Genomic DNA, 55,723 nt, shown 5'->3' with positions numbered 1-55,723 from the left:
GCAGGCGTTCGAACATCTGTCAGTCCTTCCGTTTATGCGGCTCGCCCCGGACCACTTTCTGGGTCTCGGTGAGGATGCCGCGCAAAATGCTCATTTCCGAACGCTCGACCGCCACCCGCCCATACAGCCGGCGCAGGCGCGGCATCAGGTGCTTGGGCTTTTCGGGGTCGAGGAAGCCGATGCCCACCAGGGTTTTCTCCAGGTGGTCGTAGAACAGCTCCATTTCATCCATGGTCGCCAGCTCAGCGGCGTCAACCTTCTCGACTTTGCGCGGTGCCTCACCGGCAGCCAGCCAGGCCATGCGCACCTCGTAGGAGAGCACCTGCACGGCAGCCGCCAGGTTCAGCGAGCTGAAGTCGGGGTTGGAGGGAATGTGCACGTGGAAGTGACATCGCTGCAGTTCTTCGTTGGTCAGACCGGCGTGCTCGCGCCCGAACACCAGGGCGATTTCCTCGCCGCCATTGGCATGCTCCACCGCCTTGGCACCGCATTCACGCGGGCCGATCAACGGCCAGGGAATGCTGCGCTCGCGAGCGCTGGTGCCCATCACCAGGTTGCAACCGACCAGCGCCTGCTCGAGGCTGTCGACCACCTGGGCGTTATCCAGCACATCGTCGGCGCCCGAAGCACGGGCACTGGCATCCACGGCGGGGAATTCTTTCGGCTGCACCAGCACCAGACGCGACAAGCCCATGTTTTTCATGGCACGTGCAGCGCCGCCGATGTTGCCGGGGTGGCTGGTATTGACCAGAACAACACGAATATTTTGCAGCAAGGTGTTGTGCTCACAGATGCAGGAATCAGGGCCTTCGATCTTACAGAACCGACAGACGTAACGCCATGAAAGCAAATGTGACACTTCTGCCGCCAAAGTTTTCTGCTAGAATGATCGGCTTTCTTCTTTAACATCTCCAGGTGACCCGCCCATGCAGCCTATGCTGAATATCGCCCTGCGCGCCGCTCGCAGCGCCAGTGAACTGATTTTCCGCTCCATCGAACGCCTGGATAGCATCAAGGTCGATGAGAAAGAGGCCAAGGACTACGTTTCCGAAGTCGATCGCGCCGCCGAGCAGAGCATCGTCAACGCCCTGCGCAAGGCCTACCCGAACCACTCCATCCAGGGCGAAGAAACCGGCCTGCACGCGGGTAGCGGCGAAGAAGGCAAGGATTACCTGTGGATCATCGATCCGCTGGACGGCACCACCAACTTCCTTCGCGGCATCCCGCACTTCGCCGTCAGCATCGCCTGCAAATACCGCGGCCGCCTTGAGCACGCCGTGATCGTCGACCCGGTTCGCCAGGAAGAATTCACCGCCAGCCGTGGCCGTGGCGCCCAGCTCAATGGCCGCCGCCTGCGCGTCAGCTCGCGCACAAGCCTGGAAGGCGCCCTGCTGGGCACCGGCTTCCCGTTCCGTGATGGCCAGATGGCGGACATGGACAACTACCTGGGCATGTTCCGCGCCTTGACCGGCCAGACCGCCGGCATCCGCCGCGCCGGCTCCGCCAGCCTGGACCTGGCCTATGTGGCTGCCGGCCGCTTCGACGCCTTCTGGGAGTCGGGCCTGTCCGAATGGGACATGGCAGCGGGCGTACTGCTGATCCAGGAAGCCGGTGGCTTGGTGAGTGACTTCAACGGTGGCCACGACTTCCTCGACAAAGGCCACATCGTTGCAGGCAACATCAAGTGCTTCAAGGCAGTACTGACTGCCATCCAGCCCCACCTGCCAGAAAGCATGAAGCGCTAAGCGCAGATTGCGGCAAACAAAAAGCACCTCTCGAGGTGCTTTTTTGTGCCTGGTGGTTTTGCATTGCCCGTACGGCCTCTTCGCGGGTAAACCCGCTCCTACAGGGGCAATACGATCCATGTAGAAGCGGGTTTACCGCGGAGGCCGGTACAGACGATGCAGATTACTGACCAGCTTCGCTCAGGATCAACTTGCCATTCTTGTCCAGCGGAATGGTCGATCCCGGCTCGCGGTCCATCTTCACCTTGCCTACCTGATCACCGATGGAATAGGTCACGTTGTAGCCCACCACCTTCTCGCTGATGTCGTTGACCGTGTTGCAGCGGGTTTGCGTGGTTGTGTACGTATCACGCTCCTGCATGCCTTCCTGCACCTTGTTACCGGCATAACCACCACCGACCGCACCGGCCACCGTGGCAATCTTCTTACCGGTACCACCACCAATCTGGTTACCCAGCAAACCACCGGCCAGCGCACCCACGACGGTGCCAGCGATCTGATGCTGGTCCTTGACCGGCGCCTGGCGCGTAACGGCAACGTCCTTGCACACTTCGCGCGGGGTTTTCACCTGTTGCTTGATCGGCTGCACGTCGGTGACCTGGGCATACTCAGGCCCCTTGTTGACCAAGCTGTAGGTCGCGACAGCACCTCCGGCAGTCACACCGACAGCACCCAGTACCGCACCCACCAGCATTGATTTATTCACGTGGACCTCCTGATCGTACCAGCGGGTATAAACCCGCGCTTCTCCCAGCCTTGGAGCAAAAAAAAAGGCGCGAGTTCAATACTCGCGCCTTTTACACCGCCAGGCGGTGATGGACTAGCCCTTACGGACGATCATCCACACCCTCGGCCTTGGTCGGCGGGATCAGGTCTTCGCTATTCAGGTTCAGCCAGATCAGTACCACGTTGGCGATATAGATCGACGAATAAGTACCGGCCATGACACCAATGAACAGTGCCAGTGAGAAACCGAACAGGTTGTCACCCCCGAAGAACAGCAGCGCAGCAATGGCCAGCAAGGTCGAAACCGAAGTGGCGACGGTACGCAGCAGGGTCTGGGTGGTGGAAATGTTGATGTTCTCGATCAGCGAGGCCTTGCGCATGACACGGAAGTTCTCGCGTACCCGGTCGAACACAACAATGGTGTCGTTCAGCGAGTAACCGATGATCGCCAGGACCGCCGCCAGCACTGTCAGGTCGAAGGTGATCTGGAAGAACGACAGGATACCCAGCGTTACCACCACGTCGTGGATCAGCGAGATGATCGCGCCAACGGCGAACTTCCACTGGAAGCGGAAGGCCAGGTAGATGAGGATACCGCCCAGAGCCAGGAGCATGCCCATGCCGCCCTGGTCGCGCAGCTCTTCACCGACCTGCGGACCGACGAACTCGACACGCTTGACCGTGGCCGGGTTGTCGCCGCCTGCCTTCTGCAGCGCGGCAGCTACCTTGTTGCCCAACTGCGGGTCATCGCCCGGCATGCGCACCAGCAGGTCGGTAGTGGCGCCGAAGCTCTGCACCACCGCCTCGTCGAAGCCGGAGTTGACCAGCTCGGCACGCACCGCCTTGAGGTCGGCAGGACGCTCGTAGGTCAGCTCGATCAGCGTACCCCCGGTGAAGTCCAGCCCGAAGTTCAGGCCCTTTTGCCACCAGCTGAACAGCGCCAACACGGTGAGGAGCACGGTGACGGCGAACGCGACATTGCGCACGCCCATGAAATTGATGGTTTTCATCGCAGCTCCCTCAAACCCACAGCTTCTTGATGTCACGCCCGCCGCAGGTCAGGTTGACCAATGCACGGGTCACCATGACGGCGGTGAACATCGAGGTGAAAATCCCGAGGGACATGGTGACCGCAAAGCCTTTGACCGGGCCGGTACCCATGGCAAACAGGATGCCGCCGACCAACAGGGTGGTCAGGTTGGCGTCGACGATTGCCGAGTAGGCGCGATTGAAGCCTTCGTGGATAGCGCGCTGCACCGACATGCCAGCAGCGATCTCTTCGCGAATACGCGAGAAGATCAGCACGTTGGCGTCCACCGCCATACCCATGGTCAACACGATGCCGGCAATACCCGGCAGGGTCAGGGTCGCCCCCAGCAGCGACATCAACGCCAGCAGCAGCACCATGTTGCCCGCCAGGGCGATGGTGGCCAGCACGCCGAAGGCGCGGTAGATGGCAATGATGAACAGAGAGACAAACAACATGCCCCACAGCGAGGCGTCGATACCCTTGGTGATGTTGTCGGCACCCAGGCTTGGGCCAATGGTACGTTCTTCAGCGAAGTACATTGGCGCGGCCAGACCACCGGCACGCAGCAGCAGAGCCAGTTCCGACGACTCGCCCTGGCCGTTCAGGCCGGTGATGCGGAATTGGCTGCCCAGCGGCGACTGGATGGTCGCCAGGCTGATGATTTTCTTCTCTTCCACAAAACTTTGTACGGCAACGTCCTTCTCGACGCCACCGACAGTCTGCTTGACGTAACGGGTGACTGGCTTCTGCTCGATGAAGATCACCGCCATGCTACGGCCAACGTTGCTGCGCGTTGCGCGGCTCATCAGCTCGCCACCGTGACCATCCAGACGAATGTTCACCTGCGGGCTACCATGCTCGTCAAAACTGGCCTGGGCGTCGGTGACCTGGTCACCCGTGATGATCAGGCCACGCTCGACGGCAGCGGAGCGGCCGCCCTCACGGAACTCGAACACCTCGGTAGTGGCTTTGGATGCACCTGGTTCAGCACCGAAGCGGAACTCCAGGTTGGCCGTTTTACCGAGGATACGCTTGGCTTCGGCAGTGTCCTGCACGCCAGGCAGCTCGACCACGATACGGTTGGCGCCCTGGCGCTGTACCAGGGGCTCGGCCACACCCAGTTCGTTCACGCGGTTGCGCACGGTGGTGAGGTTCTGCTTGATCGAGTATTCGCGGATCTCGGCGACTTTCGCCTGAGTCAGCGCCAGACGCAGCACCGCAAGCTCGTTGCGCTCGGTGGTGGTCAGTTCGAAATCATTGAAATTCTTGCGGATCAGGGCACGTGCCTGTTCGCGGGTGGCATCGTCAGCGAAGCCCAGCATGATGCCGCCATCCTGCTGAGGCAGGCTGCGGTAGCGGACGCGCTCTTTGCGCAGCAAGGTCTTGACCTCGCCTTCGTAGACTTTCATGCGGGCAGCCATGGCCTTGTCCATGTCCACTTCCAGCAGGAAGTGCACACCACCAGACAGGTCCAGGCCCAGTTTCATCGGGCTTGCGCCCAGGTTGCGCAGCCATTGCGGGGTAGTCTGGGCCAGGTTCAGGGCCACGACGTAATCATCGCCCAGTGCCTTGCGCACGACATCCTTGGCTGGCAGTTGGTCTTCCTGATTGGTCAGGCGGATCAGCCCGCTGCCCTTTTCACCCAGGCTTGCGCCCTTGACGGCGATCTTGGCATCGACCAGCGCCTTGCTGACGCGATCGAGGTCGGCCTGATTCACCTGCAGCGCCGAGCTGGCACCGCTGATCTGTACCGCCGGGTCATCCGGGTAGAGGTTGGGAGCGGAATAAATGAAACCGACCACCAGTACCAGCACGATCAGTGCATATTTCCACAGAGGATATTTGTTCAGCATCACGCCGCCCGTTCAAGACGCGGGGCGCGTTGCGCGCCCCGACTGGAAAATAAAACCGGTAACTCAGATAGCCTTGAGCGTACCTTTTGGCAGGGTCGCAGCAATGGCACCCTTCTGGAACTTCAGCTCGACAGTGTCGGACACTTCCAGCACCACGAAGTCATCGGAAACCTTGACGATCTTGCCGGCGATGCCGCCGTTGGTGACAACTTCGTCACCTTTCTGCAAGTTGCTCAGCAGGTTCTTCTGCTCTTTTGCGCGCTTGGCCTGCGGGCGCCAGATCATCAGGTAGAAGATGACCAGGAAACCGACCAGGAAAATCCACTCGAAGCCGGTACCGGCTGGGCCAGCGGCAGGTGCTGCAGCGTCCGCGTATGCGGCGGGGATGAAGAAGCTCATTGGGCACTCCTAATGTTAATTTTCTAATAATGGATGCGGACAGTCAGTCCAAGGGCGGTACAGGAAGCCCGCGCTTGGCGTAGAAGGCGTCGACAAAGGCGGCCAATTTACCCTGTTGAATAGCCTCGCGTAAACCGGCCATCAAGCGCTGATAATGGCGCAAGTTGTGGATGGTATTCAGCATGCTGCTCAGCATTTCGCCGCATTTGTCCAGATGATGGAGATAGGCGCGCGAGAAGTTGGTGCAGGTATAGCAGTCACAGGTCGGATCCAGCGGGGATTCATCGTGACGATGGAACGCATTGCGGATCTTGATCACCCCTGTATCGACGAACAGATGACCGTTGCGCGCGTTACGCGTCGGCATCACGCAGTCGAACATGTCGACGCCGCGGCGCACACCCTCAACGAGATCTTCCGGTTTGCCTACCCCCATAAGGTAACGAGGTTTGTCAGCAGGCATCTGGCCCGGCAGGTAATCCAGCACCTTGATCATTTCGTGCTTGGGCTCGCCCACCGACAGACCGCCAATGGCCAGACCGTCGAAACCGATGTTTTCCAGGCCTTCCAGCGAGCGCATGCGCAGGTCCTGGTACATGCCGCCCTGGACAATGCCGAACAGCGCTGCGGTGTTGTCGGCATGGGCGTTCTTCGAGCGCTGGGCCCAGCGCAGCGACAGCTCCATGGAAGTGCGTGCCACATCGTGCTCGGCCGGGTACGGGGTGCACTCGTCGAAGATCATTACCACGTCGGAGCCCAGATCACGCTGAACCTGCATCGACTCTTCCGGGCCCATGAACACTTTGGAACCATCGACCGGCGAAGCGAAGGTCACGCCCTCTTCCTTGATCTTGCGCATGGCGCCCAGGCTGAATACCTGGAAACCACCGGAGTCGGTGAGGATCGGGCCTTTCCACTGCATGAAATCGTGCAGGCCGTTGTGCTTCTTGATCACCTCGGTGCCCGGACGCAGCCACAGGTGGAAGGTGTTGCCGAGGATCATCTCGGCGCCGATGGCCTCGATATCGCGTGGCAGCATGCCCTTGACCGTGCCATAGGTACCCACCGGCATGAATGCCGGGGTTTCCACGGTGCCACGTGGGAAGGTGATGCGACCCCGACGGGCCTTGCCGTCGGTGGCCAGCAGTTCGAAGGACATTCGACAGGTGCGACTCATGCTTGATCCTCGGGCCCGCGTGGCGCCGGATTGCGGGTGATGAACATGGCATCACCGTAACTGAAGAAGCGGTACCCGTGCTCGACCGCCGCTGCGTAGGCAGCCATGGTCTCGGGGTAGCCGGCGAAAGCCGAGACCAGCATCAGCAGCGTGGACTCCGGCAGATGGAAGTTGGTGACCAGGGCATCGACCACATGGAACGGCCGGCCCGGGTAGATGAAGATGTCGGTGTCGCCACTGAACGCCTTGAGCACGCCATCACGCGCGGCGCTTTCCAGCGAACGCACACTGGTGGTGCCAACCGCGATCACCCGACCACCACGGGCCCGGCAGGCCTCGATGGCATCGACCACATCCTGGCCCACTTCGAGCCATTCTTTATGCATGTGGTGGTCTTCGATCTTGTCGACCCGCACCGGCTGGAAGGTGCCGGCGCCCACATGCAGGGTGACGAAGGCGCGCTCGACGCCCTTGTCGGCGATCTTTTCCAGCAGCGCCTCGTCAAAGTGCAGGCCTGCGGTAGGCGCGGCAACCGCGCCAGCGCGCTGGGCGTACACGGTCTGGTAGCGCTCACGGTCGGCGCCCTCGTCCGGGCGGTCGATATAGGGCGGCAACGGCATATGGCCGACACGGTCAAGCAACGGCAGCACCTCTTCGGTGAAGCGAAGTTCGAAAAGCGTGTCATGGCGCGCGACCATTTCGGCCTCGCCACCGCCATCGATGAGGATGACCGCGCCTACCTTGGGCGCCTTGCTGGCGCGCACATGGGCCAGCACCCGGTGGCTGTCGAGCACGCGTTCGACCAGTACCTCCAGCTTGCCGCCGGAGGCTTTCTGGCCAAACAACCGCGCCGGGATCACCCGGGTGTTGTTGAACACCATCAGGTCGCCGGGGCGCAGATAGTCGAGCAAGTCGGGGAATTGCCGGTGCGCCAGCGCGCCGGTAGGCCCATCGAGCACCAGCAGACGGCTGCCATGGCGCTCGGCCAACGGGTGGCGGGCGATCAGGGAATCAGGGAGTTCGAAGGAAAAATCGGCGACGCGCATGATGATGTTCGGTTCGGCAGGGCCGGGAAGTTTAGCCCAATGTGTGAAAATTGACCATGAAAGCCGATTGACCGACCAGCGGCACCTCTTTATACTGCGCGCCACGCCCTGATGGCGGAATTGGTAGACGCGGCGGATTCAAAATCCGTTTTCGAAAGGAGTGGGAGTTCGAGTCTCCCTCGGGGCACCATCATATAGTTCCAAGCGGTCCCTACCAGACCCGGAACACCAGAGAAACCGGCCACTGAGCCGGTTTTTTTGTGCCTATCGTTCCCAGTGATTCCCTTGAAAGCCCCAAAGTATGTGAGTAGATTTGTGAGTAGGACGAGTTCGGTCCAGAATCCTACTCACACACCGACCGCAATCCAGCGCGGTTCGGCACTGCAAGGGAATAGCCGTGGCGCTCACAGATACCGCCATCCGCACCGCCAAACCCCGCGACAAACTCTATCGCCTCGCTGACGCCCTGGGCCTTTGTCTTGAGGTGACGACCGCTGGCGGGAAGCTCTGGCGCCTTCGCTACCGATTCGAGGGCAAGGCCAAGATGCTGGGCCTGGGCGCCTACCCCGCCGTCACACTTGCCCAGGCACGCGAGCGCCGGGATGCCGCGCGAAAGTTGCTGGCACAAGGTATTGACCCAAGCGCACATAAACAACAGGAAAAGGCCACTGCCGCCGCACAGGTGCTGACGCTCGAAGTGCTAGCGCGGGAATGGTACGACTACAACCAGCCACGATGGGCTCCCGCCACTGCATCGAAAGCGCTGCAGTATCTGGAGTCGGACATATTCCCGGTGATTGGCAAACGGCCAGCTTCCGAGGTGCAACGCCCTGAGCTGGTCGACCTGGTGCGCAAGATCGAGCGGCGCGAGGCATTCAACGTCGCCCGCAAGGTTCGCCAGTGGCTGAGCCAGATATTCCGTTTCGGCCTGGCCAAGGGCGTGGTACCCAGCAACCCCGCCACCGATCTGGACGTGGTAGCCGCGCACGCCCCGCGCACTCGCCACCATCCGCACGTATCAGAAGGCGAACTGCCAGATCTGTTGGAGAAACTGGACGCGGCCCAGTGTGATATCACCAGCAAGATCGCCATTCGCCTACTACTGCTAACAGCAGTGCGACCCGGTGAGCTGCGGCTGGCGCCCTGGGACGAGTTCGACCTGGAGTCAGCTACTTGGACGATCCCGGCAGCACGGATGAAGGCACGGCGCCCTCACATCGTCCCGCTCCCACGCCAAGCCGTGGTCCTGCTGCGCAGCCTGCATGAGCTGACCGGCACCTATTCCCTGGCCTTCCCAGGGCGCAATGACCGGTCCAGACCAATGAGCGAGAACACGGTGAACAAGGCGCTATCAACGATGGGCTACGAGGGGCGGCAAACTGGTCACGGATTCCGCCATCTATTGAGCACCAGCCTGAACACCCGAGGCTACAACCGGGACTGGATCGAGCGCCAACTGGCCCACGGCGATCAAGACTCGATCCGCGACACATATAACCATGCGCACTACCTAGAGCAGCGACGGGAAATGATGCAGAACTGGGCAGATGAGATTGATGCCCTCTGCGCGGGTGCAAATGTGGTTTCAATCAGGAGAGCGACATAATGGATGAGTGCAACACGCCTACAGAAAAGAGGGTCGGCCCCCAACTTGACCACGTGATTAATTGCCTTACACCCGCCCTAGAAGCGGGAAATACTCCTAATCTGCATGTTATCAAGGAGATATTTCTGGCATGTGGTTCGACTACTGGCGATGCTCCGGATGATTACGAACCAAACATAAATGAAGCTTTCTCAATATTGACTGCAATCTCCTCGGAAGACGCGGAAGTCGCCGAGGGAATTCGGGTCGCAATGATGTCCATTGGTACAGCTCTCCTTGGCTCACTTATAAATTATAGTTCACGCGCTGTTAATCGGGAGATAGCGTCACTCCGTGGACTTAATGCGCGTAATAAATCTCTTAGACAAGCAGCGAACAGGGCGCGTGAAGTTGCAGTAGCGAAATGGACGGAGGATCGCGCCCAGAGCATCCGTATAGGCGAAATGGCTCAAGCCATCTACGCCCAGCTCCACACTGAAGGCCTCGAAAAAGTGCTCCCAAAAGACCCTGACGGGGTGCGCAAATGGATCAGGTCGGTCGCTCCCCCCCATGCGATACGTCCTGGGCGATCAAGGAAATCTGGCTAGCGTTTCAAAAATGGTATTTAACGTTACGAAAAACCATTTTAACGTTGCGTTGTACTGATTTTATGTACAGCTACAGAGCGCAAAGATAGGTCATCCCCAAACCGCCCGAGGAGGCGCAGTTGATGGCCAGCCCTACCAACACCACCCTACCCGCTCGCCGCTTCATCAAGCGTCAGGACGTTGAGTCGATCACCGGCCTGTCCTGCACCGAGATTTACCGCCGTATCGCTGCTGGCGCTTTCCCCAAGCAAGTCACGCTCGGCCCGAAGTGCGTCGTGTGGATCGAGGCCGAGATTCACACCTGGTGCGATGAGCAGATTGCAGCCAGCCGCGGGGAGGTGGCGTGATGACCTGCCCTGGCTCCACTGATGCCCTTTCTCCTTACTCGTGCCCATATTTCTCACTCGTGCCCACTCACAGGGATGGGCACAAGTGGAAAAAATGGGCACGAGTAAGACTTGCACCCATCCAACGCTCGCTGTATCGTCAGGTTGTCGTTGCAAATTCAGCGACCGGGTTTGGCGACCCGTACAAATCAAGGCGCATAAGCGCCCCAACTGAATCTGGCGCTTTTTTTGTGCCCAGCATTCGGCTCTATGGTGGCTGTGCGCGGGAGACCTTCGGGTCTGCCGGGTTCCTTGATTCCCGGTTCGCCAACCTGCGTACAGCTGCCACCCTAAATCGTTTGGCGACGATCCGTGGCAGCTCCTCAAATCAAGGAGCTACAACCATGACCGCCCTCATTCCGTCCAAAATTCGCGCCCTTGCCCACCGCAAGATGGCCCTCAGCGCCCTCCGCGCAAACTCGTCCCTGTCCGTCCGCTTGAAGCGCTACAACCACCACATGGATCAAGCCCGCGCCCTGGAAGCCCAAGGAGGTGAGCAATGATCCGTGGTCCGAAGCAAACAGCGCTGGCGCCGGCCGTTCTCGCCGATTTCGAATGCCACCACCAAAACCAGGCCAGGGAGGCGTTCAAAAAGCTCGAATGTATCCTTACGGCCATGATTATCCCGGCTCTTGGTCAGCAGCATCCGATCTCGAAAGACCTCTACGCGCAGCTCGATAACGTCAAACTCGGCTCGCAGAACTTTTGCTGGCGGCACCGGCACATCGGCTATAGCTACAGCGCGACCGAAGTTGGGGGTGTTCAATGAGCTACTGGAACGATCTTCTGCCACGCCACGAAGCGCTGAAGAACATGACTCCCGGTCAGCTGAAAGCGACAGAGCAGGCAACTGAAAGCTGTGTTTCCGTACTCGCGCATGGGATATCCGGCATTGGTCACCTGCTGGCTTGTACAGCCTCGAACGACGACACCGGCCTGAACTCTGGAGCAGTAACTGATATAGGCTGGCTTCTCGAAAGCCTAGGCAGTCTCGTTGCTAACTTGTCTGACACAAGCGCAGCAGCAACTCTCCATTTGTCCGAAGTCAAACCCGGAGCATAACCATGAACATCCAAAACGGTGCACATGCGCCGATGGGGTCGGCTTGCCTGGATAAAGTGCTTATCCGATTAGACAAAGTTAAGTCTGCTGGCGCCGACAAATGGAAAGCCTGCTGCCCCGCGCACAGTGACAAGCATCCCAGTTTGGCAATTAGCGAAACTTCGGATGGTGTCGTCTTGCTCAAATGCTGGGCCGGCTGCACAACAAAAGAGATTGTCTCGGCAATCGGTCTGGATTTGCGAGACTTGTTTCCCGGCGATAAACAACCGCGGCGCGGCCCAAGCAAGACGGCAATTGAACATGAGCGCATGGTTTATCGAATCGGCCACCTTCTCCAGCGACAAGGGAAGTTGGAAGGTGACGACCTGGCGCGCTTCAACCTCGCCAAGCTGCGCCTGGGGGTCAAATGACTACAGATCGCTTTGCACAAGAATGGACCGAGCCTCTTAGCCCCATCAATCGTGAAAACGTAACCCCCCTATGGCGCGTCAATGCGGTTAAGGCGTCGACAATCAAGGCCGTTCCCATCCGCTGGCTGTGGCCTGGATGGCTGGCTAAAGGAAAGCTGCACATCCTCGCCGGCGCTGGCGGTACCGGGAAGACCACGCTGCTGATCGGTCTGATCGCCACCATCACCACTGGTGGACGCTGGCCCGATGGCAACCGTTGTAGCGAGCCGGGTAATGCACTCATCTGGTCGAGTGAAGATGATCCAGCGGATACGTTGATTCCCCGTTTAACCGCTGCTGGCGCTGACATGAGCCGCGTCTACATCATCCAGGGGCTCACCAACGCCAGGGGCGACGCCGATCCATTCGACCCAGCAAACGACATTGTCCGTTTGCGTGAGACGGCCAGCGAGATTGGCGGTGTGTCGCTTCTGATGCTCGACCCCATCGTCAGCGCGGTGAAAGGCGACATGCACAAGGCCAATGACGTGCGTCGGGCGCTGCAAGGCGTAGTGGACTTCGCCGAGCAGAACCTTTGCGCCGTGGTGGGAATTTCCCACTTTGCCAAGGGTGGCGCTGGCTCGTCGCCTGCTGATCGAGTTATCGGATCGCAAGCGTTCTCGGCGCTGGCGCGCACAGTACTGGTAGCCGCCAAGCAGGAAGACTCCGACCAACGCGTGCTGGCGCGAGCGAAGTCGAACATCGGCGCTGACGAGGGAGGTGTCTCCTACACCATCGAGCCATGTGACATCGGAGATGGGATTGAAGCTACTCGCGTGGTGTGGGGCGAAGCCATCGAAGGTAGCGCCCGGGAAATCCTAGGAGAAGCGGAGGCATCCAGTGATGAGGAGGCACAAGACCTGGATGATCCCAGCGACTGCCTCTACCGAATCTTGAAGGACAACCCCCTCGAAAGTAATGAAGCGAAAGCCCTGATGAGGCGCAATGGCTACACCGAAAAGCAGATTCGCCGGGCCAGAGAAAAGCTGTCTGTTGTCACCGCCAGAACCGGCAACAAAAAGGATGTGAAGTCGTTCTGGTCATTGCCCCAAGCGGGTGGCTCATTCGCGCCCTTTCAACCACTCGTGCCCACAGAATCCCACTCGTGCCCATCCTCTGGCGTGGGCACGAGTAACGAAAATGGGCACGAGTGTGAGGATCAGCAAGGAGATCCGCAGCCGGGCGCCGCGTCGTTTCCATCGCTGGATGATGACGCGGAGGACCTGTGATGGCTGCGCTCGACTACCTGCTGGAACGTGGATTTTCCGCAAAGAAGCAAGGTATGCGGGTGCGGATCTCCCCCGCCTCAAAGCTGACCGACGATGTGCGCAAGTACGTGAAGGCACACCGGCTCGCACTGCTGGCCGAGCTGGCTGCGAACGATGGCCTGGAGCGCCGCTGCAACTGGACGGTGCTGGTCCCGGGGTGCCGGCCATTCACCATGATCAGCGAGCCAATTACCCGCGACGAAGCGCTGGCCGACGTGCGCGTGCGCTGGCCAGGTGCGGAGGTGGGGCCGTGACGAGACTCAGTGGATACCTAGGCGAGCAATCGGCGAGCGCTCGACGAGGTTGGCGCGAATTCCCGCTTCGGCAAAACACGGGATTTTCCCACCTTATCGGATGGCCCGACCCCGTTCGCCACTGTGTAGAAAACGCCACAGTGTGTTGCTTTCGACACAGTGGCGCCCTGATCCGAATCGGCTCATTTGGTCTGATTCGGATCATTTGGCCGCGTTCGGTGAACCGACACCCTCAGTTTGAGGACATAGCATGACCACCAAACTCATCACATTCACTGACGCAGAGATCCGCAAGCAGGCCGGCCAGCCGGTGCGGCAGTTGCGTGACCCGCGTTACCCCGAGCTGCGATTTCGCTATTCCACCGTCGACCGTACCCGGGGCGCCTGGCACGTCGTTGTCAGGGGGAAATGGGGCAAGGCTGGCGACTTCCCGAGTCTGACCACCAAGGCCATGCTCACAGCGCTGCCAGCCATCCTAGGGCGCCGTGCAGCAGACGCCGAGGCCACCTCGCTGACCAGCACCTGGAGCCGTACCGGTGAGCTGCTGGACTGGTACCTGGATCGCATGCTGCGCGACCGCAATTTGTCGGCCAAGCGCAAGGCCGGCGCGAAGTCGGCCATCGCCTGCCACCTGGCGCCACGGCTGTATGACTTGCCACTGGCCGAGGTGAGCAAGGCCACGCTCGATCAGCGCCTGATGTGGCCACTGCAGGAGCGCTACGCCTTGTCGTTCGTGCGCCTGGTGTTCAACGTGCTGGCGGTGGCGATGCGCAAGGCGCACCGGCTTGGGATGATCGAGCAGAACCCCATGGGCTTGCTGCGCTTCGGGGATTTCGTGGCGGTGCGGATCAAGCCGAAGTCGTCACGGCTGCGGGAGCGAGACTTACCCGATCTGCTGGCCAAGCTGGCCACCTGGAGCGAGGCGCGGCCCGGTGACGCCCTGCTGGCGCTGATGATGCTGTGCCACGGTACCCGCCTGGGCGAGACGCGCAGCGCGCTGTGGCGCAACGTCGATCTGCAGGCCGGCCAGTGGTTCATCCCCGCCGACGACACCAAGACCAAGCAGAACCACACGCTACCGCTGACCCGCCAGATCTGTGCGCTGCTGAGCCGCTATCAAGCCCAGCAGGCCGCGCAGGGCTACCAAGGTGCCTACCTATTCCCCGCCAGCCGGCGCGGGCCTCTGGGAGACACGGCAGCGAGCCAGGTGTTTGCCGAACTGAGCGACCGCCAGTGGACTAGCCATGACGTGCGCAAGGTCGCCCGCACCTGCTGGATGGACCTGGGCGTGGATTACCTGGTGGGCGAGATGCTGGTGAACCACGCCCTGCGCAACATGGACGCCACCTACATCCACACCACCGCCGAAGCCCTCAAGCGCCAAGCCCTGGAGCGTTGGCACGACCATTTAGACGGGCTCGGGTTGAGCGCGCTCACAGGCGAGACATACCCGAGATACGAAATTTCACAAGATTCGCCACAGGCCAATAACGACGAGGCCTCTAGCGAAATTCAGGATGCATCACAGAGGAGCATGTAAATCATGGTGGACGTTGAACAGGACGTTACCGAGCGGTTGGCCCAGGCCGGCATCACTCCATTGATTGGAGGCTTGGTACCCGAGCCAGCCACGGCAGACCTGCTGGGATATGCCCCCAGCTACCTCCGCCGCCTGGCTGCCGAGGGTCGGTCACCGCTGCCATTCGTGCGCCGTGGCAATCGGCGGTTCTACAAAATAGCCGACATAGTGCGCTTTGCGACGGATACCGACTGAGGACGTCGAAGTTAACCGCTGACCGGGGTGTGCGTGCGCGCATAGGGTAGATGGCATTACTTAGACACCCCGGAGATACCCATGCCAGACCCCTATCAGCAGGACATGACCGAGCTGAATTCAACCCTCAAAAACATCGGCACCCAGATCACCGACTTCAAATCGTCCTCAGCCGAGAAGCAAACCGAGTTCGGCGCCCGCCTCTTGGAAATCGAACAGAAGCTGGTGAATGTCAGCGCCCGCCGAGGCGCCAACGACGACTCCACCGACTCCAATGCCGTGACTACCCAGGTCGTGGCCGCTGATGGCATCACCGGCTTCAGGGCCGGGATGAAATCCACTGGCCAGATCAGTTGCAAAGTCGGCGTTCGTGCGGCGATCACCAACCCCAACAAGGGCGTCACTGGTTCGACCAGCTACCCAACCGCCCCGCAGCGTGACGGCGCCGGCATCCGTGGCATTCCGCAGCCGCGGCTGAGCTTGCTGGATGTGCTGCCGATCGTGCCGGTCACCAGCGCTACCTACGAGTTCGTTCGCCTCGACGGCTACATCAACGGCGCGGCCTACCAGAAAGAAGAAGGTGAGGAGAAGGCCGAAGGGTCGATGCCCACCAAAATGGAGCGGGCGGAGATCGCCACCATCGCTACCTGGATTCCGGCGAGCCTCCAGGTGCTGCAGGACAATGACCAGCTTGAGGGGCAGATCAACACGCTGATGAGCGTGGGGGTTCGCCAGAAGCTGGAGGCCGAGCTCATCAACGGCGACGGTGGGCCAGGTGAAATCCTCGGGTTCAAGAAGCAGGCAACCGCTGCTGGCATCACCACCGGCAAGCCAGCTGACCGCATCGGCGCAGCCCTCACTGACCTCAAGGCCGAAGGTTGGAACCCGAACGTCATCGTGATGAACCCGCGTGACTGGTTCGCCATCGAGAGCGAGCGCGCCGAGGATGGCGACGGCCAGTATGTGATTGGCACCCCGCGCGATCCAGCGCCGCCCAGCCTGTGGGGCACCCCTGTAGTCGTCACCAACGGCATGCCGCAAGGCGAGGCATTGATCCTCGATACCAGCGTGGCCGCGTTGCTGGACCGCCAGGAAGTGACCGTCGAGGCTAGCCGCCACGACGGCGACAACTTCCGCCGCAACATGGTGACCATCCTGGCAGAGCTGCGCGCTGGCCTGGCTGTGTTCGCTCCCACAGCTACTCGACTCGTCACGCTGGCCGGCACGCCGACACCGTAACAACGAGCGTGGGTTAGCTGTGAGTGCCACGACCTCCTAACCGCAGCAGTCGGAGCCCTTCTTTCCTTTGTGGGGTGATCCGGCACTGGCCCGCACTCGCGGGCCTTTTCATTCACACCGGAGAAGACCATGAGCCATACCCATCTACCCAAGCCAGTTCAACGAGCCCTCAACCAGATCGCCCACAGCCGCGCCCTGTTGCGCCAGATGGAAGAGCGTGAGCGGTTGAGCAAAGAGATCGATCGCCTGTTGGCCAGCGGCCTGAGCGCAGCCGAAGCGCTGGAGCAGATCCGGTCGGCGCCGCCGTACATCGCGCCGACCTACTGAGGGGGGCGGGTCGAAAGTCTGGAAGGTTCGCTGACCTAGACCGCCTCCGACCCCACGTACACATTTTTTCCCGTGTTAAAAAAAAAGTTAAAACGAGGTTAACACCATGCCGAACGTGCATGGGGCTGTAAGCCACGGAAATAGCGGCATAGACGCCGTTAGCGCCCTCTGGCGGATGTTAACCGAGTTAACACCTTTAACCTCGAAAAGTTAACGCTTTAACTCCTGCGAGTTAACACCTGGAGGCTACCGCTGATGACAATCCAACCAGTTCCACCCTCCTTTCAAGAGCGTTTCGCCCGAGCCTGTGACGTGGCCACCTTCACCTTGGATAAGGGTGGGCCCTGCTATCTGCTGTGGGAAGTCGATCAGGTCCAGGCCGGCCAAAGGGTGAAGCTCGATGGCGTATTTTTCACCGAAGAGGAGGCGCGGATATCCGCCGACTTGCTGCGTGGCACCCTGCGCGGCGCTCGCGCTTCCATGTGGAGCTACGCCCCCAACTGGAACCCTGACCCTGCCCGAGAGGCAGCGATCCGCCTGGAGGCGTTGCAGTGCCGCGAGATGCTTGCACGACCCCTGGGCGTCCACCTGGCTATACCACAGGAGGCCGTGTGATGACTGCAGCCGTGATCGCCTACTCACCTAAAACCAAAGTCCGCCTTGGTGGCTTCTTGGGCAAGAAGTACGGCAAACACCACTACTTCCTGCTGGAGCGCGGGGACGCGAAAGAGGCCGCCAAAGCGCTGGATGCTAACTATCCAGGCTTCGCCCAAGACCTGACTGAAGCTGAGGGGCGTGGGCTGCGCTTCGCCGTCTTCAAAAATGGCAAGAACATTGGCGACGGTGATCTGGATCGGGGCGGAGCACGGGAACTCTGGTTTGTGCCGGTAGTGCATGGCAGCAAGCGTGCTGGCCTGCTGCAGACCATCGTCGGAATCGCCCTGATCATTGCAGGACCGTTAACCGGAGGCGCCACCTACGGGCCTGGTATCGCGTTGGTCGCTGGCGGCGTAATTCAAATGCTCAGCCCCCAGGCAGCCGGGCTGTCGCAAAGCGGCGCGCCTGAGAACCTGCCGAGCTACGCCTTTGGGAGTGCCAAGAACACCACAGCCAGCGGTCTACCGGTACCGATCTGCATCGGTGAGCGCCGCTGGGGCGGGGCCATCATCTCAGCATCGATCGAGGCGCAGGACAAAGCTTAAAGTGAGCCAGGATCACTTTGGATACCCCAAACCTGGGGTGCTGGGGTGTCCTCAGTTTTGAGGACACCCCAGCACTACCCAGCAAATGTTAGGGGCACTGATAGACAGGAACTGCTCAGGCAATTAAATTGTTGAAAGTATCCGCTCTTTACATACACTTATAATGTTAAGTGCCACATCTTTGTTTGTATCTGGGTAATTCAACTGCTTAATAACATATATTAAAATCGAAGCATAAATGCTTCTTTCAGATCTCGAACATTCTTCGCTAATCCATTCTGTGATTTGATTGAAGAATGGAGCTAGTGGAGAGTTGGTTCCGCAGTTAAGCAGCTCGATCGACCTGATCAAATCTTCTTTGGGGAGACTTTCAAGTGCGCGCTCAGCCGTATCTAAATGGAAGAATGGGCTAAGCAATATTGAACATGGGTCGAGTGAAGTTGCTCGTTCTGCCAAGTCGCCAAAATCGATTATCAGAGGCGCATAATCATTGGCGATCAGTACATTTCCACCGTGCATGTCGCCATGGGTTCGCCCCCATTTAACTGAAACTGATAGGTCCTCAATATCCTCGAGCCAACTTAGTTCGTAAGTGTTTTTGAGTCTTGCTAGCTTTGAGTCGGATACTAAGCAGCTTCGTAACTCTCCGATGGTTTTTCTTGTTCTATAGCAGCCTTCGCCCCACACTGAAAATATTTCTTTTAGCTTTTGGTATGTAGTTAAAGATAGTTCGGGGCTGCTAAGCAAAAGCTCTGATAAGTTACTTGTGTGGTCATTCGCTAAGCGATAGTAGATGGCTGCGCTGGATTTGGCTCCATATTCCAAGCATAATAGCTTGCTCGGGAACGTGCCAATAGTCAAAGCAGGAACCATCAAATCAAAATTGGTGGCCTCAAGTGAGATTTTGTCTCTTTTGCCGATTCTGGCGACAGCTTTGAATAGAGAGGAGTCATGTTGGTTCAATACTTCAACGCTCAAGACTCTTACGCCGGACAGGCCCCCATTGAGGTCTTGCCATTTACAGCTTGCGCCAGATAATTTGATCGTGAACATTTTGAGCAAACGTTGCTCTTCCACTGCCAGCGCCCCCCCTGCCTTAACAGAGCGAAGCTCAATATCGGCCAGATTCCTTAGTTTGGAAGAGCATTGCTTTAGATGTTCAAGAAAGTCGTCGAGATTTATCTTCTGGAATACCATTGGGCTGGTGTTTAGCTCTGATTGGCCCCAGAAGTCCTGTCGATTAGCATGTGCATTTAAAAGCTGATTTACGAATCTGTGTGTCGAAGATCCTGTTAAGAAGCAAATTGGAGTGCCTGGGGCCATTGAAAGACAATAGTGGAATACTGCCTGCCCGTGAGCGACATCAGCGTCCAAGCCCTCATTGATTGTCGGTAAGCTTAGGTCAAGAACAATTAAATCAAAGAATTCGTCTTTAATTACAGTGCAGGCTGATTCTTTGCTGCAAGCTGTTATCACAGAATCCTTTCCAGTGATTTTTTCAATTTCTTTTTTTGTTTCTAGTAGGACTTCCTGGTTGTCTTCAACTAGCAAAATTCTCATTTGTACCATCTCAGCTCAAAGACAGCGCCAATCGGGGCGGGAGAGTGTAGGCTCAGCTTGCCATTAAGACTTTGCATGGCTTGCTGCGCAATCGTTAAACCCATGCCGAAGTGACCAGGTTTAGTAGTGGTGCCAATTCGGATTAATTTCTCTGTCGGCTTGCCGAGACCCGATCCGTCGTCGATCACTGCGATCCAATAATCCACATTGGTCTCTCCCCAGTTTATGATTATGTCCTCTGTTGATCTTGTTTGTGAAGCGGCAGCTGTAGACTCAACAGCGTTCTTTATTCCGTTCGACAAAGCAAGCTTTAGCAATCCCTGGTCAGCCCTCACTATTAAGCCTTGCGGGCCAATTAGACGAATATTTTTCGCATATGGGTGTCCCTCTATTAGCCCGCTTATCCAGTCTGAGCAGGTGAACGAGTCCGACCCTGTGACCTCCGTTGCCAAACGTAGGAAGCTAAGCGCCTTAAAAAAATCTTTTAAATGATCCATTTGGCGACGGCTGGCACTATCTTCATAGTTTGGAATGTCATCCTTGAGTTTAACGCCCAGTATGCCGATGCGGGGCTCCAGCTCGTGAAGCATGATACTAGCAACCTCCCTGAGCGCGAGTGTATAACTTACGGTTTTGTTCTCAACTTCCGTTGTGTCAGGGGGGTCCAGCAAAGCCTGTTTCTGAGTGTTTTTAGTAAGGGCGATATCAATCGCATTCTTCACCCAGCCAACTGTTTCTCTGGCAAGCCAGCTTTTCAATTCTGCATCGTGATCGGAACTGGCATTCGTCATGAAATATCGAGCCGCCACAAGGCGCTCATGAGAGTTGTCTGACCTGGAAAGCTCTAATGCGCTTTCGAAATTATCTACACTCATTCCTTAGAGCCTGCGTAAAATTTGGCTCTGTAATCGAATGCTGCTTTACCTCCCTCCATAACATTGCTGATTGCTTCAATGGAGTCATGGTGATTCAGAGTTTTCTCAAGCTGAACATATCCTCTGCGGCCGTCAGACTCCATTTGGATGACCCGGTCCGCGTAGCCTAGTACAGGGATGTTGGCGTTATGAGTAGTGAAGATTATCTGAGAGTTGTCTGAGCGGCGGCGAATTGATTTAATTAATGTTTCAGCAATAAAGGCGTTATCTATATGGTCTTCAGGTTGATCGACGATGATCACACGACTGGTATGTTCTAGAACAATAGGTAATACGACAGTGCATCGCTGTCCGGTTGATAGTTGCGATAAGTCTTTGTAAGACGATCCATCAAGCAGCTGGAAGGTTATCACATCCTCAATCGGGCAAGTTAATAGTTCCCCCATCCCTACGTCGCGCAAGTGATTTAAAAGTTTTGTGGCCCTATCTTTTGTGATTCCGGTGATATTGGATAATTGGTCAAAATTGCTGCTCTGGACCAGCTCGCTAAGCTCTCTCGGACTTACCAGTGAACTGATGGCTCGAGCGATTTCATTGTACTTTAGACCGCTCCCCCGCAATATCTCAGACAAGAGGGATGTATAGGCGTCAATTTGGCCGGACTGGTCTACTTTGACTTTTATTTTTGGGCCGAGCGCCTGGTTGATAGAGTCGCAAATTTGCTTGCGCCAAAGGTATTTAGATTGTCTTGAGTGTTCCATTTTGTTCAAGTAGTCATTTCGCATTGCTACAAGATTTGCAATTCGGACTTCTTGATCTGCCGCGAACATAGCCAGATTTTCTAGCGTGGCTTTTCTTTCTCTAAGCCTTGAAGCCTCTCGGGATATGGCGCCTGCACCTTCAACCATCGATTCAAATTCTTTTCGCAGGACCCTGTTGGCTTCTTCAATTGAAGCTCTTCTACTCTGAAGTCCCGCACGTATCACATTCATGGGGGGGATCAGGTTTTGAATGCTCACATGGCCGGTGTATAGCTGGTGTGCTTGTTCACTAAGTGCTTTTCGAATGCCAACTAGGGGGTCGGTGCTATCATCGCCTATCCACTTTTCCGCACTTGCGATCATGTTTATACCTTTCGATATATTGGCAAGTGCTTCATTTATTCGGTCATTGAATCTCTCAATATAGGCGTCCTGTATAGAGAGTGTTGACAGCGTGTTTGCTTGCAGGTTTATTTGCGCTTGCTTCTCTGCGGCAGTAGCAGAGAAGCTTGCGATTTGTTTTTCTCTTTCGGATATGTTATTCAGCTCAGTGTTGATTGCTTGAAGTTCGAGCAAGCTGTCTAGTGTGTCTGCTCGCTCTTTGATTAGAGCGTCAACTTCTGAGCTGACATTCTGTATTTCCGCAGTTATGTAGCCGTCATATGCATCAAAGTCGCTAAGGTTTGTAATAAACGAGTCGATCAGCTCAAGTCGCCCTTGAGCAAGAAGGCCAACCGTTTCTACTTCAGTCTGTGAAAGAATTATTGGCGGAACAAAAGGGGCTGTGGCGTACGGTGAAGCATCTGCCGCCCCCCTGCTTACCAAAATTTCCTTACCATTATCCTCTAGAGATACGGTGATCTTTCCATCGCCAATTACCGACAATGCGTGTTCAAAAGATTTTTTATGATGCCCAGAGGAAAAGCCGCTGGTGCCGAGGCAAAATCTAATCAATTCAAGTAGAGATGTTTTGCCAGTTCCTCTCGCTCCGATTATTGTGTTCAAGCCTTCTGAAAGTTGAACGTCGAGGCCTTCTAAAAAACCGTCATCAATTTGTACACGTTTCAAGTACATAGTTACGTCCAAGTAAGTAATGACCTGCTAGCCAACTGATATCACTACGAGCGATCCAGCGAGCATAGCGGATCGAGACGACTACAGCTACTTCGTGGGGGTATCACAGGGGGTACGTATTGTCTGCTGTGTGACGAAACGGCCCTAGAGCGGGCGTTTGGTATGGCCGTTGACATCCCGAAGAAGGATCGTAAAGTCGGCTAGCCTGCTAAGACACCCGATCTAAAGCAGCTAGGAGAAAGGAAATGTCCAACATTCAAGTGTACCTGCCGGCCAAAGACGGTTCGGCTTATTGGCCGGTCTCCACAGGGGACTCATGCAAAGAGGCTGTCCACGTCCTGTACACAGACGACTTTGCCGCCCCTCCTCACCGACTCGTGATTGAAATCACTACCGAGTCAGGCAAAAAGGTCGAGGTGAGCATCCCGTATGCTGATGACGCTCAAGCATCAGTCCGAATAGACGGCACAACCGTGTGACGGCTTTGCAACGCTTGCGAAAAAGTGAGTAGATTTGTGAGTAGACTCCCACTCAAAATGACCTAGACACCCGTAAATCAAGGCCAGCATTGAGAAGTATGGGTCTCCCTCGGGGCACCAAATCCGGAAAAAACCGACCTTACGGTCGGTTTTTTTTTGCCCGCCGATTTTGTCGGGCTGGGCAAAGGTCCTCTCAGGGACGAACCGCTGTCACTTCGATCTCAACCCGCCAGGCAGGATGCGCCAGGCCTGCAATCTGGAACGCCGAGCGCGCAGGTAGCACCGGCTGCTTGGCGGCTGGCCCGAAGAACTGGGTGTAGCCAGCCATAAAACCTTCGAAATCCATCTTGCCGCCGTTCTCCGGTCCCCCCACCAGGAATACCTGCATCTTCACCACGTCAGTCAGGCCAAGACCCAGCGTTTTCAGCTGCTGCTGGATGCTTTCAAGCACATTGATGGTTTGTGCCTTGGTATCACCGTAGGCTTCCAGCGAATCCTTGGGCGCATCGGGATGGATCACCGACGGGACGGAACCGCTCAGATAGACGACCGACTTCCCGGCAGGAATCTCTACAGCCGACGAGATAGGGAAACTACCTGCGCCATGGCGCACGATATCTTGTGCATGAACGCTGCCAACACCGGCTATTCCCAACGCCAATGCAGCAACGGTCTTGAAAGCGAATTTCATATTTCTCTCCTGATGGTTACACAAGAATGTACACGCACCGTTTATGCGTGTACGGGTCATTCCATTGCGGTATGCGTACTTAGAATCGATACAAACTGAAGGGTTTCGGGTCCAGCACCGGCGCCTTTCCAAGCAGCAGGTCTGCCGTCAGTTCGGACGACACCGGGCTTTCCGTCATACCCCAACCGGTCGCGGTGTTGATGACCAGGCCTGGGTACTCGTTGACCTGCGAAATGATCGGGTTCTCATCCGGGGCGATGGCCATGGCACCGCTCCACTGATCGATCAACTTCGCATCTTTGAAGGCAGGGAACTCGACTTTGAGCTTTTCCAGAGATGCATCCAGCTCTGGAATATCCGGGGCCGCCGTCATCAGCCTGTTTTTCTCGAAGGGCGATACCTCGTCCAGCCTCCACTGGGTGGGCTGAGTGAACGAATCGATCAGTTGCTTGTTGAGTGAGATGTGCACCGGGAAGTCGGGGATGGCCAGCAATGGCAGGTATTTATAGCCATACATGAACGATTCTTTGACCACCGGGGCAACGACGACGCGCGGCGAGGTGGCGTATGTACCGTCGGCCTGCTCACGGAAGTAGATATTCCCTGGCAATGCAACGTTGCCCCCCGGTGCACGGGGCGCCGCGCTGATGATTTGCTGGGACTGGTAGGCCGGCAAGGTAGGCACATCGACGCCCAGGTTCTGCATGAACAGCCTGGACCAGGCGCCGCCTGCCACGACCACGCGAGAAGTCCTGATGGCGCCCTTCTCGGTCACCACATCGGAGATGACGCCTGCCTGGGTTTCCAGGCCCCTTGCGGCGCAGTGGGTGTAGATACGCACACCCATTTTCTTGGCGTACTCCGCCATGACAAACGATGCGCGCTCGGCGTCCAGGCTACCGGAGTCTTCCTCGAAACCTGCAATTTTCCAGCTTGATGATGCACCGCGCAGCCGCTGTTCGAGTTCATTCCCCTGAATGATCCGAGTCTTGAAGGGGTTGTCCGCTGCTACTTCCCGGCTTTTGACATCGATCCACTTTCTGACGTTTTCCAGGTCTTCTTCATCGAAAGGAACTTCGACCCGGCCCTGTGTGCGATAGCTGGTATCTGCACCCACTTTGGCATTCATCTCGCGCCACCGTTGTTTGGCAAGATGGTGCAACTGGAACGTCGCATCAGGCATCTTGTAGGTCATGACCTGACCATAGAACCTGCATGACTGCTCGCCGGCAATATCACCTTTTTCAACGACGACTACCGAGAGGCCACGCTCGACAAGATTGATTGCGGTCATGAGCCCCAGAATACCAGCGCCAACAACGACGACGTCTGCCTGTTTGGGAAGCGCACCTTCGCTACCTTCTACAAAACCAAACCGCGGTTTGCCGGGGATCAACCTGCCTTCGCGGGTCAGCAAGGGGGTCAGAATGCCTGCGCCACCTGCAATAGCCACGACGCCGCCGCCGATCAAAAATTTACGCCTCGTCATTCCCATGACACTTTCCTTTCCTGGTAATCGGTGTGGGTTCATCAGCTCAGGCGGCGAGCCACCTCCCCGGCCGCCAGCCGCCGCGGTCAACTTTCGGCCACCGCGTCAGGCTGATGTTTAAATTTGAAGGGCGGCTATTTTGTTGATGACCCGCTTCGGGAAAAAGCGCTGTGGGCAAATACTTAGTTCAGCCATTTTGAAACTATCGTACAAGGGACATAAATAGTTGATATGGCGACACTCAACACTTGAAAGAGGGAAGTTAGTTCGGGCGAAGATGCTGGCTTAGTTCCGAAAGTGCACGGGGGCAATAAGCGCTGCGGGTTCAGTAACTGTGTGGGTGCACAGCGTTATGTGGCAACACCTCATTGCCACATATTCAGTATGGACAAAGGCATCAGGATCCGACGGTGGTAGATCTGTCCAATGCACAGGGTGGCATGGAGCGGATCGGCACGGATTAGCAGAGCCTGTTCAGGTTCAGTGAGCACCCGATCCAGATGGATACCCGTGGCGAGCCCCTCGAGCGCAACCTGGGGTGAATTTTTCGTGCATCCGCCCCTGGCTCAGGCGCTCTTCACGCCGAGATCTTCAGCAAACCGAAGCAGGTAGCCGTCCGGGTCCTGCACCAGGAAATTGCGCTGGCCGACCAGCATGCCGCCCTGGCGGTACCAACACTCTTCAATCGGCTTTCTGATGCTATGCCCCGCAACCCCCAGCGACTCGACCAAGGCCAGTGCATCAGCGCATTCGATCGACAGGTTGATGCCTCGACCATAAGGCGGCTCCAGCGGGCCGACCCGCCAGGGTGACTCACTCTGCCAGTCCTGCTCCAGCATCAGCTGGCTGCCACCAAAAGACAGGAAGGCAAAATGCTCTTCTGGCCGGTCGTATTCAATCTTGAAGCCCAGTACGCCGCAGTAGAATGCCAGGCTGCGAGGTAGATCAGAAACAATCAGCTCCGGCACCAGGGGATTTAGCTTAAACAATGTTCTGATTCCTTTCAGGGTAAGTCGACTGGCAACTATGAACAGGTCGCCCTGAAAAAGGTAGCTTGTCAGTGTGATCGCCGATGCAGCTCAATGCAGTTCACACCCATCAGATCCGCCCGAAAAAAATGCCTTCACTTTGACGCCGCCCCAATGGCTCTGGGACCTGCAGCCATACCTGCATTCTATTGGCCGCCGTCATGACTAACACTTAAGCTGTCATTCGTCGGATATATGTCGAAAGTATTGTTAGAGTAATGGCACTTCGCCATAGTGGCGCTCCCCTTTCTCCACGCAATGTGTGTCCCATGAAAACAATCGCGCCCTGCATGGCGGCAATGATGCTGCTCAGTGGGTGCAATGGAGTGCCAACGTCGTACGTTTCAGATCCCGTCTATAGCCAGGCGTTCGTGGTTACCTCAGGTGCCCCGCTGCCCATGTTGCTGATGGCCAGCGCCATCCAGTGGAACGAGGATTACGCTGTAACCGCCAAACACACCCCCTTCCTGCGCAACGTGGTCCATGAGGGCCTCGGTGACGTAGTGTTCTTCAAGCACAAAGCCAGCAGCGTGCCGCACTGGCGCCAGTACGTGCCTGGGGAAGCCGTGACGGCGGTGGGCTTCAACAGTTTCATGATGCCGATGCGGGGCAAGGGCCATGCCCTGTCGTCGCTGGTACGGCTTGAAGGTACGCCTGGCAGCGTCTTCTACTCGGTGCACGACGGCCCGATTACCAAGGGTATGTCGGGTGGGCCTGTGTTTGCCGATGACGGCAAGGTGGTAGGCATCAACGTGGCCATCATTCCTACCGACGAGATCGATGCGGGCAAGCGCCCGGACCTGGTCGGCAAGGACCGTATCAGCGTGTTCATGTCGTTCAGCGAAATCGACAAGGAATGGCGACGCTATCAGTACCTGCTGGCGCACAAGGCCAAGCCCAAGGCACCGGCTGCGGTCAAAGGCTACGTGGCGGTGGCCGCCAAGCCGTGAATCGGGGCGCGGTGTTGGATGGAAAGCGGCCTATGATGTGAGGCTGATGGCCTCTTCGCGGGTAAACCCGCTCCTACAGGGCCTGCACAGGATTTGAGCCTTGTGCAGTACCTGTGGGGGCGGGTTCACCCGCGAAGAGGCCCTGCCAGCCAACGCGAGAAGGACCTGCCATGCACCTGACCCACCGCCCCATCCGGCCAGAAGACATCCCCGTTATCTGCAGCTTCCCGCAGAGCCCGGACGAACTGTTCTACATGTTCCCCAAAGCCACCTACCCCCTCACCCCCAACCAGCTGAGCGACGCCATAGCCCAACGCAGCGGCTCCACGGTAGTGGAAGGTAACGGCGCTGTCCTGGCCTTCGCCAATTTCTACAAAGCCGAACATGGCGGCCTATGTGCCCTGGGCAACGTAGTAGTGGCCCCTAGCGCCCGCGGCCTTGGTGTAGCGCGTTATCTGGTAACGGCAATGATCGACCTCGCCCGCCAGCAGTACAGCGCCCGGGAGGTCTGGGTGTCATGCTTCAATCACAACACCGCCGGCCTGCTGCTTTATCCACAGCTGGGCTTCACACCGTTCGGCATCGAGGAGCGGCGGGCGTGGGACGGCACGCGGGTAGCGTTGGTGCAGATGAAGCAAATACTGACTTAACCGAGCTGGATCAGCGGGTCATTGCATGTGGCTGAACGAGAAGGTCCACCCCCAGAGCACGAATGACCCTCAATACAGTGTCAAAACGAGGCTTCGCGCCAGGGCTCAGCGCCTTGTACAGGCTTTCTCTACCCAGCCCACTCTCCGTAGCAATATGTGTCATGCCCCGTGCACGAGCGATATGGCCAAGTGCTCGAATGATTTCCTCGGTATCGCCATCTGATAGCACCTGGCTAAGGTATTCACTGATTGCCTCATCGCTGCTCAACAAGGCTGCCATATCAAACGGGATCAATTTTTCGCTCATTTCATCTCCTTCAGCAGCTTTCTGGCTTTGAGGATATCGGCGGCCTGGGTGGCAGTAGCCAAGCGGCAAAGCTTTTCGTCTGTTCAACGAGAAACATCAAGTGGTCACCCAATCGTATCCTTATGGATACACCCCTTCAAGGATTGAAGCGACCCACTCTTTCGTTTTTGAGCTGAACCAGGAATTCAGGCACATCTGATAGGCTGGTCGGATTTTTCCCTTCGTTTCAGCTACAAAATCCCTTGCAACATTCAACCCTCGAACCTTCGACGAGCCTCGGCGTCCCATCCTGCATCCCCCGCGTTTCGAGGTGCCCCCGCGTGAAAGACGTCATCGCCCGCAAGTACCGCCTGGTGGTGAAGACCATCGGCTATATCGGCTGGTCGCTGTTCTGGCTGCTGATCTGGGATGTGCTGGTCACCATCGATTTCATGCTGTTCTTGAACAGCAAGTTCACCCTGCCACTGATCCCGCTGACCCTGCTGGGCTCAGCCTTGGTAGTGCTGGTGAGTTTTCGCAACAGCAGTGCCTACAACCGCTGGTGGGAGGCTCGCACCCTATGGGGGGCGCTGGTGAACAGTTCGCGCAGCTTCGCCCGGCAGACGCTGACGCTGATCGATGACCCGGATGACAGCCTGAACCCGGTCAAGGCCACCCTGCTGCGCCGGCATATCGCCTATGTGAACTGCCTGGCGGCGCACTTGAAAGGCGAAAGCTGCCCGGAGGAGCTGATGGCCTTCATCCCCCCGGCGGAGTTCGAACGGCGCAACCGCTCGAACAATTTCGCCAATGACATTCTCGGCGGCTCGGCAGCCTTGCTGGCGCGGGAATACCAGGCCGGGCGACTGGACAGCATTCGTCTGGCGCGACTGGAGTCGACGCTGGTAGACCTTTCTAACGCCCAGGGCGGCATGGAACGGATTGCCAATACGCCATTGCCCTACCCCTATGTGTATTTCCCACGGCTGTTCATCACCCTGTTCTGCTTGATCGTGCCGGTGGGGCTTGTGGAGTCGCTGGGCTGGTTCACGCCGCTGGCGTCGACGGTGGTAGGGTTCATGTTGCTGGCCATCGAGCGGATCGGCACGGACTTGCAGAGCCCGTTCAGGTTCAGCGAGCATCAGATCCAGATGGATACCATATGCGAGACGATCGAGCGTAACCTGGAGTCGATGCAGCGGGAGGCGCAGTGTGCCGAGGCTGTAGACGCCTGAGAGATGTCGGGGCTGCTTTGCAGCCCGGGCTTTCCGTCAGGCCCGCACATAGCGCTGACGCAACACATCACTCGACACATCCACCAGCAACACCAACACCAGCATACCGATGATCACCGTGCTGGCCTGGGCCTCCTGGAACAGGCTCAAGGTGGTGTACAGCATCTGCCCCAACCCGCCCGCCCCGACGAACCCGAGCACGCTGGCCATGCGGATGTTGTTCTCCCAGCGGTACAAGCTGTAGGCCAGCAACTGCGGCCACAGGTTGGGCAGGGTACCAAAGCAGAACGCCGCCACTTGGCTGCCCCCCTGCAAACGGATCGCCGCCGCCGGCTCGGGCGGGGCATTCTCAAGCGCCTCGGCAAACAACCGCCCCAGCACGCCAGCGGTGTGCAACGCCAAAGCCAGGGTACCGGCATTCGGCCCCAGCCCAGCCGCCAGCACAGTCAGCGCAGCCCACACCAGTTCAGGAATGGCACGCAAGGCATTGAGCAGCAAACGCGCGGCCCCTTGCAACGGCCAACCGAAGCGGCCCGCCGCAGGCAGTGCCAGCAACATCCCCACTACCATTGCCAACAAGGTGCCCATGCCAGACATGGCCAGGGTTTCCAGCGCCCCGCGCCACACCGCCTTGAGATGCCCCGCAGACAGATCCGGCTGCAGGAAGCGCCCGGCGTACTCGCCCATCTGCCCCAGCCCGCCATTGCCGACCAGTGCGTGCAGGTCCAACTCCAGGTATGCGAACGAGGCCACCACCGCTGACACGATGGCACCCAACAGCACCAAGTTGATCACCCGGTTCATGCCAGCCTCCAACGCAGCAGGCGGCTGAGCAGGTCGGCCAGGATCACCAGCAGCAAGAACGTCAACAGCATGCTCGCCACTTGCGCGCCCGCAAACATGCGCATCGACAGGTCGATCTGCTGGCCCAGCCCGCCGGCACCGACAAAGCCCATCACCACCGAAGCCCGCACCGCGCACTCCCAGCGGTACACGGTGTACGACACCACTTCGGAGGCAGCATTGGGCAGGATGCCGTAGAAAAACGCCGCCAGCCGGCCACTGCCCGCCTGCAACAAAGCATGCGCCGGGCGCTGGTCGACCGACTCGAATATTTCGGCGTAAACCTTGCCGAGCATGCCACTGTAGGTGATGGCGATAGCCAGTACGCCCGCCGTCGGCCCCAGCCCCACGGCGCGCACGAACAGCAACGCCCAGACGATCTCCGGCACGCTACGCAGGAAAATCAGCAGCCCGCGCACCGGCAGACGCAACAGTCGCGACCAGAACCCGGCCCGCCCGCCGCGTGAAGCAGCACGCAAGGACAAGGCACGGCTGGCCAACAAGCCAGCCGGGATCGCCAACAACAACGCCAGCGCCATGCCGGCAGTCGCCACGGCCAGGGTCTGCAAGGTGGCTTCATAGAGCAGTGCAAGAAAATCGGCATCATGTGCCGGCGGCCAGAAGGCGCTGGTAAAGCTGGCAATCTGCTGACGGTTGTCCGCCTGCAACAGCACCCCGGGGTTCAGTTCGCTTGTCAGGATAGCCGGCCACAGTACCGCTACCGCCAACAGGGCCAGCAGCAACCGCGGCAGCAGCGCGGGGTCGCGGGCGTCGGCCTTCAGCATCGCGGAATCTGCACGGTCAGGGTCGGCCCCTGGGTTGGCGGCGGAGCCAGTTGTTCGTTGGCGTATAGCGCGTCCAGCAGTTGCTCGGTGACCGCTTCGGCCGGGCAGTCGAACACAACCTGCCCTTCCCGAATGCCAATCACCCGCGGAAAATGCGCCAGCGCCAACTCTACGGCGTGCAGGCTCGCCACCAACGTCACGCCAGTGGCCTGGGCATGGCGATTGAGCAAGGCCAGGCTGTGGTCGGCCAACACCGGGTCCATGGCCGACACCGGTTCGTCGGTCAGCAGCACCTGCGGACGCTGGTACAACGCCCGAGCAATGCCCACCCGCTGCAACTGGCCACCGGACAACTGCCCACACTGCACGAACAGCTTGTCGGACAGGCCCAGTTCAGCCAACACCTGGCGCGCCCCCGGCACATCGCTGGGATACAGCAGGTTGAGCAAGCCGCGCAGCGTACCCCACTGCCCCAGGCGACCCGCCAGCACGGCGGTCACCACCCGCTGACGCGGTGGCAAAGGCGGCGACTGATGCACCAGGCCAACCCGCGCACGCAGTCGCTGGCGTGCCCTTGCCGACAGTGCCCAAGGTTGCTCGCCAAGCAACTCCAGGCGCCCACTGCTGGGCTGGATGGCCGTGGCCATCAGGTGCAGCAAGCTGGACTTGCCCGCCCCCGACGGCCCGATGATGGCGACACGCTCGCCCTGCGCGATACGCAGGCTCACCGCGTCAAGCGCGCGTACCTGGCCGTGGCGCAGGCTCGCACCGTGCAGATGAATTGCCGCATTCGAAGCTGTCACTTGAGCAGGCCGGCCTCGCGTGCAGCCTGTTCGGTGCCCTTGTAGTTCTCAGGCTTGGTCTCGATGAAGCGGCTGGCGGCCTGCAGGTCAAGGATCGCCTTGTGCTCCGGGTTGCTCGGGTCGAGGTCCAGGAAGGCTTTCTTGATTTTCTGCTTCAACGCCGGGTCCATGTTGCCGCGCACGGTCCAGTTGTAGTCAAAGTAGGTTGGGGTGGTGGCGAACACCTTCACCTTGGTGGTGTCGACCTTGCCGGCATCCACCAGTTTTTGCCATACGCTGGCGTTCAGCACGCCGCCATCGACCTTGCCAGCCTGCACCCAGGCCACGGTGGCATCATGGGCGCCAGAATAGGCAACGCGGCTGAAGTACTCTTCAGGCTTGATATTGTCCTGCTTGAGCATGAAGTAACGCGGCATCAGGCTGCCCGAAGTAGAGGAAATGGAACCGAAGGCAAACGACTTGCCCTTCAGGTCGCTCAGGCTCTTCACGTCGGGGTTGGCGGTGATGAACTTGGACGTGAATTGTGCGTCCTGCTCACGCTGTACCAGTGGCGTGGCGGTCGGGTCCTTCAGGTGCACCTGAACGAACGTGAAGCCCCCCAGCCAGGCCAGGTCGAGACGGTCTGCGGCCAGCGACTCCACCACCGCCGGGTAGTCCGCCACGGGTACGAACTTCACCTCCATGCCCAGTTGCTTGGCCAGGTACTCACCCAAAGGCTTGAACTTGCGCTGCAGTTCGGTCGGCGCTTCGTCGGGGATGGCGCTGACACGCAGCGTTTCTGCGGCCTGAACGACAGCGGCACAGCAAGACAGCACGAGGCCGGCGGCAAGCGCCAGGGGGCGGTTGAGCATGGGTGTTCTCCGGTTCAATAGCGGGGAAGTGCCGACACATTTGCCGACACCGGGAATTATAAGAGGCAAGGGCCTAAAGGCCAGCTTTGCTACAATCGCGCAACAATTTGACCTGCAGAGGTGCATATGAGCGAGCCGATTCGCCTGACCCAGTACAGCCATGGCGCCGGCTGTGGCTGCAAGATCTCCCCCAAGGTGCTGGACGTGATCCTCGCCGAAAGCGGCACCCAGGCCCTGGACCCGAAACTGTGGGTCGGCAATGCCTCGCGCGACGATGCAGCAGTGTACGCGCTGGACGACGAGCGCGGCGTGGTTTCGACCACCGACTTCTTCATGCCGATCGTCGATGACCCTTACGACTTCGGCCGCATTGCCGCCACCAACGCCATCAGCGACATCTATGCCATGGGCGGCGACCCGCTGATGGCCATTGCCATCCTCGGCTGGCCAGTCAACGTGCTGCCGCCGGAAGTCGCCCGTGAAGTCATCCGCGGCGGCCGCGCAGTGTGTGCCGAAGCGGGTATCCCGCTGGCCGGCGGCCACTCGATCGACGCGCCTGAGCCGATCTTTGGCCTGGCCGTCACCGGCGTGGTCAATAAACGCCACCTCAAACGCAACGACACTGCCAGCGCGGGCTGCCAGCTGTACCTGACCAAGCCCCTGGGCATCGGCATCCTCACCACTGCCGAAAAGAAGGCCAAGCTGCGAGTGCAAGACCAAGGCCTGGCCCGCGACTGGATGTGCACCCTCAACACGCCCGGCAGCCGCTTCGGCAAGCTGGACGGGGTCAAGGCCATGACCGACGTCACCGGCTTCGGCCTGCTCGGCCACCTGGTCGAGCTGGCCGAAGGCAGCGGCCTCACCGCACACCTGAACTACGCCGCCGTGCCACGCCTGCCTAGCGTCGACCACTACCTGGCCGAAGGCTGCATCCCCGGTGGAACCCTGCGCAACTACGACAGCTACGGGCACAAGATCGGCGCCCTCAGCGACGACCAGAAGCACCTGCTGTGCGATCCGCAGACCAGCGGTGGCTTGCTGGTTGCTGTTGCCCCGGAGGGTGAAGCCGAGTTCCTCGCTGTGGCTGCCGAACTGGGCCTGAAACTGTCCCCGATCGGCAAGCTGGTCGAGCGACAGAGCCATGCGGTCGAGGTGATCTGATGCGCCCCGACTGCACCGACTTCCGTCAGCTGTTCCTAGACGACGTGCCGATGATGGACATGCGCGCCCCCGTCGAATTCGCCAAAGGCGCCTTCCCTGGCGTGGTAAACCTGCCGCTGATGAACGACCAGGAGCGGCAGAAGGTCGGCACCTGCTACAAGCAGCAGGGCCAGGCCGCCGCTATCGCCCTGGGCCACCAGCTGGTCAGTGGCGCCACCAAGCAGGCTCGCCTGGAGGCCTGGGCAGCGTTTGCCAAGGCCCACCCAGACGGTTACCTGTACTGTTTCCGTGGCGGCCTGCGATCGCAGATCGTGCAGGGCTGGCTGCGCGATGAGGCGGGCATTCAGTACCCGCGTGTCAAAGGCGGCTACAAGGCCATGCGTACCTTTCTGCTGGAGACTACCCAGCAAGCGGTGGAGCAATGTGATTTCGTGCTGGTCGGTGGACTGACCGGTACCGGCAAGACCGATGTCCTGCACCAGCTGGACAACGTGCTCGACCTTGAAGGCCACGCCAACCATCGCGGCTCCAGTTTCGGCAAGCGCGCCACGGCACAACCGGCGCAGATCGACTTTGAAAACCAGCTGGCAATCGACGTGCTGAAAAAGCGCGCCCGCGGTATCGGGCAGTTCGTACTGGAAGATGAAGGCCGCATTGTCGGCAGCTGCACGGTGCCGCTGGAGTTGTACCAAGGCATGCAGCATTACCCGCTGGTATGGCTTGAAGACAGCTTCACCAACCGCGTGGAGCGCATCCTGCGCGACTACGTGGTCAACCTGAGCGCCGAGTTCAAGGCCGTGCATGGCGAGGAAGACGGTCCCCGGCTGTTTGCCGAGCGCATGCTGCAGAGCATGGCCAACATCTACAAGCGTTTAGGTGGAGAACGCCATCAGCGCTTGTCCGAGATGCTGCGCGAAGCCCTGCAAGAGCAGCAGCGCAGCGGCGCAGTAGACCTGCACCGGGGCTGGATCGAAGGCTTGCTGAACGAGTACTACGACCCGATGTATGCCTACCAGCGCGCAGCCAAGGCCGATCGCATCGAGTTTGCCGGGGATGCCGTGGAAGTGCGCGAGTACCTCAAGGCCCGGGCGCTGCGCGAACCGCGTAAATAGAACCAGCACCCTGCAGTGCCCTGTAGGAGCGGGTTTACCCGCGAAGAAGGCAACGCGGTGCATGACACCCGCAAAGCCGGTGTTCGCAGATAAACCTGCGCCTGCAAATGTGGGCCAATCATGCCTGAACAGGCGCTACTGCCCAGGGCTAAGCACCCGCTCCAGCTCCGCAGCGCGGTCGCGGGTCATGTCCATGATGCAGCTGCCACCTTCCAGCTGCGCCAGGGTCCCGCCACTGGCCTGTACATGGAACTGGCAATTGCCATCACGGTAGGCCAGCCACTTGCGCTGCACATCCCGCAGGCTCTTCTGCTGCCCGGCATCCAGCTTGCCCATCAACTGCTTGTACACCCGGTTCAACCGCTGGTCCTGCACTTGCGTTTCGGCCCCGATGCACGCGTTCATGGCCACGGTGCTGGAGGCCTTGTCCATGCACTGCCCGTAGGCCGCCGTGTAATCGTCTGCCATCGCTACCGGTAGCACGCAAGCCAGTGCCAGGCCTGCCAGGTAATGCTTGATCATGCTAACCCTCCTTGTGGGTATCAAAGCGTCTGCGGCTGCTCCGGGGGCATCAGCACCTTGCCTGGCTCGAAGCGCAGCGAGGGCATTTGCGTCGCTGCATACAACGTTACCCCCAGGGCGGCAATCAAGGCGACATCAAGCCAGTTCCAGCCTGGCACGTCGTCAGCCCTTCGCGCCTTCCAGCAAAACCAGGCTTGCCCCAGGCAAAACACCACCATCGCGACCAGCCACAGGTAGAAGCCAGCACCAAAGCCGGTAAGGTCATGAAATTCATAGCTGCTGTTATCCGGCAAGCGGTCGATGCCAAAACTGCTGGCAGCCAGATACGCCGCCCCAAGCCCGGCCAGCAAGGCCAGCCGGCGAAACCGCCGATGTGCCAGGATGGCCAGGGCCAGCAGCGGGTTGGCAAACCATTGGTACAAGCCGAACGGCATGCCCCATGGCCCGTACAGCAGCATCTGCAGGGCCGGCATATGACGCTCGCCGCTCATCAGCGCGCCATCGAAGAACAGGGCGAGCAAATACAGCAGCAGACTGATACTCAGGTAGAAAGCGGGCAAAGGGGATTCCTGAGAGAAACGGGACAGCCTACGACCTTAACCCAGGCCCTGCCCCGCTTCCAAACCCTCAATAGGTGCCGCGCAGGGTCACCATGAAGTTGCGTGGTTCACCATAGTAGTTGCCATAGGTCGAAGTACCCACGGTTTCGTAGTACTTCTTGTCGAACAGGTTGTTGCCGTTGAGCGTGACGTTCCAGTGATCATCGACACGGTATTCGACCAACGCGTTCCAGATCGCATAGCCGCTCTGGTCGAAGTCGAACGGTACGTTTCGCTCAACCAGCGCGCCGCTGCTGTCGTAGCGATTCACTGTACCGCTCATGTACGTGGCGCTTTGCACCTGCACGCCGCCGCCAACCTTGAAGTCGCTGAGGATACCCGGCAGCCGGTAGGTGCTGTACAGCTTGAACAGGTGCTTTGGCATCACCGTGCTCAGCGGTGCATCGGCGCTGCGATTGCGGTTCAGGTTGAAGGTGTAGCCCCCCACCAGCATCCAGTCCGGCAGCAGCTCGCCAGACAGCTCCATGTCGATGCCCTTGCTCACCACCTTACCGTTGGACACATAGCAGCAGCTGCCCGAGAAACCGGCGTTGGTGGCCAGGAAGTTCGGGTCTTGCACCGCTTCGTTTTCGCGGGTGCTGTAGTACAGCGCCACGCTGGCGTTGAGTGCGCCGTTGAACAACTCACCCTTGAGGCCGGTTTCGTAGGTTTTGCCGGTCATGGGCTCAAGCGGCGAACCGCTTTGCGCAGGGCCGCTGATTCGGCTGGACTGCGGTTTGTAGATTTCCGAATAGCTGACGTATGTCGACCATTGATCGTCAAGGTCGTAGACCAGGCCACCGAACGGGGTGACCTTCGTGCCTATACGCTGCTCCGGGCTGGAGATACTTGCTGGCGAGGTCAGGTTGTTGGTGTAGGTCTGCCAAAAGTGGAAACGCTGTGCACGCGCCCCAACAATCAGGTGCAGGGGTTCAGCCAGCTGCAAACGCAGGCTGCCGTACAGGCCGTACTGGCGTTGCGAGTTGGGGCTGTAGTCGCGCTTGTAGTCACGCCCGTTGCCGGGGTCGTCGAACGCTGAGCTGTCGGGGTCGAATACGTTGGCCGGCGCGCCCGAGGCGGCATAAGGCGCAGTGCCCAGCCACCGGCTGTCGATCTTCTGGTAGTCGGCACCGAAGACCACTTCATGGTCCAGACCAAAGGCCTGGAAGTGGCCAGAGACGTTACCGTCATACAGATGCTGCTCATTCTCCTGGCGGGTCGAGGTGCCGTACCAGGTCGCCCCGGTATTGGTTACCGGGTCTACTGCATTCAAGGTGGTCGCCGTCTTGAACAGCCCAAGGTCCCAAGTGTTGGTGTAGCTGAGGTTGAGCTTCCAGTCGTCGTTGAATCGGTGGTCCACCTTGGCGAAGTACTCGCGCGCGGTGGCGTCGAGGTAGGCCCAATTCTTGGTCAGGCCGGTATGCCGTGGCAGGTTCAGGTCCGCACCATTGCTGTAGCGCGGCACCGCGCTATTGCTGCCGGTTTCGTGGGATTTGTTGTAGCGAGCACCGAAGGTGAGCATGGTGTCGTCCGTAACGTCCGCCTCCAGCACGCCATACACCAACGGCCGCTCGGTGGCGCGGTTGTCGGTGAAATACTGGCGATCGGTGTTGGACATCACCAGGCGACCGCGCACGCGGCCATCCCAGCCCAGCGGGCCGGACAGGTCGAACTCCTGGCGGTAGTTGTCCCAGCTACCGGCCGACAGGGTCAGCTTCAGCTGGTTAAAGGAAGTCGGCCGCTTGCGCACCATATTGATGATGCCACCCGGGTCACCCGAGCCACCATACAACGCAGCAGTACCACGCAGTACCTCGATGTGGTCGAACTCGGCCAGTTCGAAGATGTTCGACGAATAGAACGAACCCATGGCGGTGCCCAGCGCCTGCGGTGCAGCGCCGTCGATCTGCAGGTTCTGGATACTGAAACCACGCGAGATGAAGTCCTGGGTGCGGAAGGTGGTGCTCTGGGTGACGATGCCCGGCGTCACTTTCATCGCCTGGTTGATGTCGGTCAGTTGCTGGTCTTCAATCAGCTGGCGGGTCACGGTCGACACCGATTGCGGCGTCTGGCGCAGGCTGGTCGGGGTCTTGGAGCCAACGCTGATCAGGCCCGGTGCGTAGGAGCCGGTGTTCTCGGTACTCTGGCCCATGCCCTGCCCGGCTACTGTGGTCACGCCAAGTTCCATCGCCTCACTGCTCACCGCCGCTTGCGGCTCGGCCACCAGCCGGTAGCCGTTATCGCTACGCTCTACCCGGTAGCCACTGCCGGCCAGCAACACGGCAAAACCGCTGTCCACCGAATACAGGCCATGCAGGCCGTTGCTTTGCAGGCCGGCCAGTGCTTCAGGGGTAAAGGCCAGCGACACGGCGGCTTGCTGGGCATAGCTGCCAAGCGCCTGGGCGAGGTTGCCAGCGGGCACTTCGAAGCTACGGCGGGCGGCCTCCTCGGCGACGGCTGGCAGGGCCGCAACGGATAGGGCCAGCCCGGCACAGGAAAGGCGCAAGGCCAGGGCTAGCGGGCTGAGGACGGGGTGGCCAGGGAATCGGCGCATGGTGGATCGGCTCCTTGTTCTTGATCGGTTGGCCTCTTGTCTGACGGGCCACTTCGCAGAAGCGGAACCACCTGGATCAATTTTCTCGTGAGACGGGTTCGACCGTGGTCCACCAGCGGCCAACGCCGCCGATACGAATCGGCAGCGCCTCGGCCAGCAGGCGCAGGGCCCTTTCGCTGTCATCCAGAGGCAATACCGCCGACACCCTGATCGCCTGCATTGCCTGGCGGTCGAAGCGCAGCACGCCACGGCGTTGCTCAGCCAAGGCATCGAGCACCTGGTCGAGCGGTACGCCGTCGGCCACCAACTGGTGATGCTGCCAGGCTCGATCGACCCGCGCCGGTTCGATGGCCGGCAACGGGCCAAGCCCGTCACGCGCCACCCATGCCCGCTCGCCCGGGCCGACGACCAACTGATCGCCGGACACGGCAGTGCGCGCCTCGACCCGGGACTCAAGCATGGTCAGCTCGCTGCGAGCGTGGCCTTGGCTGACCACGAAGCGCGTCCCCAGAGCCTTGAAGCTGCCTTCGTCGGTCTGTATCACGAAGGGTCGCGTCGGGTCATGGCTGACATCTACCAGCACCTGGCCATGCAGCAGGCGGATGCGCCGCTCGCCAGTGCTGAACTCGACATCCACGGCAGAGTTGCCCGCCAAGGTCAGCTGCGAGCCATCTTCCAAGGTTTGGCTGCGCCACTCCGCCGGCGCGGTATGCAAGTCGGCCAGCCAGTCGCGCGGCGCTCCACCGGAAAGGCTCAGTGTGCCCAGCAAGGAGATTGCCAGGGCCAAACCGAGCAAAGTGCGCCGTGCACCCGAGCCTGAAGCCGAAACCTGTGCGCCGGCGCGCAGCCCGGCGCCCACCGGTCCGCGTTGCTCGCGCAGTGCCTGCACCTGGCTGATCACCCCTTGCATGCGGCGCAAGGTGGCGCCGTGGCGTGGGTCGGCCTGCAGCCAGGCGTCGAACTCGCGCGCCTCGTCGGCATCCAGTTCACCCTCGCCCAGGCACAGGGCCCATTCGGCAGCTTCCTGTTCGATACGCGAGGGATTCACGGTTCGGCAATGTCCAGCGTGCGGTGGCAATGGATCAGGGCCTGGGCCAGGTACTTGCGCACCATGCGTGGGGAAATCTGCAGGCGTTTGGCAATCTGAGGCTGGGTCAGGTCGTCCAGGTAGTAACCGACGAAGGCCTCGCGAGCATTCACGTGCAGGCCTTCCAGCAGGAAAGCGATCTGCTCCAGCGCTTCGAGGGTGATGAGGACGCTTTCGGGAGATTGGTGCCCCTCCAGGGCCTCGGCAGCCAAGGCAAGTTCGCTGAGGTAGGCCTCTTCGATTTGCTGTCGGCGCACCCGGTCGATCAACAGGCGGCGTGCAGTGGTACTGAGGTAGGCGCGTGGCTCGCGCATACCCAGCAAGGCATCACGCGAGGCCAGGATGCGCACGAAGGTGTCCTGGGCCAGGTCGGCTGCGCTGTGCGAACAACGCAGCTTGCGACGTAGCCAGCTGAAAAGCCAGCCATGGTGCTCGCTGTACAGCTGTTCAAGCGGGTACGGGCTCGGTGAGTCGGCTACGGGCATGGGGCACCGGGACACAAGTGAGAATTGTTCCCGAATAGTAGCTATTCGCCGTAAGACTATGCAACAGGTGGTTCGAGCAACAAGCCGTAAATGCCAGAGTCGGACAGCTCACCCGCCACGCACCATCGCGCCCGCAAGGTGCCCTCCAGCACGAAGCCCTGCCGCTCAAGGGTGCGTGCCGAGCCTTGGTTGCGCGGATCGATTTCGCCTTCCAGGCGGCGCATGTGCAGGGTGTGGGCGAGGTAGTCGATGAAGCAGGTCAGAGCCTCGTCCATGTAGCCCCTGCCCTGCACGGCGCTGGCCAGGCAGTAGCCTATTTCGCCACGGCGGGAAATGTCGTCGATGTTGAACATCTGGACCATGCCGATCAGTTCGCCGTTGTCGCGGCGGTACATGCCGAGCTTGAGTTGGTCGCCATTGGCATAGGCTTCGCGGTCGGCGGCCAGGGCGCTCTCGGCTTCAGCCAGGTCTTGCCAGGGTGCATGGTGCCAATAGCGCATGACCTCGGGGTCGGCCATGATCGCCAGCCACTGCGCGGCATCGGCATGGCGCATGGGGCGCAGTTGCAGGCGTGGGCTGTCGAGGCAGAGGTCACTGGGGAAACTGCGGGGTGGGGTCACGCCGGATCTCCTGTCCATTGCTGGGGAGATGACAGTTTAACGTCAAGTAACGCACTGAAGCATCCGCTCGTTTCACCATTGCTCGTCCAGAAGTCAACCGGAGCAGGGTCTGGTCACACCGAAACCTGATAGAAATGCCAGTTGCATTCTTTTTTTAAGAGGACCAGTTTTGGGAACTCATACCGTATCAAGCAATTAATCGATTTAAACCTGCAGCGGGAGCATCCAATGAATTACAGTCCCTACGGATTTACCTCGTACGCGCTGCAAGTTTCAACCATGCTCTTTTTCAACGGAGAATACCTCGATAAGCTAACCGGGCTATATTCGCTTGGTAACGGCCATCGCGCCTTCAGCCCGACAATAATGAGATTTTACTCACCTGATTTACAAAGCCCCTTCTTGCAAGGGGGAGTGAATTGTTACTGTTACTGCTCTGGCGACCCCATAAATTTCACCGACCCCACCGGTCAGCATCGGAAACCGTTGAAGCGAATCAACGCGAACGCGAATCGCCCCCCCACCCATTCAGGCAACCCGACTCGCGTTACGCTTGAAATCTTTGAGCGAAACGCTGAGAACACTTCCCAGTTAGCGCAACGATTCAATAGGCTTAAATACGATGCGTCTAGAAAATACCTACGATTCCGTCGGGCCATGCAGGAATCCATCACGGCAGCCCACGCTTCAACAACTGATGCATCAGTAACGCAGCATCTGCAAGCTGCTAAGCAAAACTCACAGCAAGCCACACACTACAAGACGTTGATGGAGCAGCACTCTGCTTCTGAGCAAAGCGTGATCAATGCCCTGCGCCGTATTGTTGCCGAAAGCCAAGAGTTTCGGAGGGACGCCAAAGAGAATATCGCTCCGTTGCCCGCTAGCGCCCAAACCGCACAAGCAGATATCCGATTACCCGAACCGACCCGGGCCACCATCCGGCCGTTCCATTACCGGTAACAGGAACTTGCGAGCCTTTACACACATATAGATACTGACCATTCAATTTCATGTGTCTGTCTGCAACCTGATGGCCCTATCACCGGCCAACCAGCTCCACACAGCGCCCCCACAATACCTGTGCTCTGTGCAGTACCTGTCGGCTGGCTAGCCGACATAGGGCGGGCACAGGCTAACGGAATACGCTCAGGCCACCTCAGCCCCATCATCCGGCCAATGCGGCTCGTTGGCCTCTGGCGGGGTCAGCGGCGGCAAACCATACGCCGCCCGCGCATCATCACAGCTCGGGTTATGCACCCCACCCTCCCACGACGCATCAAACTCGCGGCACGGGCTGGAACGGTTGGCGTAAATGGTACAGGCCACTTCCTTTCCGATCTCGCCCTGAAGGCTGACACAGCGGCAAGGCTTGGCATCGGTGCCGATCATGGCAACGCGGGTGGGGTTGATCTGCACCACCAGGTCGTCCGGCACAACGCCCCCGGCAGACTGGCATTCGCCCCAGAAGAAGGACACACGGAAGTACCCGCAGCAGGCGCCGCAGTCAAGGCAAGGGTTATATTCAGACATGATGTCACGGAGGGAAGGTTGTTGTTATCGGGGCTGGCCCGCGGCGCCATTTTTAATCCAAGCAGGGGCCGCTGGATAGAGGGGGACTGCAAAAAAAAATGCCGCTGATCCGGCTGCTGAACAAGGACGACCAGAGCCTTTGCCGGCCGCCCCCCTTTCAGTTAGCAGATGGGCTGGTAAGTTTCAGCATCCCAGCGTTGCAAACCCAGGCCTGCGCTCGGCTCGTAGCCACCTCCCTGCACCTTGCTGAATTGAGTATGCGCCTCACCACAATGCACCAGACGATCGTTCTCATCGCCCTCGGTGAGTACCGTGTAAGACTTACTGCGCATGGCCTGATACTGCCTGTCGGCGGCCGCCATGACCTGGTGATACTTCATCAACTGGCTGCTGCTCAAGGCCAGACGTTTGTCCAGGTGCACGCCCCAGCGGGTCAGGCAAACCTCGGCAAAGTGGCGAACGATCAGCCCAGGTTCAGCCAGCACCTTGCCATCGCCTGCGCCATCAGCCGAGGCATTGCCCACCAGCGTGGCATGGCGACCCGGCATCGGATAAACGCATATCCTTGTCCCTTTGGCGACCGAAGGGATCACGCAGGCAAATCCTTTGGAACGCTCATCCCTTGAGTAGAAGCCTACGTACTCTTTGACGTTATCCGCCAAGGTTACGCGCTCGCCCTGTACGTTACCGACGCCAGGCACCGGGTCGATGGCAAATATGTTCACCGGTATGCCCCGCAATACAGGGTCTTGCGCCATGGCATTGGCCAGCATGTGGCAGCTGATCCCTCCCCTGCTCCAGCCCACCAGGTTGACCTGGGTTGGCAGGCGCGGCTTGCGGAACATGCTGATGATGCGCTCCTGCAGTTCCTGCGGGGTTGGGTGGCGATCGCCGTAGTCGTAGGTTCGCCAGAACCATGAGGCGGAGGAAGACACATCCGGAATCGGCACGCCGGCAGCTTTCAGCCGCTCGTATTCTTGCTCACTGAGTTTGGTGCGCCGCCAGCTGCTTTCACCTTTGATGACCTGCAGCACATGGTTGACGTTCTCCTCCCAGCCGCGGCCAAACAGCTGGCCGGTCCAGTTGAAATAGCCGCCGGGTTCGACGAACAGGTTGTCATCCTGAAGGTTGCCGCTGCCTGGGCCGTCGACGGCGATCCAGTGGGCAAATTCCCGGCTCTGGTCGTTGCTGGCCAGGGTCGAGACCAGCTCGCCATTCCAGAAGTTGGGATTGGCGTCGTCGAAACGGTGCGAGCCAGTGCCGCAGAAGTAGGCGGTGAAGACACTCATGGGGTATCTCTTTGGTGAGAAATGAGTGCTGAAGGTAGGCGTAGGGGTAACCCGCAGGCAGGCGGAAAGCTCACCCAAGAGGCAGTTGGGGCTGCTTCGCAGCCCCAATGGGCTTACTTGCGAGCCAAACCATCAGCCCGGAACATTTGCCGGATCCCGCGGATGGCCTGGCGAATACGGTCTTGGTTCTCGATCAACGCAAAGCGCACATGGTCGTCCCCATAGTCACCGAAACCGATCCCCGGCGACACGCAGACCTTGGCCTCGGCCAGCAGCTTCTTGGAGAACTCCAGCGAACCCAGGTGCGCATACTCCGGCGGGATCTTCGCCCACACGTACATCGACGCCTTGGGGTTCTCGACCATCCAGCCCAGTTCGTGCAGCCCTTTGACCAGCAGGTTACGGCGCTGGCGATACTGCTCGGCAATGTCGCGCACGCACTGTTGGTCGCCTTCCAACGCGGCAATGGCTGCGACCTGTAGCGGGGTGAAGGTGCCATAGTCGTGGTAGCTCTTGATCCGCGCCAGGGCGCTGACCAACTCGGGGTTGCCGACCATGAAGCCGATGCGCCAGCCGGCCATGTTGTAGCTCTTGGAGAGGGTGAAGAACTCCACCGCAATGTCCTTGGCACCCGGCACCTGCATGATCGACGGGGCTTTCCAGCCGTCGTAGACGATATCGGCATAGGCCAGGTCATGCACCACCAGTACGTTGTACTGCTTGGCCAGGGCCACCACGCGCTCGAAGAAGTCCAGCTCCACGCACTGGGCGGTCGGGTTGGACGGGAAGCCCAGGATCATCATCTTCGGCTTGGGGATGGACTCGCGAATGGCCCGCTCAAGCTCGTTGAAGAAGTCCACTCCCGGCACCAGCGGCACCGAACGCACCTGGGCACCGGCAATCACTGCGCCGTAGATGTGGATCGGGTAGCTGGGGTTGGGCACCAGCACCGTGTCGCCCTGGTCGAGGGTGGCCAGCATCAGGTGGGCCAAGCCCTCTTTCGAGCCGATGGTGACGATGGCTTCGCTTTCCGGGTCGATGTCGACCTCGTAGCGGTCCTTGTACCAGTTGGAGATTGCTCGGCGCAGGCGCGGGATGCCGCGAGAGGTGGAGTAGCCGTGGGTGTCTTCACGCTGGGCGACCTGTACCAGCTTCTCGACGATGTGCGGCGGGGTGGCGCCATCGGGGTTGCCCATGCTCAGGTCGATGATGTCCTCGCCACGACGGCGGGCAGCCATCTTGAGCTCGGCGGTGATGTTGAAGACGTAGGGGGGGAGACGATCGATGCGCGCAAAGCGGCGCGGCGAACCTGGGTTGGCCATGGCTTCCTCTGAGTACGTAAGCGCCCGGAACCGTCCGAGCGACGTTGGCCGATGTGGCGGCCTGAATCAGAAGATAGTGCCGAAACAGGATCCTTGTAAAGGATAATTTCCTGTTTTGTTAGATCTTTTCAGATCTATTGTTTGAAAATCAGAGATTTATATTTTCCTGTGCTGGCCTCTTCGCGGGTAAACCCGCCCCTACAGGAACCTTGTAGGAGCGGGTTTACCCGCGAACAGGCCAGCACAGGAAAAACACCAAAAAAAAACCCCGGCACAGTGGCCGGGGTTTTCGTGAAACAGGCAGCAGTTTCAGCGTGCGTAGGTCATCAGCACGTCCGCAGCGGTCTGGCTGTCCACTCCCATCATCACACTCAATGCAGTGACGGTAAGGATGGAGAAGCCGAACACCTTGCGGGCCCACTTGCTGTCGTCCTCAGCCTTGTAACCACCCCAGGCCATGTACAGCCAGTACAGGCCCATGGCAGCGGCCACAGCCAGGTAGCCGAGGCCGGCGTAACCGCCGAGGGTAAGCATAAGGGTGGCGAGCACGAAGGCCAGCACGTACAGCACGATCTGCTTTTTCGCCGCGAGGATGCCACGTGCCACCGGCAGAACCGGAATGTTGGCAGCGCTGTAATCCTTGAAGCGGAAGATCGCGATGGCAAAGCTGTGCGGCATTTGCCAAAGGCTGAACATCACCAGCAGGGTTACCGCAGCCAGGTCGAAGCTGTTGCTCACGGCGCAGTAACCGATCACCGGAGGCATGGCACCCGACAGGCTGCCAACCAAGGTGCCGTGCACCGATTTACGCTTCAGCCACAGGCTGTAGAAACCGACGTAGACGACAAAGCCAATCAGTGCGCAGAACGCAGACAGCGGGTTGGCCTGGACATACAGCAGGCTGAAACCCGCCACCCCGAGCAGGGTGGCGTAGATCAGCGCGAGGGGCAGCGACATGCCGCCCTGAACCATGACACGGTTCTTGGTGCGCTCCATCTTGTGGTCGATGTCACGGTCGATGCAGTTGTTGAACACGCATCCGGACGCAACCACCAGCGAAGTACCGATCACCACCGCCAGGAACAGGGCGAAATCCACATGGCCCTTCGAGGCAAGGAAGAAACCGCCTGCCACGGAAAGCACGTTACCGAAAATGATCCCCGGTTTGGTGATTTGGATAAAGTGCTTAACGGACATGCAGTCTTACCTCACTTGGCCAACATTTCGAAGTGGATGCTGAACATGATCCACAGCGACAGGCCGACAAGCAGAGCGATCACCAGGGTGGTGAACAGGAACGTCGAAACGTTGTTGCGTTGCTCTTTCGAGCGGTCCATGTGCAGGAAGTAAACCAGGTGAACAACTACCTGGATCACGGCCATGGCAACAATGATCAGAACGGTCAGGTTCTTCGGCAGGCTGGCGGTCATGGCCAGGCCGAATGGAATCGCAGTCAGGATGATCGACAGTACAAAACCGATCATGTACGACTTGACGCTGCCGTGATTACCTTCGTGATGAGTGTCGTGTGCGTTAGCCATTACAGAACCCCCAGCAGGTAAACGACGGTGAATACGCAGATCCAGACCACGTCCAGGAAGTGCCAGAACAGGCTCAGGCAGCTCATGCGGGTCTTGGCGGTCGGCGTGATGCCGTGCTTGTTGATCTGGTACATCATGATTGCCATCCAGATCAGACCAGCAGTCACGTGCAGACCGTGGGTACCTACCAGGGCGAAGAAGCCCGACAGGAAGCCACTGCGCTGCGGGCCGAAGCCCTCGCTGATCAGGTGATGGAACTCATAGATTTCCATCGCGATGAAGCCTGCACCGAACAGGAAGGTCACAGCCAACCAGCCCAGTACGCCAGCTTTCTTGCCATCGAACATCTTCAGCATGGCGAAGCCGAAGGTGATCGAGGACAGCAGCAGGAGCAGCGTTTCAACAGCTACGAAATCGAGCTGGAAGATGTCATGACCCGACGGGCCGCCGGCAAAACTGCCGGACAGCACCGCGTAGGTGGCGAAGAGCGACGCAAACAGGATGCAGTCGGTCATCAGGTACAGCCAGAAGCCCAGTACGGTCATCTGGCCCGAGTCGTGGTGGTGGTCGTCGTGCCCATGGTCGTGACCATGAGCAGCGCCGTGCATTACTTGACTGGACATTGATTACACCCGCTCAAACGATTCGACACGTGCGCCGGCAGGCAGAGCACCTGCTTTGGCCAGCGCTTTCATACGCTCGCCTTCGATGCGCGCCACTTCTTCGGCCGGAACCATGTAGCCCTGGTCGTCACGTGCAGCGTGGCGAACGAAGACAGCGATGGTTGCAACCAGGCTCGCGCCAACCAGCCACCAGATGTGCCAGATGAAGGCGAAGCCGAAGACGGTCAGGAACAGGCCCATGAACAGACCGGTAGCGGTGTTGCTCGGCATGTGAATGGCTTCGTACTTGGCCGGGGCCTTGTACGCAACGCCTGCTTCCTTGGCTTCGTGCCAGCAGTCCAGGCCAACTTTCTCAGGCATGTGAGCGAAGTTGTAGAACGGAGGTGGCGAAGAAGTCGACCATTCCAGGGTACGGCCGCCCCATGGGTCGCCGGTCACGTCCAGGTTCTGCTTGCGGTCGCGGACCGAAACGACGATCTGGATCAGCTGGCAAGCGATACCGAACAGGATCAGCACGGCGCCGACAACGGCTACGTACAGGTAGGGTTCCCACAGTGGGTTGTCGGAGTGGTTCAGACGACGGGTCATGCCCATGAAGCCCAGGGCGTACAGCGGCATGAACGCAACGTAGAAGCCCGACAGCCAGAACCAGAAGGCAGCTTTGCCCCACTTCTCGTTCAGGGTGAAGCCGAAGGCTTTCGGGAACCAGAAGGCGAAACCGGCGATGTAGCCGAATACCGCGCCACCGATGATCACGTTGTGGAAGTGCGCAATTACGAACAGGCTGTTGTGCAGGACGAAGTCAGCACCCGGAACGGCCAGCAGTACGCCGGTCATGCCACCGATGGAGAAGGTGACCATGAAGCCCAGGGTCCAGAGCATCGGTGCGGTGAAGCGCACACGGCCTTGGTACATGGTGAACAGCCAGTTGAACAGCTTCACACCGGTCGGAATGGAGATCAGCATCGTCGCCAGGCCGAAGAAGGTGTTGACGCTGGCGCCGGCACCCATGGTGAAGAAGTGGTGCAGCCATACAGCAAAGCCGAGGATGGCGATCGCGCCCGATGCGTAAATCATCGAGTGGTGGCCGAACAGGCGTTTGCCAGAGAACGTCGAAGTGACTTCCGAGAACACGCCGAAGGCCGGCAGGATCAGGATGTAAACCTCAGGGTGACCCCACGCCCAGAACAGGTTGACGTACATCATCGGGTTCCCACCAAGCTCGTTGGTGAAGATGTGGAAGTCCAGATAACGGTCAACAGTCAGAAGAGCGAGTGCAGCAGTCAGAATCGGGAACGAAGCGACGATCAGCACGTTGGCCCAGGTGCAGGTCCAGGTGAAGATCGGCATGTCCATCAGTTTCATGCCAGGTGCGCGCATCTTCATCACGGTGACGAGGAAGTTCACGCCGGTAAGCGTCGTACCCAATCCGGATAGCTGTAGCGCCCAGATGTAGTAGTCGACACCCACCCCAGGGCTGTACTGAATGCCCGCGAGCGGCGGATAGGCAACCCAGCCGGTCTTGGCGAATTCACCAACGCCCAGCGAGATGTTGACCAGCAGCACGCCTGCCAGCAGCAGGTAGAAGCTCAGGGAGTTCAGGAACGGGAAGGCAACGTCACGTGCACCGATCTGCAGAGGAACCGCCAGGTTCATCAGGCCGGTGAAGAACGGCATCGCCATGAAGATGATCATGATCACACCGTGAGCGGTGAAGATCTGGTCATAGTGTTCAGGCGGCAGATAGCCTTCGGAGCCGCCGGTTGCGGCAGCCAGCTGGGTACGCATCATGATGGCGTCGGCAAAGCCGCGCAGCAGCATGACCATCGCGACGATGATGTACATCACGCCGATCTTTTTGTGGTCGACAGTAGTCAGCCACTCGCTCCACAAGTAGGTCCACTTGCGGAAATAGGTGATAAGACCGACGACAGCGATACCGCCGAGCGCGATCATGGCAAGCGTCACCATGACTATCGGCTCGTGATAGGGTATCGCCTCCAGGCTTAATTTACCGAACATCTCTTACTCCTCTGCACCGGCAGCTGGTTGCATACTCGATTCCACACCCTTGGTTGTGGCCAGATCTTTGCTGCCTGCTTCTTCGTGGCTACGACCGCGGTTCATGCCTTCGTACTTGTCGACGATCAGCTGGAACTGCTCAGGCGAAGCCTCGCTATACAGCGCGACCGGGTTGTTTTCGCTTGGTTTGGCCAAGGCGTCGTATTCGGCCTTGTCCAGCTTCTTCGGCGACTGCTTGACTTCAGCGACCCACTTGTCGAAGTCTTCCTGAGAGGTGGCAGTAGCCTTGAATTTCATGCCGGTGAAGCCAGCACCGCTGTAGTTGGCGCTGATACCGTCGAATTCGCCGTTTTCGTTGGCGATCAGGTGCAGCTTGGTGGTCATGCCGGCCATGGCGTAGATCTGGCCGCCCAGGCCCGGGATGAAGAACGAGTTCATCACGGCGTCGGAAGTGACGCGGAAGTTGACCGGAGTGTTAGCCGGGAAGACGATCTTGTTGACCGTGGCAATGCCCTGCTCCGGGTAGATGAACAGCCACTTCCAGTCCAGCGCGACCACGTCGATCTGAATCGGCTTAACGTCCGAATCCAGCGGACGATAAGGGTCCAGCTTGTGGGTGGAGTGGTAGGTGACGTAACCCAGGGCGATGATGATCAGGATCGGGATGATCCATACCGCGGCCTCGATCTTGGTCGAGTGCGACCAGTCAGGGGTGTAGGTGGCTGCCTTGTTGGAAGCACGGTACTTCCAGGCGAACGCCAGGGTCATGATGATCACAGGGATTACCACCAGCAGCATCAGGCCGGTAGCGATCAGGATCAGGTTCTTTTGCTCAATGCCGACCTGGCCCTTCGGGTCGAGCAGGGTCCAGTTGCACCCACTGAGTAAAAGCATGCCTAAAAAGGGCAATATGCCAAACAGTCTGGGGTAACGCTTTTTACTCATCTCACGACCTCTAGATCAGCTTGCTTCAATGCAATTTGTGTTTTGGTAGCCAACACTTCGTCCTGCCAAGTGAGGCATTTCGCGCCCGTACTCGCTCCTGCCTGGGGTCCGACTGCAGGACCTTGGCTTCAAGCGGGTTAGCGGTGCTTATGGTTTCGTAGGCAACAGGCCTGTACTTCAGACCAAGTCCATTTGGTGCGGGAAAACGCGGAGGGGTGTCCGCCCGGTATCGCCGTTGGGCGAAACTTGACGAAGTCAGCAAAAAGGAGCGCTGGGGCTTCCTTCAATCCTGCGACTCGCAAGCAGTGCCGAACGGAAATTGGGGGCGATTGTAGATAGGTCGCCAACCCTTGACTATGACTTATTGAGCAACAGTCTTTTACAGAATCCGCAACAATGCTGCTCAATAATTCAACTTCGCGACAGTTTGTCGCACCCCGCTTGCTAGGCCTCAAAGCCGCATTCTGCAAGGCCTACGGGTTGATCTGGATCAAGCGGTGCGCAACTTTTCCCTCTTCTCATGCGGTGCAAAAGACCCCATGCAATTCGGGACTTTTGTCTAAGCCTGGCGTCGATTGCGGTAGATACCGAGCGGAACCAGGACGGCGGTCAGCACGAAGGCAACAAGTGCCCATTGCGCCAGCGACAGGCCGAGGATCGGCGGGTAAGGCGTACTGCAGAAGCCGTCGACCTGAAACGCCAGTGGCCACAGTTTTGCCAGTGGCAGGTCATCCACGATCGGCTGCAGGGTATCGATACCGCAACTGACCATGGGGTTGGCGAGTATATACACATGGTTGCCAGCCGCAACGATTCCGCCAATGGCACTGAGCACCACCAATGCCTCGAAGAAGGTCAGGCTGCGGCGCCCAGGCATCGCCGCAGCGATGAAGGCAAAAAGGGCAATGAACAGCAACGCATAACGCTGCAGGATGCACAGCGGGCAGGGTGCCTCGCCTAGCACCACCTGCATGTAGAGGGCGCCGCCGATCAGTGAAAGGCAGATCAGCCCCAACAGCACCAGAAAGCGCCGTTCCCGATTCAGGCGCGATGTTTGTTCGTTCATTGCCGGTTCCTTCGATGGATAGTGGCAGCGTGGTCCGCCTGCCTGGGCGCAAGTCTACACGCTGGGCATGGCCTGTGAGCATGCCGAGGGAGCGTCGCGGAAGCACTGCGCAGGGCTATCCAGTGTGGCTGAGACCGGCCGCAACGACGTCGGTTCAACGCCAGGCGGCAAAAAAACGGCTGCCCAGGTGCCGCGCAGGGGCAAGCCCCTCGACACCCGGGAGTGAAGGATACCGTGATTAAAGGATGATTAAGGATGAAAGCGCAGCGCCCGGTTTCATCTTTCCTTTATATATAGGCAGAAAGGTGTGCTGCAGCGGGGGGACGAGTACTTTATAAGCCTGTACCGGCCCCTTCGCGGGTAAACCCGCTCCTACAGAGACGGCACCCCATTCAAGACCGGTGCAATACCTGTGGGAGCGGGCTTGCCCGCGAAGAGGCCGGCACAGGCGCTACATCACTCCAGCGCTGCCGCCGGCCCGAAGAACTCGTAGCGGCTCTGCTGCTCCGGCACACCCAGGCCCTTCAGTTGGCGCTTTACCGCCGCCATGAAGCCCTTCGGCCCGAGGAAGTAGGCGTCCACGTCACGCTCCTGCGGCAGCCACTCGGCAAGCAGGTCTTCACTGAGCAAACCCACGGCGTCGGCCGCAGCGCCACCTTCTGGCTCGGCATAGCAGTAGAAGCGCTTGAGCTGTGGATGGCGCGCCGCCAGGCCATCGATCCAGTCCCGGAAGGCATGCACCGCGCCATTACGCGCACAGTGGATGAAATGCACCTCGCGCCGGGTTTGCAGTGCTGCCTGCAGCATCGCCAGGGTCGGGGTAATGCCCACCCCTCCGCTGATCAGCACCAGCGGCTTGTCGCTGGCTGCCAGGGTGAAGTCACCCGCAGGCGGGAACAGTTTCAGGGTATCGCCCACCACCAGCTCATCGTGCAGGTAGTTGGAGACCTTGCCGCCCGCCTCGCGCTTGACGCTAATGCGGTATTCCTTGCCGTCGCACAGCGCCGACAGGGAATAGTTGCGGCGCTGCTCGGCACCGTCAATGTCAAGTTTCAGACCGATGTACTGGCCAGGTTCTGCCTTGAGCACCGGCATGCCATCCACCGGGGCGAAGTAGAACGAAACGATCTCGCTGCTTTCCTGCTCGCGGCGTACCAGGCGGAATTCACGGGTACCGCGCCAGCCACCCTCGGCCTCTTCCTTCTCTTTATAGAGGTTTTCTTCAGCGCCAATCAGAATGTCGGCCAGCTGGCCATAGGCCGCGCCCCACGCGTCGATCACCGCAGGGGTGGCAATGTCCTTGCCCAGCACTTCCTCGATGGCGCGCAGCAGGCAGCTTCCGACAATCGGGTAGTGCTCCGGCAGAATCTGCAGGGCAACATGCTTGTTGATGATCTGCCCAACCAGACCGCCCAGTTGCTCCAGCTGGTCGATATGGCGGGCATACATCAACACGCCATTAGCCAGCGCACGCGGCTGATCGCCGCTGGCCTGGTGGGCCTGGTTGAACAGCGGCCGTACCTCGGGGTACTCGCTGAGCATCATCTTGTAGAAGTGGGTGGTCAGCGCTTCACCGCCGCTTTCCAGCAGAGGTACAGTGGCCTTGATGATTGCACGTTGTTCGGCATTGAGCATTGCAACAACTCCTGAGCCTGTGGCTTCAAATGACTGCCCCTGCCATTACAGCAATCGTGCCAACTTTTATCGCCAGCAAAATCACGGGTTTGATGCAGGTCATGTCAAAACGACCCACCCCTGCGTATAGTCATATCGACCCATAGGAGTCCATATGACTACACAGCCACTGCTCACCACCCTCCTGCCCCTGGTCAGCGACCTGTCCCGCGATTTGCCCGACCAGGAACGCTACCGCCGCCTGTTGCAAGCCATGCGTGGCCTGCTGCCGTGCGATGCTGCAGCACTGCTGCGACTGGATGGTGAATGGCTGGTGCCGCTGGCAGTGGATGGCCTTAGCCCCGACACCCTTGGCCGGCGCTTTCGGGTCAGCGAGCACCCGCGTTTCCAGGTACTGCTCAGCCGCCCGGAACCTACCCGTTTCGCCAGCGACTCCGAACTGCCCGACCCCTACGATGGGTTGGTCAATGCCCCCGATGCCGACCTTGAAGTGCACGACTGCATGGGCTGCCCGTTGATGGTCGATGAGCGCCCATGGGGCCTGGTCACCCTCGACGCCCTCACCCCCGGGCAGTTCCAGAGCCTGGAGCTGGATGCCCTGCAGGCCTTTGCCAGCCTGGCTGCCGCCACCGTTACCGTGGCCGAGCGTATCGAACACCTAGCCCTGCGTGCCGAAGACGAACACCATCGCGCCGAGCTCTACCGCCAGGCCAGCGGCCAGGATAGAGAGCTGATTGGCCAGAGCGCGGCGCACAAACGTCTGGTGGAGGAAATCCGTCTGGTCGGCAGCAGCGACCTGACCGTGCTGATCACCGGCGAAACCGGGGTCGGCAAGGAGCTGGTGGCCCAGGCCCTGCACCGGGCCAGTAGCCGCGCCGACAAGCCGCTGATCAGCCTCAACTGCGCCGCCCTACCCGACACCTTGGTGGAAAGCGAACTGTTCGGTCATGTGCGCGGCGCCTTCACCGGCGCGCATGGCGAGCGCCGCGGCAAGTTCGAACTGGCCAACGGCGGCACACTGTTCCTCGACGAAGTGGGCGAACTGCCGCTGACGGTCCAGGCCAAGCTGTTACGCGTGCTGCAAAGCGGCCAACTGCAGCGCCTGGGTTCGGACCGCGAGCACAGGGTGGACGTGCGCCTGATCGCCGCGACCAACCGCGACCTGGCTGCCGAGGTGCGTACGGGCAACTTCCGCGCCGACTTCTATCACCGCCTCAGCGTATACCCGCTGCACGTGCCACCGTTGCGCGAACGTGGGCGAGACGTGCTGCTATTAGCGGGCTACTTCCTCGAACAGAACCGTTCACGGCTTGGCCTGAACAGCCTGCGCCTGAGCCATGAGGCCCAAGCCGCGCTGATCGCCTACGACTGGCCAGGCAATGTGCGCGAACTGGAACACCTGATCGGCCGCTCGGCACTCAAGGCGCTAGGCCAGCACCCTGATCGGCCACGTATCCTCACCCTCGAAGCCATCGACCTGGACCTGCGTGTGTCGGCAGCCACGTCAGGCACGCTGCCCTCCCCCACTGAAGCGCTGCAAGTGGTCACCCCGCCTGAAGGCGGATTGCGTGAAGCCGTCGATATTTACCAGCGACAGCTGATCGAAGCCTGCCTGCAGCGGCATCAGGACAACTGGGCAGCAGCAGCTCGCGAACTCGGTCTGGACCGCGCAAACCTGAGCCGTTTGGCCCGCAGGCTAGGGCTTCGCTGAGGCTGTTCTACCAAAGGATTAACCCAGAAAGCCATCTGGTTGCTTCCCCACCGGCTGCTATATCTCCCTAACCACCCGTTTGTCGACTGCCTGGTCGAGGCTGTGCGTAAGACCCCTGACAGGGCTCTGTTACGCCGGTTATGGCCCGAACACGCGGGCCGGGGGATCCGGATATCAGCAGGGAGCATCCATGGACAACATCGTCGTCGCCGATAAGCAATCCGAAGTCGCCACTCAGAGCGCCTGGGGCAATATCAATCTCAAAGCACCAAGCGTCGTGCAGATACCGGTATCTCCAGACAAAGTGGCAACGGTCACCCAGCGCGGGCAGGACCTGATCGTCACCCTGAAGTCGGGGGAAAAGGTCACCATCGGTAACTTCTTCGCCGTGGACCAGGCCGGGGTCGGCAGCGATATGGTCTTCGTCGGCGAAGACGGCACCCTGTGGCATGCCCAGTACGATGCGGCAGCTTTCACCGGTTTCACCTTCGAAGAAGTGGCCTCGCTGGACGAACTGGTCGCAGGCATCGGTACTGCAGGCAGCGCCATGCCAACTTGGGCGATTGCCGGGCTCAGCCTGCTCGGCGTGGGCGGTGCAGCAGCAGCGGCGGACAATGGAGGCGGGGGCAGCAGCGGCGGTTCCGACCCCGACACCAGCGCACCGGCCACACCGATCGACCTGCTGGTTTCGCCGGATGGCTTGCGTCTGACGGGCCGTGGCGAAGCAGGCACCACGGTGAACATCCGCGACGCCGCCGGCAACCTGATCGGCAGCGGGACAGTGGGTGCCGACGGCAACTTCAACGTGACGTTGAATGCGCCGCAGATCAACAGCGAAAACCTTGATGTCACCCTGACCGACGCCGCCGGCAATGTCTCGGCGCCTGGCACTGTCACTGCGCCGGACGCAACTGCACCACTGGCGCCGACCGACCTGGCTATCAATGAACAGGGCACCACCCTCACCGGCCGTGCCGAGCCCGGCTCGACGGTTTCCGTGCAAGGCGCTGGTGGCGTGTTGCTGGGCACTGCGGTGGCCGGTGCGGACGGCCAGTTCAGCATTACCCTGCAACCGCCACAAAGCGACGGCCAGGCCCTGGAGGTCAGCGCCGCAGATGCGGCAGGCAATAGCTCGCCAGTTGCCAACATCACGGCACCGGACGTCGACACCCCTGATACTACAGCCCCTGAACAACCGACCGACCTGGCCCTGGCCGATGGCGTCACCTTCACCGGTCGCGGAGAGCCCGGCGCTACCGTGCAGGTGCGCGATGCTGGCGGCAACCTGATTGGCACCGGTGTCGTCGGTGCCGACGGCCTGTTCAGCCTCTTCCTGTCGCCTGCCCAGGCCAATGGTGAAGCACTCGATGTGCGTCTGGTGGATGCCGCCGGTAACAGCTCTGCCCCAT

59 protein-coding genes, 1 tRNA gene and 1 pseudogene (1 of these 61 cut by a window edge) are annotated in these 55,723 nt (G+C 59.5%); 26 read left to right on the top strand and 35 right to left on the bottom strand.

All coding sequences use genetic code 11. The features are described from left to right. Window positions 1-16: the 5' end (the start) of a serine O-acetyltransferase gene (gene cysE, locus QYE47_RS19490; protein ID WP_010952064.1), read on the bottom strand. The gene continues 770 nt to the left of window position 1, outside the view; only the first 16 of its 786 coding nucleotides appear in the window; the start codon lies at window positions 14-16; its stop codon lies off the left edge, out of view. Window positions 17-19: 3 nt separating this feature from the next. Next, a complete protein-coding gene (gene trmJ / locus QYE47_RS19485) occupies window positions 20-775 on the bottom strand; it encodes a tRNA (cytosine(32)/uridine(32)-2'-O)-methyltransferase TrmJ (RefSeq protein ID WP_041167126.1) in 756 nt (251 codons plus the stop codon). A 151-nt stretch (window positions 776-926) separates the two neighbouring features. On the opposite strand from trmJ, the gene suhB reads away from it, so the two are divergent. Then, window positions 927-1,745, top strand: a complete 819-nt coding sequence (gene suhB / locus QYE47_RS19480; protein ID WP_003248548.1) for an inositol-phosphate phosphatase — start codon at window positions 927-929, stop codon at window positions 1,743-1,745. 163 nt (window positions 1,746-1,908) lie between these two features. Here the strand turns inward: suhB and QYE47_RS19475 are convergent, their stop codons facing one another. From QYE47_RS19475 to queA, 6 genes are all read right to left on the bottom strand, one after another. Beyond that, window positions 1,909-2,451: a glycine zipper 2TM domain-containing protein gene (locus QYE47_RS19475; RefSeq protein WP_014589751.1), complete on the bottom strand. Its 543-nt coding sequence runs from the start codon at window positions 2,449-2,451 to the stop codon at window positions 1,909-1,911. Window positions 2,452-2,572: 121 nt separating this feature from the next. Then, window positions 2,573-3,481 carry a protein translocase subunit SecF gene (secF, locus tag QYE47_RS19470; protein ID WP_014589750.1) on the bottom strand — a complete coding sequence of 303 codons (909 nt, stop codon included), beginning with the start codon at window positions 3,479-3,481 and terminating at the stop codon, window positions 2,573-2,575. Between the two features lie 10 nt (window positions 3,482-3,491). Beyond that, window positions 3,492-5,354, bottom strand: a complete 1,863-nt coding sequence (gene secD, locus QYE47_RS19465) for a protein translocase subunit SecD (RefSeq protein ID WP_014589749.1) — start codon at window positions 5,352-5,354, stop codon at window positions 3,492-3,494. A gap of 63 nt (window positions 5,355-5,417) precedes the next feature. After that, the gene (gene yajC / locus QYE47_RS19460; protein ID WP_003248556.1) at window positions 5,418-5,753 is read right to left on the bottom strand and encodes a preprotein translocase subunit YajC; all 336 of its coding nucleotides are present in this window, start codon (window positions 5,751-5,753) and stop codon (window positions 5,418-5,420) included. A gap of 43 nt (window positions 5,754-5,796) precedes the next feature. Further along, complete coding sequence (tgt, locus tag QYE47_RS19455) at window positions 5,797-6,912, bottom strand: tRNA guanosine(34) transglycosylase Tgt (protein ID WP_014589748.1); 1,116 nt, start codon at window positions 6,910-6,912, stop codon at window positions 5,797-5,799. 14 nt (window positions 6,913-6,926) lie between these two features. Continuing rightward, entirely contained in the window at window positions 6,927-7,976 is a 1,050-nt protein-coding gene (queA, locus tag QYE47_RS19450) for a tRNA preQ1(34) S-adenosylmethionine ribosyltransferase-isomerase QueA (RefSeq protein WP_004576301.1), read from the bottom strand. Between the two features lie 105 nt (window positions 7,977-8,081). Between queA and QYE47_RS19445 the strand changes: the two genes are divergently transcribed. From QYE47_RS19445 to QYE47_RS19375, 15 genes are all read left to right on the top strand, one after another. Then, a tRNA-Leu gene (locus QYE47_RS19445) sits at window positions 8,082-8,166 on the top strand. 207 nt (window positions 8,167-8,373) lie between these two features. Further along, window positions 8,374-9,582 (top strand): integrase arm-type DNA-binding domain-containing protein, encoded by a 1,209-nt coding sequence (locus QYE47_RS19440; protein WP_301159112.1) that lies wholly within the window; start codon window positions 8,374-8,376, stop codon window positions 9,580-9,582. Window positions 9,583-10,291: 709 nt separating this feature from the next. Further along, window positions 10,292-10,516, top strand: a complete 225-nt coding sequence (locus QYE47_RS19435) for an AlpA family transcriptional regulator (RefSeq protein WP_301159111.1) — start codon at window positions 10,292-10,294, stop codon at window positions 10,514-10,516. Window positions 10,517-10,899: 383 nt separating this feature from the next. Beyond that, window positions 10,900-11,058 (top strand): hypothetical protein, encoded by a 159-nt coding sequence (locus QYE47_RS19430; protein WP_186661797.1) that lies wholly within the window; start codon window positions 10,900-10,902, stop codon window positions 11,056-11,058. Then, window positions 11,055-11,324 carry a hypothetical protein gene (locus QYE47_RS19425; protein ID WP_301159110.1) on the top strand — a complete coding sequence of 90 codons (270 nt, stop codon included), beginning with the start codon at window positions 11,055-11,057 and terminating at the stop codon, window positions 11,322-11,324. The genes QYE47_RS19430 and QYE47_RS19425 overlap by 4 nt, the downstream gene beginning before the upstream one ends. After that, window positions 11,321-11,617: a hypothetical protein gene (locus QYE47_RS19420; protein WP_186673534.1), complete on the top strand. Its 297-nt coding sequence runs from the start codon at window positions 11,321-11,323 to the stop codon at window positions 11,615-11,617. The genes QYE47_RS19425 and QYE47_RS19420 overlap by 4 nt, the downstream gene beginning before the upstream one ends. Window positions 11,618-11,619: 2 nt before the next feature. After that, entirely contained in the window at window positions 11,620-12,027 is a 408-nt protein-coding gene (locus QYE47_RS19415; RefSeq protein WP_207834829.1) for a virulence-associated protein E, read from the top strand. Continuing rightward, window positions 12,024-13,295, top strand: coding sequence for an AAA family ATPase (locus QYE47_RS19410; RefSeq protein WP_301159109.1), 1,272 nt, complete (start codon window positions 12,024-12,026; stop codon window positions 13,293-13,295). Before QYE47_RS19415 ends, QYE47_RS19410 begins: the two co-directional genes overlap by 4 nt. Further along, window positions 13,295-13,588 carry a hypothetical protein gene (locus QYE47_RS19405; protein WP_301159108.1) on the top strand — a complete coding sequence of 98 codons (294 nt, stop codon included), beginning with the start codon at window positions 13,295-13,297 and terminating at the stop codon, window positions 13,586-13,588. Before QYE47_RS19410 ends, QYE47_RS19405 begins: the two co-directional genes overlap by 1 nt. A gap of 250 nt (window positions 13,589-13,838) precedes the next feature. Beyond that, window positions 13,839-15,128: a tyrosine-type recombinase/integrase gene (locus QYE47_RS19400; protein WP_301159107.1), complete on the top strand. Its 1,290-nt coding sequence runs from the start codon at window positions 13,839-13,841 to the stop codon at window positions 15,126-15,128. A gap of 3 nt (window positions 15,129-15,131) precedes the next feature. Beyond that, complete coding sequence (locus tag QYE47_RS19395) at window positions 15,132-15,362, top strand: helix-turn-helix domain-containing protein (protein WP_081874717.1); 231 nt, start codon at window positions 15,132-15,134, stop codon at window positions 15,360-15,362. Between the two features lie 81 nt (window positions 15,363-15,443). Beyond that, complete coding sequence (locus QYE47_RS19390; RefSeq protein WP_241380750.1) at window positions 15,444-16,601, top strand: phage major capsid protein; 1,158 nt, start codon at window positions 15,444-15,446, stop codon at window positions 16,599-16,601. 129 nt (window positions 16,602-16,730) lie between these two features. Next, the gene (locus tag QYE47_RS19385) at window positions 16,731-16,928 is read left to right on the top strand and encodes a hypothetical protein (RefSeq protein WP_033698165.1); all 198 of its coding nucleotides are present in this window, start codon (window positions 16,731-16,733) and stop codon (window positions 16,926-16,928) included. Between the two features lie 255 nt (window positions 16,929-17,183). Continuing rightward, window positions 17,184-17,543 (top strand): hypothetical protein, encoded by a 360-nt coding sequence (locus QYE47_RS19380; protein WP_301159106.1) that lies wholly within the window; start codon window positions 17,184-17,186, stop codon window positions 17,541-17,543. Further along, complete coding sequence (locus QYE47_RS19375; protein WP_301159105.1) at window positions 17,543-18,130, top strand: tail assembly protein; 588 nt, start codon at window positions 17,543-17,545, stop codon at window positions 18,128-18,130. The genes QYE47_RS19380 and QYE47_RS19375 overlap by 1 nt, the downstream gene beginning before the upstream one ends. Before the next feature lie 123 nt (window positions 18,131-18,253). Here the strand turns inward: QYE47_RS19375 and QYE47_RS19370 are convergent, their stop codons facing one another. From QYE47_RS19370 to QYE47_RS19360, 3 genes are read right to left on the bottom strand one after another with little or no spacing between them, the layout of a single operon-like run. Further along, on the bottom strand, window positions 18,254-19,690 hold the full coding sequence (locus QYE47_RS19370) for a response regulator (protein WP_301159104.1): 1,437 nt from the start codon (window positions 19,688-19,690) through the stop codon (window positions 18,254-18,256). Then, window positions 19,687-20,565, bottom strand: a complete 879-nt coding sequence (locus QYE47_RS19365) for an ATP-binding protein (RefSeq protein ID WP_301159103.1) — start codon at window positions 20,563-20,565, stop codon at window positions 19,687-19,689. Before QYE47_RS19365 ends, QYE47_RS19370 begins: the two co-directional genes overlap by 4 nt. Then, window positions 20,562-22,400, bottom strand: coding sequence for an AAA family ATPase (locus QYE47_RS19360; protein ID WP_301159102.1), 1,839 nt, complete (start codon window positions 22,398-22,400; stop codon window positions 20,562-20,564). Before QYE47_RS19360 ends, QYE47_RS19365 begins: the two co-directional genes overlap by 4 nt. A gap of 245 nt (window positions 22,401-22,645) precedes the next feature. Here QYE47_RS19360 and QYE47_RS19355 point away from each other — a divergent pair, with 245 nt between their 5' ends. Next, window positions 22,646-22,879 (top strand): hypothetical protein, encoded by a 234-nt coding sequence (locus tag QYE47_RS19355; RefSeq protein ID WP_104960812.1) that lies wholly within the window; start codon window positions 22,646-22,648, stop codon window positions 22,877-22,879. 193 nt (window positions 22,880-23,072) lie between these two features. Here QYE47_RS19355 and QYE47_RS19350 read toward each other — a convergent pair whose 3' ends face one another. Then, window positions 23,073-23,570, bottom strand: a complete 498-nt coding sequence (locus QYE47_RS19350; protein WP_014589747.1) for a RidA family protein — start codon at window positions 23,568-23,570, stop codon at window positions 23,073-23,075. A 79-nt stretch (window positions 23,571-23,649) separates the two neighbouring features. Continuing rightward, window positions 23,650-25,065, bottom strand: coding sequence for an FAD-binding oxidoreductase (locus tag QYE47_RS19345; protein WP_041166846.1), 1,416 nt, complete (start codon window positions 25,063-25,065; stop codon window positions 23,650-23,652). A 437-nt stretch (window positions 25,066-25,502) separates the two neighbouring features. Between QYE47_RS19345 and QYE47_RS19340 the strand changes: the two are divergent. Beyond that, window positions 25,503-25,601 (top strand): annotated as a pseudogene (locus QYE47_RS19340) (effector protein); the annotation flags it as partial. Window positions 25,602-25,625: 24 nt separating this feature from the next. Here QYE47_RS19340 and QYE47_RS19335 read toward each other — a convergent pair. Continuing rightward, window positions 25,626-26,048, bottom strand: coding sequence for a VOC family protein (locus QYE47_RS19335; RefSeq protein ID WP_014589745.1), 423 nt, complete (start codon window positions 26,046-26,048; stop codon window positions 25,626-25,628). A 341-nt stretch (window positions 26,049-26,389) separates the two neighbouring features. Between QYE47_RS19335 and QYE47_RS19330 the strand changes: the two genes are divergently transcribed. Together QYE47_RS19330 and QYE47_RS19325 are read left to right on the top strand one after the other, a co-directional pair. After that, a complete protein-coding gene (locus QYE47_RS19330; RefSeq protein ID WP_026031968.1) occupies window positions 26,390-27,037 on the top strand; it encodes a trypsin-like peptidase domain-containing protein in 648 nt (215 codons plus the stop codon). 170 nt (window positions 27,038-27,207) lie between these two features. Beyond that, complete coding sequence (locus tag QYE47_RS19325) at window positions 27,208-27,687, top strand: GNAT family N-acetyltransferase (protein WP_014589743.1); 480 nt, start codon at window positions 27,208-27,210, stop codon at window positions 27,685-27,687. Between the two features lie 10 nt (window positions 27,688-27,697). Here the strand turns inward: QYE47_RS19325 and QYE47_RS19320 are convergent, their stop codons facing one another. Continuing rightward, window positions 27,698-27,994 carry an addiction module antidote protein gene (locus tag QYE47_RS19320; RefSeq protein WP_003248566.1) on the bottom strand — a complete coding sequence of 99 codons (297 nt, stop codon included), beginning with the start codon at window positions 27,992-27,994 and terminating at the stop codon, window positions 27,698-27,700. 320 nt (window positions 27,995-28,314) lie between these two features. On the opposite strand from QYE47_RS19320, the gene QYE47_RS19315 reads away from it, so the two are divergent. Beyond that, on the top strand, window positions 28,315-29,208 hold the full coding sequence (locus QYE47_RS19315) for a bestrophin family protein (RefSeq protein WP_014589742.1): 894 nt from the start codon (window positions 28,315-28,317) through the stop codon (window positions 29,206-29,208). Between the two features lie 36 nt (window positions 29,209-29,244). On the opposite strand, the gene phnE is transcribed toward QYE47_RS19315, so the two are convergent. From phnE to QYE47_RS19295, 4 genes are read right to left on the bottom strand one after another with little or no spacing between them, the layout of a single operon-like run. Beyond that, a complete protein-coding gene (gene phnE, locus QYE47_RS19310) occupies window positions 29,245-30,012 on the bottom strand; it encodes a phosphonate ABC transporter, permease protein PhnE (protein ID WP_014589741.1) in 768 nt (255 codons plus the stop codon). Continuing rightward, window positions 30,009-30,836, bottom strand: coding sequence for an ABC transporter permease (locus tag QYE47_RS19305; protein WP_014589740.1), 828 nt, complete (start codon window positions 30,834-30,836; stop codon window positions 30,009-30,011). The genes phnE and QYE47_RS19305 overlap by 4 nt, the downstream gene beginning before the upstream one ends. Continuing rightward, a complete protein-coding gene (locus QYE47_RS19300) occupies window positions 30,830-31,639 on the bottom strand; it encodes a phosphonate ABC transporter ATP-binding protein (protein ID WP_014589739.1) in 810 nt (269 codons plus the stop codon). The genes QYE47_RS19305 and QYE47_RS19300 overlap by 7 nt, the downstream gene beginning before the upstream one ends. Then, window positions 31,636-32,490 (bottom strand): putative selenate ABC transporter substrate-binding protein, encoded by an 855-nt coding sequence (locus QYE47_RS19295; protein ID WP_010952054.1) that lies wholly within the window; start codon window positions 32,488-32,490, stop codon window positions 31,636-31,638. Before QYE47_RS19295 ends, QYE47_RS19300 begins: the two co-directional genes overlap by 4 nt. Window positions 32,491-32,616: 126 nt before the next feature. Between QYE47_RS19295 and selD the strand changes: the two genes are divergently transcribed. Then, the gene (gene selD, locus QYE47_RS19290; RefSeq protein ID WP_014589738.1) at window positions 32,617-33,651 is read left to right on the top strand and encodes a selenide, water dikinase SelD; all 1,035 of its coding nucleotides are present in this window, start codon (window positions 32,617-32,619) and stop codon (window positions 33,649-33,651) included. Then, complete coding sequence (mnmH, locus tag QYE47_RS19285) at window positions 33,651-34,763, top strand: tRNA 2-selenouridine(34) synthase MnmH (RefSeq protein ID WP_014589737.1); 1,113 nt, start codon at window positions 33,651-33,653, stop codon at window positions 34,761-34,763. Before selD ends, mnmH begins: the two co-directional genes overlap by 1 nt. Before the next feature lie 135 nt (window positions 34,764-34,898). Here the strand turns inward: mnmH and QYE47_RS19280 are convergent, their stop codons facing one another. The 6 genes from QYE47_RS19280 to QYE47_RS19255 form a co-directional block, all read right to left on the bottom strand. Continuing rightward, window positions 34,899-35,285, bottom strand: coding sequence for a lysozyme inhibitor LprI family protein (locus QYE47_RS19280; protein WP_014589736.1), 387 nt, complete (start codon window positions 35,283-35,285; stop codon window positions 34,899-34,901). A gap of 20 nt (window positions 35,286-35,305) precedes the next feature. After that, window positions 35,306-35,845, bottom strand: a complete 540-nt coding sequence (locus tag QYE47_RS19275) for a hypothetical protein (RefSeq protein WP_014589735.1) — start codon at window positions 35,843-35,845, stop codon at window positions 35,306-35,308. A 67-nt stretch (window positions 35,846-35,912) separates the two neighbouring features. Then, a complete protein-coding gene (locus QYE47_RS19270) occupies window positions 35,913-38,438 on the bottom strand; it encodes a TonB-dependent receptor (protein WP_070383478.1) in 2,526 nt (841 codons plus the stop codon). 76 nt (window positions 38,439-38,514) lie between these two features. Continuing rightward, window positions 38,515-39,486 carry a FecR domain-containing protein gene (locus QYE47_RS19265; protein ID WP_014589733.1) on the bottom strand — a complete coding sequence of 324 codons (972 nt, stop codon included), beginning with the start codon at window positions 39,484-39,486 and terminating at the stop codon, window positions 38,515-38,517. Next, the gene (locus tag QYE47_RS19260) at window positions 39,483-40,010 is read right to left on the bottom strand and encodes a sigma-70 family RNA polymerase sigma factor (RefSeq protein WP_014589732.1); all 528 of its coding nucleotides are present in this window, start codon (window positions 40,008-40,010) and stop codon (window positions 39,483-39,485) included. The genes QYE47_RS19265 and QYE47_RS19260 overlap by 4 nt, the downstream gene beginning before the upstream one ends. A 56-nt stretch (window positions 40,011-40,066) precedes the next feature. After that, the gene (locus tag QYE47_RS19255) at window positions 40,067-40,630 is read right to left on the bottom strand and encodes a GNAT family N-acetyltransferase (RefSeq protein WP_014589731.1); all 564 of its coding nucleotides are present in this window, start codon (window positions 40,628-40,630) and stop codon (window positions 40,067-40,069) included. A gap of 228 nt (window positions 40,631-40,858) precedes the next feature. Between QYE47_RS19255 and QYE47_RS19250 the strand changes: the two genes are divergently transcribed. After that, window positions 40,859-41,590 (top strand): RHS repeat-associated core domain-containing protein, encoded by a 732-nt coding sequence (locus QYE47_RS19250; RefSeq protein WP_041166845.1) that lies wholly within the window; start codon window positions 40,859-40,861, stop codon window positions 41,588-41,590. A 186-nt stretch (window positions 41,591-41,776) separates the two neighbouring features. Here the strand turns inward: QYE47_RS19250 and QYE47_RS19245 are convergent, their stop codons facing one another. From QYE47_RS19245 to hmpA, 10 genes are all read right to left on the bottom strand, one after another. After that, window positions 41,777-42,160 carry a YkgJ family cysteine cluster protein gene (locus QYE47_RS19245; RefSeq protein WP_003248590.1) on the bottom strand — a complete coding sequence of 128 codons (384 nt, stop codon included), beginning with the start codon at window positions 42,158-42,160 and terminating at the stop codon, window positions 41,777-41,779. 161 nt (window positions 42,161-42,321) lie between these two features. Continuing rightward, a complete protein-coding gene (locus QYE47_RS19240) occupies window positions 42,322-43,449 on the bottom strand; it encodes a hypothetical protein (protein ID WP_014589729.1) in 1,128 nt (375 codons plus the stop codon). Window positions 43,450-43,562: 113 nt separating this feature from the next. Continuing rightward, window positions 43,563-44,771 carry an alanine transaminase gene (gene alaC / locus QYE47_RS19235; protein WP_004576357.1) on the bottom strand — a complete coding sequence of 403 codons (1,209 nt, stop codon included), beginning with the start codon at window positions 44,769-44,771 and terminating at the stop codon, window positions 43,563-43,565. 309 nt (window positions 44,772-45,080) lie between these two features. Then, window positions 45,081-45,968, bottom strand: coding sequence for a heme o synthase (gene cyoE, locus QYE47_RS19230; protein ID WP_003248596.1), 888 nt, complete (start codon window positions 45,966-45,968; stop codon window positions 45,081-45,083). 11 nt (window positions 45,969-45,979) lie between these two features. Next, window positions 45,980-46,312: a cytochrome o ubiquinol oxidase subunit IV gene (cyoD, locus tag QYE47_RS19225; RefSeq protein WP_003248599.1), complete on the bottom strand. Its 333-nt coding sequence runs from the start codon at window positions 46,310-46,312 to the stop codon at window positions 45,980-45,982. Beyond that, window positions 46,312-46,935 (bottom strand): cytochrome o ubiquinol oxidase subunit III, encoded by a 624-nt coding sequence (gene cyoC, locus QYE47_RS19220; protein ID WP_019436939.1) that lies wholly within the window; start codon window positions 46,933-46,935, stop codon window positions 46,312-46,314. The genes cyoD and cyoC overlap by 1 nt, the downstream gene beginning before the upstream one ends. Window positions 46,936-46,938: 3 nt before the next feature. Further along, window positions 46,939-48,957, bottom strand: coding sequence for a cytochrome o ubiquinol oxidase subunit I (cyoB, locus tag QYE47_RS19215; RefSeq protein ID WP_014589727.1), 2,019 nt, complete (start codon window positions 48,955-48,957; stop codon window positions 46,939-46,941). 3 nt (window positions 48,958-48,960) lie between these two features. Further along, the gene (gene cyoA, locus QYE47_RS19210) at window positions 48,961-49,902 is read right to left on the bottom strand and encodes a ubiquinol oxidase subunit II (protein ID WP_003248605.1); all 942 of its coding nucleotides are present in this window, start codon (window positions 49,900-49,902) and stop codon (window positions 48,961-48,963) included. Window positions 49,903-50,461: 559 nt separating this feature from the next. Next, window positions 50,462-50,968 carry a disulfide bond formation protein B gene (locus QYE47_RS19205; protein ID WP_014589725.1) on the bottom strand — a complete coding sequence of 169 codons (507 nt, stop codon included), beginning with the start codon at window positions 50,966-50,968 and terminating at the stop codon, window positions 50,462-50,464. Window positions 50,969-51,424: 456 nt separating this feature from the next. Beyond that, window positions 51,425-52,603, bottom strand: a complete 1,179-nt coding sequence (gene hmpA / locus QYE47_RS19200; protein ID WP_012051223.1) for an NO-inducible flavohemoprotein — start codon at window positions 52,601-52,603, stop codon at window positions 51,425-51,427. Between the two features lie 154 nt (window positions 52,604-52,757). Here hmpA and norR point away from each other — a divergent pair, with 154 nt between their 5' ends. Both norR and QYE47_RS19190 read left to right on the top strand, forming a co-directional pair. Next, entirely contained in the window at window positions 52,758-54,314 is a 1,557-nt protein-coding gene (norR, locus tag QYE47_RS19195; RefSeq protein WP_070383477.1) for a nitric oxide reductase transcriptional regulator NorR, read from the top strand. Window positions 54,315-54,504: 190 nt separating this feature from the next. After that, on the top strand, window positions 54,505-55,723 hold a 1,219-nt coding region (locus QYE47_RS19190), incomplete at its 3' end, for an Ig-like domain-containing protein (RefSeq protein ID WP_301159101.1).

Source organism: Pseudomonas sp. 2,4-D, assembly GCF_030418155.1.
In the GTDB taxonomy this organism is placed as follows: Bacteria; Pseudomonadota; Gammaproteobacteria; order Pseudomonadales; family Pseudomonadaceae; genus Aquipseudomonas; species Aquipseudomonas alloputida.
Note: the sequence above shows the minus strand (reverse complement) of the source record. Positions and strands in the feature narration are given on the sequence as shown.

Bases quoted from the DNA above. Each gene is read 5' to 3' on its own strand.
- suhB (WP_003248548.1), top strand. From the start codon at position 927: ATGCAGCCTATGCTGAATATCGCCCTGCGCGCCGCTCGCAGCGCCAGT.
- secF (WP_014589750.1), bottom strand. From the start codon at position 3,481: ATGAAAACCATCAATTTCATGGGCGTGCGCAATGTCGCGTTCGCCGTC.
- secD (WP_014589749.1), bottom strand. From the start codon at position 5,354: ATGCTGAACAAATATCCTCTGTGGAAATATGCACTGATCGTGCTGGTA.
- yajC (WP_003248556.1), bottom strand. From the start codon at position 5,753: ATGAGCTTCTTCATCCCCGCCGCATACGCGGACGCTGCAGCACCTGCC.
- tgt (WP_014589748.1), bottom strand. From the start codon at position 6,912: ATGTCCTTCGAACTGCTGGCCACCGACGGCAAGGCCCGTCGGGGTCGC.
- queA (WP_004576301.1), bottom strand. From the start codon at position 7,976: ATGCGCGTCGCCGATTTTTCCTTCGAACTCCCTGATTCCCTGATCGCC.
- QYE47_RS19435 (WP_301159111.1), top strand. From the start codon at position 10,292: ATGGCCAGCCCTACCAACACCACCCTACCCGCTCGCCGCTTCATCAAG.
- QYE47_RS19430 (WP_186661797.1), top strand. From the start codon at position 10,900: ATGACCGCCCTCATTCCGTCCAAAATTCGCGCCCTTGCCCACCGCAAG.
- QYE47_RS19425 (WP_301159110.1), top strand. From the start codon at position 11,055: ATGATCCGTGGTCCGAAGCAAACAGCGCTGGCGCCGGCCGTTCTCGCC.
- QYE47_RS19420 (WP_186673534.1), top strand. From the start codon at position 11,321: ATGAGCTACTGGAACGATCTTCTGCCACGCCACGAAGCGCTGAAGAAC.
- QYE47_RS19415 (WP_207834829.1), top strand. From the start codon at position 11,620: ATGAACATCCAAAACGGTGCACATGCGCCGATGGGGTCGGCTTGCCTG.
- QYE47_RS19410 (WP_301159109.1), top strand. From the start codon at position 12,024: ATGACTACAGATCGCTTTGCACAAGAATGGACCGAGCCTCTTAGCCCC.
- QYE47_RS19405 (WP_301159108.1), top strand. From the start codon at position 13,295: ATGGCTGCGCTCGACTACCTGCTGGAACGTGGATTTTCCGCAAAGAAG.
- QYE47_RS19400 (WP_301159107.1), top strand. From the start codon at position 13,839: ATGACCACCAAACTCATCACATTCACTGACGCAGAGATCCGCAAGCAG.
- QYE47_RS19395 (WP_081874717.1), top strand. From the start codon at position 15,132: ATGGTGGACGTTGAACAGGACGTTACCGAGCGGTTGGCCCAGGCCGGC.
- QYE47_RS19390 (WP_241380750.1), top strand. From the start codon at position 15,444: ATGCCAGACCCCTATCAGCAGGACATGACCGAGCTGAATTCAACCCTC.
- QYE47_RS19385 (WP_033698165.1), top strand. From the start codon at position 16,731: ATGAGCCATACCCATCTACCCAAGCCAGTTCAACGAGCCCTCAACCAG.
- QYE47_RS19380 (WP_301159106.1), top strand. From the start codon at position 17,184: ATGACAATCCAACCAGTTCCACCCTCCTTTCAAGAGCGTTTCGCCCGA.
- QYE47_RS19375 (WP_301159105.1), top strand. From the start codon at position 17,543: ATGACTGCAGCCGTGATCGCCTACTCACCTAAAACCAAAGTCCGCCTT.
- QYE47_RS19370 (WP_301159104.1), bottom strand. From the start codon at position 19,690: ATGAGAATTTTGCTAGTTGAAGACAACCAGGAAGTCCTACTAGAAACA.
- QYE47_RS19365 (WP_301159103.1), bottom strand. From the start codon at position 20,565: ATGAGTGTAGATAATTTCGAAAGCGCATTAGAGCTTTCCAGGTCAGAC.
- QYE47_RS19360 (WP_301159102.1), bottom strand. From the start codon at position 22,400: ATGTACTTGAAACGTGTACAAATTGATGACGGTTTTTTAGAAGGCCTC.
- QYE47_RS19355 (WP_104960812.1), top strand. From the start codon at position 22,646: ATGTCCAACATTCAAGTGTACCTGCCGGCCAAAGACGGTTCGGCTTAT.
- QYE47_RS19350 (WP_014589747.1), bottom strand. From the start codon at position 23,570: ATGAAATTCGCTTTCAAGACCGTTGCTGCATTGGCGTTGGGAATAGCC.
- QYE47_RS19345 (WP_041166846.1), bottom strand. From the start codon at position 25,065: ATGGGAATGACGAGGCGTAAATTTTTGATCGGCGGCGGCGTCGTGGCT.
- QYE47_RS19330 (WP_026031968.1), top strand. From the start codon at position 26,390: ATGCTGCTCAGTGGGTGCAATGGAGTGCCAACGTCGTACGTTTCAGAT.
- QYE47_RS19325 (WP_014589743.1), top strand. From the start codon at position 27,208: ATGCACCTGACCCACCGCCCCATCCGGCCAGAAGACATCCCCGTTATC.
- QYE47_RS19320 (WP_003248566.1), bottom strand. From the start codon at position 27,994: ATGAGCGAAAAATTGATCCCGTTTGATATGGCAGCCTTGTTGAGCAGC.
- phnE (WP_014589741.1), bottom strand. From the start codon at position 30,012: ATGAACCGGGTGATCAACTTGGTGCTGTTGGGTGCCATCGTGTCAGCG.
- QYE47_RS19305 (WP_014589740.1), bottom strand. From the start codon at position 30,836: ATGCTGAAGGCCGACGCCCGCGACCCCGCGCTGCTGCCGCGGTTGCTG.
- QYE47_RS19295 (WP_010952054.1), bottom strand. From the start codon at position 32,490: ATGCTCAACCGCCCCCTGGCGCTTGCCGCCGGCCTCGTGCTGTCTTGC.
- selD (WP_014589738.1), top strand. From the start codon at position 32,617: ATGAGCGAGCCGATTCGCCTGACCCAGTACAGCCATGGCGCCGGCTGT.
- mnmH (WP_014589737.1), top strand. From the start codon at position 33,651: ATGCGCCCCGACTGCACCGACTTCCGTCAGCTGTTCCTAGACGACGTG.
- QYE47_RS19280 (WP_014589736.1), bottom strand. From the start codon at position 35,285: ATGATCAAGCATTACCTGGCAGGCCTGGCACTGGCTTGCGTGCTACCG.
- QYE47_RS19270 (WP_070383478.1), bottom strand. From the start codon at position 38,438: ATGCGCCGATTCCCTGGCCACCCCGTCCTCAGCCCGCTAGCCCTGGCC.
- QYE47_RS19260 (WP_014589732.1), bottom strand. From the start codon at position 40,010: ATGCCCGTAGCCGACTCACCGAGCCCGTACCCGCTTGAACAGCTGTAC.
- QYE47_RS19250 (WP_041166845.1), top strand. From the start codon at position 40,859: ATGAATTACAGTCCCTACGGATTTACCTCGTACGCGCTGCAAGTTTCA.
- QYE47_RS19245 (WP_003248590.1), bottom strand. From the start codon at position 42,160: ATGTCTGAATATAACCCTTGCCTTGACTGCGGCGCCTGCTGCGGGTAC.
- QYE47_RS19240 (WP_014589729.1), bottom strand. From the start codon at position 43,449: ATGAGTGTCTTCACCGCCTACTTCTGCGGCACTGGCTCGCACCGTTTC.
- alaC (WP_004576357.1), bottom strand. From the start codon at position 44,771: ATGGCCAACCCAGGTTCGCCGCGCCGCTTTGCGCGCATCGATCGTCTC.
- cyoE (WP_003248596.1), bottom strand. From the start codon at position 45,968: ATGTCCGTTAAGCACTTTATCCAAATCACCAAACCGGGGATCATTTTC.
- cyoD (WP_003248599.1), bottom strand. From the start codon at position 46,312: ATGGCTAACGCACACGACACTCATCACGAAGGTAATCACGGCAGCGTC.
- cyoC (WP_019436939.1), bottom strand. From the start codon at position 46,935: ATGTCCAGTCAAGTAATGCACGGCGCTGCTCATGGTCACGACCATGGG.
- cyoB (WP_014589727.1), bottom strand. From the start codon at position 48,957: ATGTTCGGTAAATTAAGCCTGGAGGCGATACCCTATCACGAGCCGATA.
- cyoA (WP_003248605.1), bottom strand. From the start codon at position 49,902: ATGAGTAAAAAGCGTTACCCCAGACTGTTTGGCATATTGCCCTTTTTA.
- QYE47_RS19205 (WP_014589725.1), bottom strand. From the start codon at position 50,968: ATGAACGAACAAACATCGCGCCTGAATCGGGAACGGCGCTTTCTGGTG.
- hmpA (WP_012051223.1), bottom strand. From the start codon at position 52,603: ATGCTCAATGCCGAACAACGTGCAATCATCAAGGCCACTGTACCTCTG.
- norR (WP_070383477.1), top strand. From the start codon at position 52,758: ATGACTACACAGCCACTGCTCACCACCCTCCTGCCCCTGGTCAGCGAC.